This is a genomic window from Paraburkholderia elongata, assembly GCF_013177735.1.
Taxonomy (GTDB): domain Bacteria; phylum Pseudomonadota; class Gammaproteobacteria; order Burkholderiales; family Burkholderiaceae; genus Paraburkholderia; species Paraburkholderia elongata.
Map to the genome: position 1 here is coordinate 1 of NZ_WOEZ01000032.1, position 57,671 is coordinate 57,671.

Consider the following 57,671-nt stretch of genomic DNA (forward strand, 5'->3'; position numbering starts at 1 on the left):
CCAGCAGATCACGGTCAAGGTGGAATACCGTCACGACTGGGCGAACAAGCAGGTGTTCCTGAAGAACGACGGTTCGTACGGCAAGTCCAACGACCTGCTCGCGACGCAGTTCATCTACTCGTTCTAAAACGACCCGCCTCATCGCGTGGCCCGGCTTCACCGCGGGCTACGCGCCAAGGCCTCTTCTGCATGCTCTGCCTATGCTCCGATTCTCAAACCAGCCTCACGTCACCTCGTATTACGCAGCAACCGCTAACGACACCACGCGCCACCCTCCGCTCGAAGAAACGCTCAACGTCGACGTCTGTGTGATCGGCGCGGGCCTCACCGGCGTCTCGACTGCGTTGAATCTCGCCGAACGCGGTCATTCGGTCGCGGTGCTCGAAGCATCGAAAGTCGGCTGGGCCGCGAGCGGCCGCAACGGTGGCCAGTTGATCGGCGGCTTTGCCTGCGATATCGACACATTCGCGAAGTTCATGCCCGCGGATGACGTGAAGCGTGTTTGGGACATGGGGCTCGAAACCCTGGATATCGTCAAGGAACGCGTCGCGAAGCATCAGATCGACTGCGACCTGACCATCGGTTATCTGACTGCGGCGAACAAGCCGCGCGATACGGATGCGCTGCAGAAATGGCGCGACGAAGCGCAACGGCGCTTCGGCTATGACCGCTACAGCTATGTCGACGCCGATGGTGTCGGCGACTATGTTCAATCGCAGCGCTACCTCGGCGGATTGTTCGATGCCGACAGCGGCCATCTGCACCCTCTGAATTACACGCTCGGTCTGGCGCGCGCTGCACGCGCTGCCGGCGTACAGATTTTCGAAGACAGTTGCGTCACTGCGCTGCGTCAGGAAAACGGCCGGCATGTGGCCGAAACCGCGCGCGGCAAGGTGAATGCGCAATTCGTCGTGCTCGCCTGCAATACCTACCTCGGTGAACTCGCGCCGGATGTCGCCAGCAAGATCATGCCGGTCGGCACCTACGTGATTGCCACCGAACCGCTCGACCCCGATCGCGCGGAAGCGCTCATGCCAGCAAAAGCGGCCGTGTGCGACAGCCGCTTCGTGCTGGACTATTTCCGGCCTGCCCCCGACAACCGCCTGCTGTGGGGCGGTAAAGTCAGCTATTCGAAGCTCGCGCCGCGCAACCTCGGTGAGGCGATGCGCCGCGATATGCTGAAGACCTTCCCGCAACTCGACGATGTCAAAATCGACTATGCGTGGGGCGGTTTCGTCGACATTACGATGAATCGTGCGCCGCATTTCGGCCGGCTGTCGCCTACGGTGTATTTCGCGCAGGGCTTCTCCGGCCACGGCGTGAACACCACCGGGCTCGCGGGTAAGCTGATCGCCGAAGCGATCGACGGCCAGGCTTCGCGCTTCGATCTGTTCGGCAAGATTCGTCACCGCGACTTCCCCGGCGGCGCTACACTGCGCACCCCTGCTCTCGTGCTCGCGATGGCCTGGTATCGAATGAAGGACCTGCTTTGATGAATGCTCCGACTCCCGGCTTTAACACCCTCGACCGCCGCGCCGATGCGCTGATCGCCAACTCCTACTACGAAGCGAGCGCCGCGCGTCCGCTTGCCGACGATCCGATGCTCGACGGCATCGTGGAAGCCGATGTCTGCGTGATCGGCGCGGGCTTCTCCGGTTTGTCGGTGGCGTTGGAATGCCGGGCGCGCGGGTTGTCGGTGGTGGTGCTCGATGCGCACCGTCCGGGTTGGGGGGCGTCGGGCCGCAACGGCGGGCAGACGCTGGTCGGTTTCGCGAAAGACGAAATCATCGAACGACAACTCGGACTCGACGGCGCCCGCGCTGCGTGGGCGATGTCCGTGGAAGGTGTCGCTTTGGTGCGCGAGCGCATCGAGCGTTACGGCATCGATTGCGATTTCACCTCCGGCTATCTGACGGTGGCCATCAAACCGAAGCGCGTACCGGATTTGCGTTCGTGGATGGAGTCAGCCTCACAACGCTGGGGTTATACGAAACTCTCGTGGCTCGATACCGACGAAGTGCGTTCACGGGTCGCTTCGCAACGCTATCTGGCCGGCGTCTACGATCCGTTTTCCGGCCATCTGCACCCGCTCAAATACTGCCTCGGTCTCGCCGACGCAGCGCGTCGTGAAGGCGCCCAATTGTTCGCGCATTCGCCGGTGATCGAAGTCGTGCGTGGTGCACGGCCTATCGTGCGCACCGCTCACGGCGAGGTGCGCTGCCGCTTCGTCGCGGCATGCGGCAATGCGACGATCGGCGACGTGTTGCCCGCGCCGGTAGCCGCACGCATCGCGCCGATTGCGTCGTATATCGTCGCCACGGAGCCGCTCGGCAAAGCACGCGCCGGCGCCCTGATCGAAGGGCGCGAGGCGATTTGCGATAACAACTTCTTCCTCGATTACTTCCGTCTGTCGGCTGATCATCGCGTGCTGTTCGGCGGGCGCGCGAGTTCGACCGGCGCGTCGCCCGTGCAACTCGGTGAAGAGATTCGCAAGCGCATGATCGGCGTGTTCCCGCAGCTCGACGATGTACGAATCGACTATGCGTGGGGCGGTTTTGTCGACGTGACGCGCAATCGCGCGCCCGATTTCGGCTCGATTGATCCAAACTACTTCTATGTGCAGGGCTTTTCCGGGCATGGCGTGGCGTTGACCGGGATTGCCGGACGCGTCATTGCAAAGGCGATGGCCGGTGAGACAGCGGCCTTCGATCTGTTCGCCCAGTTGCGGCATGCGCGCTTTCCTGGTGGGCCAGCGTTGCGTGGGCCGGCGCTTGAACTCGGGATGATGTATCACCGGATTCTTGAGTTGTTTTAGGAGGCTTTCCAGTCATGCGTGGCACGGTTCCAGTCATTCCCGCGTCCAACCCCGTAGCTTGCCTCCGACAGTGTGCCGAAAATGTCGGTCTCGATACCTGCGGCCAACAACGCCTGCCGGATCATGTTGGCCAGGCGTGGGGGATCTTCGACGAGTGCGACTCTCGACATGGACCTATGCTCAATTGAATTGATAGAGATAACCAGTCTTGCCCTGCGGAATGTAGCGCTTGCCGACCAGCGGGCTGTTGGTAATACCGCTGCCGAGATGCGCCACGCCAATGTCGAAGCTGACCATCTGGTGACGTGTAAAGTGATAGTCGAACCGCGCCCCAACTGAGGTGTCGAACGTCGACGTTCCGTTATACGCCGCACGGCCAGGTCGAGCCTCCGACGCCCGGACACCGTAATAATAGTCAACGTATTTCCGGCTGAGCCATTCGGCGCCCACGTGCGGTTCGATCGATAATCTACCGAAGCTGAACGCCTTGCCAAAGTCGAGACTGGCCATCTGCCCTTTGTTTCCGCCGGTCATGAAATCACCGGTCAGGTTCCCGTATCCGGTGCGCCAGGCCAGCGCGGGACCGAACCAGAACGCGCCGTTGCGATCCTGCATACCGTTGAGGATTGGTGCATCGGAACTTTTGTAGCCGTCGCCGAGTGCGTACTTGCCGCGCAGCGCCACCGACACATGATCCCAGGTGCCGATCTTCAGGTCGATAGTCGTGCCAACCGCGTGAACCCATTTATCGTCGAAAAACAGCAATGGGATAGGCGAGAATTTGGTTCCGTAACCTTTATATGGCGCCTGCTCGAACCCGGCGCCGACGCCAAGCCCCCAGTGCGTGACATTGGTTGCATTACTCAGTATAGCGAATCCTGTATCGTCGACGTCCGGCGGCTCCGCGCTTACTCCATCGGCCCAGGCAACGCCCGAATGCAACAGGACTGAAGCGACGGCCAGCAACAGCTGGCGTTCCCGGCGATAAACTATTTTCACAGTCGTTCCTTGTGGTGGGGTCAGCGTCGGGCAAACTTTAGTGCGCGTCGACTTACTGCCCACTTACCGAAACAGGCGTTTCAAGAATTCGCTACCGGGAGCCGCGTCGCATCTGTCACAGTGCGGTCCGCGAGTCGGTCTGACTGGGTTTGGACGGTTCGAAACGGCGCTTCAAGGCGTTGCGCGGGCGTTCGAAATACATGAACACTACCGGCACGACGAGCAGGCTGAGCGCCGTGGACGTCAACAGACCACCTATCACCGCAAATGCCATGGGCTGGCGAAAACTGGCGTCCGCGCCGAAGCCGAGCGCGATCGGCAACAGGCCCGCGGTCATCGCGACCGTGGTCATCACAATGGCTCGCGCACGCTTCATGCAGGCGTCCACGATCGCACTCGCGAGCGGAAGACCCGCGTCGAGGTTGCGGATCGCGTAGTCGACCAGCAGGATCGAGTTCTTCGTGACGATACCCATCAGCATGATCAGACCGACCATCGAAGGCACGTCCAGCTCGCTGCGCGTGAGTAGCAGAAGCAGGAACGATCCACCGAGACATAGCGGCAGTGCGCACAAAATTGTCACCGGCTGCAGGAAGTCCCTGAACAGCAGAACGAGCAGCAGGTAGACGCAGAACACGCCGGTCACCATCGCCATCAGGAAACTGGACGACAACTCGGCCATCGTGTCCGCATCGCCGTCTTCGAGCAACTGGACGCCGGCAGGCAAAGTCTGGACCGCCGGCAGCGCCTTGACTGCCAGCAATGAGTCGCCGAGAGACGCGCCGCCCAGATCGGCGGATATCGTGACGTATCGCTTGCGGTCGAAGCGGTTGATCTGTGCAAGCCCGCTACCGAGCGACACATTGGCAATCGAGCCGAGCGGCACGAGGCCGTCGCGTCCCTTCAGCCGCAGATCGGACACTGCGCCGATATCCTCCAGCGAGTGATTGCCGAGCCGCACACGCAGATAGATCTGCCGGTCGTCGAGATTGAGCCGCGCCAGTTGAGTGTCGAAGTCGCCGGCGGTGGCAATGCGCACGGCCTCGCCGATGGTCGCCGTGCTGATGCCCCGATTCGCCGCAGCCGCCATGTCGGGACGAATCACGATCTCCGGACGCTCGATGCTCGCCGTCGAAGCGACATTGAAGAGGCCCGGCACGCCGCGCATCTCGTTGGCGACGCGGCGTGCGCTTTCGGTCAGTACCGATGTATTGTTACCGCTCAGGATGATCTGGAATTTCTGGCCGAGGCCGCCACCGCTCACCGAAAAGCGCGCACCGGGCACGCTCGACAGACGCTCGCGCACCTCCGCTTCGATGCTTGCCTGATCCGCTCGGCCACCTCGCGCCGCGAGCTCGAGCGTCATGGTGCCGAAGCGCACACCGGTGGTCTGCACCGCCTCGAAGCTGGTGCTCGCATTGTTGCCGGCGACGCTGAAGATGGTCTCGATGCCCGGCAATCCCGCCAGACGCTGCTGCGCGCTGCGCTCCACGGCGAGCGTATCGCCGAGCGAACTGCCCGGCGCGAGCTCGACGTTGACGGTGATATAGCCGCGATCCGATGCCGGCACGAAACCTCTGGAAATAAACGGCACGAGCACAACCGAACCGATCATGAATGCCAGCGTCAGCAGTAGCGTCGTCTTGCGGTGCGCGAGACACCAGCCGACCATCCGCCGGTATCGCCGCATAACTCGCGACGGCGCGTCATCGTGCGACGGTATCGGTTTGAGAAAGGCCACCGCCATCATCGGCGTGAGCAGGCGCGCCACCAGCAGGGACATCAGAACGGCGACCACCGCGGTCCAGCCAAACTGCTTGAAGAACAATCCCGGCACGCCGCCCATCAGCGCGGTCGGCAGAAAGATGGCGACCAGCGTCAGCGTGGTCGCCGTCACCGGCAGTGCGATTTCGGTGACGGCATCCGTCGCTGCCCGCAATAGCGGCTTGCCCATCCGCACGTGCCGCTCGATGTTCTCGATCTCGACAATCGCGTCGTCGACCAGCACGCCGACCACAACTGCCAGCGCAAGCAAGGTCAGCGTGTTCAGCGAGTAGCCGAGCCATTGCATCGTCGCGAAGGTCGGCAGGATCGACAAGGGCAACGCGGTTGCGGCCACCAGCGTCGCGCGGCGATCGCGCAGAAACCACCACACCACCAGCACGGCAAGCAGCGCGCCTTCGTAGAGCATGTCCATCGAGCCGCGGTACTGCTCGCGCGTATAGTCGACCGTGCTCGAGATCAGTTGCGCGCTGAAGGTCGCATCCGCCGCGTGCAGATTGCGCAGCGCCTCGTCGACGCCGGCTGCGATGCGGGTCTCGTCGGCCCCTTTCGAGCGGTAGATGCGAAAGCCGACCACCCGGCGTTCGCCAAGCGTGGCGGCTTCGAGCGGTTCGGCGACGCTGTCGCGCACGCTCGCCACACGGTCCAGTGTGAGCCAGCGGCCATCGGCCAGTGAGATCGGAAAACGCGCGAGGCTGGACGCTTGCGGCACGGTGCCAACCACGCGCATCGACTGCTCCCCCTCGCCCAGCCGCCCGCGGCCGCCCGACGCGTCCATCTGCATGAGACGCAGCGCATGCGACAGATCGACTGCCGTCAGCCCCGCCGACGTGAGCTTCGCCGGGTCCACCACGACCTCCACTTCGCGCGACACGCCGCCCACCCGCTCAATCCGTGCGACACCGGGCACTGCCAGCACCGCCTTGCTCACCGTATCGTCCACGTACCACGACAGATCGACTTCGCTGAGCCGGGAAGAGCTCGCCGCAAACGTCATGATCGGCTGCGAATCGCTGCGCACCGCGGTCACGACCGGCGGGTCCATGTCGGCCGGGAAGTCCGTGCGGATGCGATCGAGCGCGTCCTTCGCCTCGTTGAGCGCATCCGACAGGTTGCGGCCGATGAACAGCTTCACTTCGATATGCACCTGCCCGTCGACGATCGCCGTGGTCTGGTGCTTGATGCCTTGCAAGGTGGCGAGTGCGTCCTCGGCTTTGCGCGCGACGTCCGTCTCAAGTTGCGCGGGCGCGGCGCCCGGCAACGACAACACCACGTTCAGCGTCGGCAGGTCGAGGTCCGGCATGTCCTGTACCGGCAGACTCTTGAAACCCCACAACCCCGCGAGCGACAGGAAGATAAACAGCACGATCACCGGAATCCGGTGATGAATCGGCCAGGAGGCGAAGTTCATTGGGCAGCTCCGATGAGCGTAGCAGGCAGCGTGGCGTTGCCTGGGATGACCGTGACGACGTCGCCCTCGTTGAGCAGGGACGCGCCGTCGGCGACGAGCCGTTCGCTACCCGATAGCCCGCTCACGATTTCGACCGCGCGGCCATCGCGCCGGCCGGTTTGCACCTCGCGCAGCGTGACGCGTTGCACGCCGCCGCGCCCGACCACCTCTGCGACGTGGCTGCGGCCGTCATGCATCGCCAGTGCGGAGTCCGGCACCAGCAGCGCGTCGCTATCACCACGCACGATCTGGCCCGACACATACATGCCCGCGCGAGCGTGCGAACCCGCTTCGAGGTCCGCGTACACGATCGCCACATGCGATTGCGTATCCAACGCCGGCGCGATGTGCACGACCGTGCCGCCCGCCTTGCTGCCGTCCGGCAGGCGCACCACGACCCGCTGACCGGCCGCGATCGACGCCACCTCGGCGGGCGCCACCTCGGCCTGCCATTGCAGCCGGTCCTGACGGATCAGCCGGAACAATTCCTGGCCCACCGGCGCGACCGATCCGAGTGTCGCGCTACGGGCGCTGATCGTGCCGTCGTCCGGCGCGATCACGTCGGCGTTATGCAGGTCGATCTGACGCGCCTGCAGCTGCGCACGCGCGGCTTGCTCCTGCGCGCGAGTCACGGCGGCCGTGGTCCGATATTGCAGCAGGTCCTGTTTGCTGATGCCGCCGCTGTCCTTCATCTCGAGCGCGCGCGCCTCGTTCGCACGCCCCTGCTCGGCCGCCGCTTTGGCTTGAGCCAGCGCCGCGGCCGCCTGAGCGACATCCGCCTGCAGCATCGTCGTGTCGTAGCGGGCCAGCAATTGACCGCGCCTAACCGAGCTGCCTGTATCGACGCGAATCTCGGCGAGACGCGCACCGGCCAGCAGCGAGCGGATCGACGCTTCCTGCCACGGCGCGATCGAGCCGGACACCGCCACACTGTCCGGTAGGCGCACACGATAAGGGGCGGTAAGCGAGACCGTAAGCGCGCTCGCAGCTGGCGGTTGCGCTTGCGTGGCTGGACGGCCATGTAGTGCGACACCCGCCAGACCGGCAGCCAGCAACCCACTCAGGAGCGCGCCAAGAATCACGTTGCGCCGGGTCGCCCACATGCCGCGCCAACGTACGACGCGGCGATTGAACGGCTGTGACATATCCTCTTACTCCTGGTACATGGGTGTGGTGACGAACGCGGCCGCGTTGCCCGACGCGCGCACGATATCGATCCATGCCTGGATGCTGGCGCGCGCGGCATCGATGGCGGTCTGGTCGGCGGCCTCGCGTTGACGGCGCGTGTCTTCCAGCTGGAAGAGGTTGACCGCACCCGCCCGCCACTGCGACTCGGTTGCATCGAGCGTGGCCCGCGCGGCATCGCGGGCGCGGATCGCCGCCGCGAGTCGCTCGCTTGCATGGGACTGCTCGGCGAGCGCGTCTTCGATGTCCTGGGCGGTGTTACGCAAGGTCGAATGCAAGGACGCGAGCGCGGCGAGATAGCGCGCGGTGGCCGCGTCGACCGAAGCCGCGCCACCGCCCGCATCGAAAAGGGGCGCGCCGATACCTGAGATTAGCGACCAGCCCAGAAACGACAGTGTGCTGCCCGACGCCGAGATCCAGTTGCCCGTCAGTGCCGATGTGAGATTGATGACCGGCAGACGGTTGGCGCGTGCAACGCCGATCTCCGCATACGTCGCCGCGGCTTCACGCTCCGCCGCGATCACGGCCGGATGACGCGATAGCACTGTCGCTGGCAAAGCCAGCGCGACTTGCGGAACGCGTGGGTAACCCGGCTCCTTTTGCTGATCTGTGGCAAAGCCCGTCAACGTGATGCGCGCGTCGATCTCCGTCGCTGTCAAACCGCTCAACGCGACCAGCGCGTCACGGTCCTTCACGCAACTCTCGTCCTGCGAGATCAGGCTCGCGCGGGCATCCTCGAGGCCGCTGATTGCGCGGCTCTCGTCGACCGGAGGCGCGAAGCCGAGCGCAACGCGGCGACGCGTCAATGCGAGATCGCGTTCGCGCGACGCAATGTCGTCGCGCTTCACACCGAGGCCGAAGCGGCACGCCCGCAACGACACCAGCGCGCCCGCAACCTGGCTCGACACTAAGAGCCGCGCGGACTGCGCATCGGCGTTGCGCGCATCGAGCCGGCTCGCCGCCGCATCCTGCGCGTCGCGCAACCGTCCGAACAGATCGATTTCCCATGCGAAGGTGGGACCGCCCGTAATCGAATTGCCGACCTGGGTGGTGCTCGCTCCGCTGGCCGACTGGACGCGGGCGCGTCCACCGCTGCCATTCACACTAATCTGAGGATGACTGAGCGAGGTCTTTAAACCCAGCGTGGCGCGCGCCTCGGCAAGATGAGCATCAGCCAGCGCCAGCGACGGGCTGCTGGCCAACGCGGACTCGATCAGGCCGCTGAGGACGGGATCGTCGAGCGCGGACCACCAATCTTCGTTCGGTGGCAGCAGAAACGCCGGATTGCCCGACTGATTCGCCCATACCAGGTGATCGTTGAAATGTGCAGGCGCGTAGGGCGACTGGGTCGAACACGCAGTGGTAGCGGCAAGCACGCAGTACGTAACAGCACACGCTGCCTCACGAACAAAACGCTCAGCGAGCACGCGTTCGCCCCCGCCGATGAGCGCAACCCGACGGGGATATTACGGGCAACGCGAGGAAAATAATCGTCAGTTGGGTGTCATGCTCATCGGTCATCGCCATAGCACTCGTCGGTCGTGTAGAGCCCGCACCCAGGATCGTGCCGGCCGCATGGCTGGACAATTCCCGCACGGGAGATGCTGCATCATGGCGGCTACCGACTTACCCGCCACTTACTGGCGCAGACATCGCTCCGCGAGTTGCGCGTTACATCGATGCAAGCGCACCAACGCACGTGCGCCCGTGTGCCAAACCTCCAGCGCGGGTGGCACATAAGGGGGTTGCACAGTGCTAGCGGTAAGGGACCGCAAGGTGATCGGTAAGTGGCCGGTAAGTCTTCCGGTCGCACCATCGAATCGACTGTCCTTCGCCACGGCCACTGCGCCGCATGGTTAGTACCCCTTTTGTCATTCTTGTACCTGGAGTCCCGCGATGAAACGGTGCGATCTGAATACGTTGGCGCTCGCCGCCACGGTGCTTCTTTCATCGGGATGCGCGACGGGGCCCGGGCGTACCGCCGGCGACCCGCTTGAACCGATGAACCGGACCATTTACTCGTTCAACGACAAGGTCGACACCTATGTTGCCAAACCGACCGCGAAGGCCTATCAGAAGGTGATGCCGACACCGGTGCAAACCGCAGTGCGCAATTTTTTCTCCAACCTTGGCGATATCGGCAACTTTGCCAATGACCTGCTGCAACTGAAAGCGACGGACGCGAGCGAGGATGTGGTGCGCTTTGCGTTCAACTCCACCTTGGGGATTGGCGGCCTGATCGACTGGGCGACGCCCGCGGGCCTGCCCAAGCACCATCAGGATTTTGGGTTGACGCTTGCTCACTATGGCGTACCGATCGGGCCATATCTGGTGATGCCGTTGTTCGGCCCGAGCAGCGTGCGGGATGTGAGTAACGTCGTCGTCGACAGCTTCCTCAACCCGTTCGCGGCAGCGCCGGTTGCTGTCCGGGCATCGGTGGCCGGCACCCGCTTTGTCAGCGCCCGCGCCGATCTGCTGAGCGCGTCGAATCTGCTTTCGCAGGCCGCGATCGATCCCTATTCATTCACTCGCGACCTCTACCTGCAGAGGCGCCGCATGCTCTCGACGAAATCCGGCGACGCCGACAAGTTGCCGGACTACCCAGATCCCTCGCCTCAATAGCTGCATGGCCGACGCATGACGGTCTGCGCAGCTCACCGTTAAGTGTCAGTTAAGCCATGCGCATCCAGCATGAAGACCGAGTTCATCTGACTGTGGGGAGCGTGTCCATGAAAGCCAGTACTGCGACCGCACTGCGCGCCAACCTTGTGCTCTTTTCGGTTTCGACAGCTATCGCGATCGTCCCGTGCGTCAGTCTCGCGTCACTGCTCGGCCTGCTCGACGACGGCACGCCTACATTGCCTTACCTGGGCAGCATTTTTCTGCTCGCCGCCCTGATTATGCTGGTGCTGCGCTGGAGCGCACGGCGAGCGTTCGATGCTGCGAGGCAAGCGCATAAGGTTCAACTAATTGAAAAGCACGATCTCGAAGCATCGATTGACGATGACTGCCCCTTTGCGTGGCTGGTCCAGATGCATCTTGAACTGCGTGGCCATCAATGTATCAATTGACAATGGACTTAGGCATGAAAATTCTCGGTTATTGGCTGCTGCTCGGTTTGCTGCGGCTACTGTCGGTTCTGCCGTACGCGCTGGTCGCGAGAGCCGGCAATACGCTTGGCGCCGCGCTGTACAAGCTGCCGAGCCACCGCAGGCACGTGGTGCTCGTCAATCTACGCCTGTGCTTCCCGCTGAAAACCGAGCGCGAGCGCGAAGACCTTGCGCTCGCCCATTTCCAGCACGTTGTGCGCAGCTATCTGGAGCGGGGCTTTCAGTGGTTCGGCAGTTTGCGCACGATCGAGCGGCTGGTCGAAATGGACAGTCGCATCGATCTGCACGATCCGCACGCACCGCCTACAATATTCATGGGCTTTCACTTCGTCGGAATCGAGGTAGGTTGCATGCTGTATTCCTCGCGCCTGCCGGTCGCCGCGCTTTACACGCGCATGTCGAACACGCGTGTCTGTGAGCTTGCGCGGCGTCAGCGGGGACGGTTTGGTGCAGATATGATCGAACGCAGCGCGAGTGCGAAACATGTTGTCAGGCTGCTGCGCTCAGGCATTCCCGTGATGCTGGCGGCGGACATGGACCACGGAACAACGGGTTCGGTGTTCGCGCCGTTCTTCGGTGTGCCGGCCTGCACGCTCACTTCCGTATCACGTCTCGCGAAGTTGGGCGGTGCGCGCGTCGTGCCCTTTGTGACCGAGGTATTACCCGCATTTCGCGGCTATAAGCTGACGATCTTCGATCCGCTCGAAAACTTTCCCACAGACAGCGAAACGCTTGACGCACGCACGATGAACACGTTTCTTGAAAGGCAAATCCTGCGCCTTCCCGACCAGTACTACTGGGTCCACAGGCGCTTCAAACACCGCCCGGCAGGCATGCCCGCGGTCTACTGAAATTTTGCTTGCGACAGCTGCCGGGTCGGTACTGTCGTGCAGATCCACCCACAGAGCGCTACATGGCCGCACTTTTCCCCGATGCCACCCCGCCCCGCTCGATCCTCGTGATCTGTACCGGCCGTATCGGCGACGTGTTGCTCAGCACCCCTGTGGTGCGCTCGCTGAAAGCGCGTTGGCCCGATGCGCAGATCGATATGCTGGTGTTCGAAGGCGCCGGCGAGGTGCTGGAAAACAATCCCGACATCAGATGTGTCATCTGTATTACACCTCATGCGAAGCTAACTGAGCGTGTTGCGGATGTCCGCAAAATCTGGGGCAAATACGATCTTGGATGCTCACTGCGAACGTCCAGTCTCGCCAGTTTTCTTTGCTGGATGGCAGGACGCAAGCGCATCGGCATCGTCGCGCCTGCTCGCAGAAGCTGGCTCAAGAAGTTGATGCTGAACCGCTTTGTGATCGAACATGGCCACAGCGTGCATACCGTCCAAAGCGGTGTGTCGCTCATGGCTTTGCTTGGCATCACGCCCCGTTTCGAAGTCGTCCCGCCCGCGGTGCTGAATCAGCCTGCGCAGCTCGAACAACTGGATCCGCTGCTCGCGTCCACAAACGGCAAGCCCTACGCGGTGGTGCACATGTATCCGCGGTATACCTACAAAATGTGGCACGCCGAAGGTTGGATCGCCGTGCTGGCGTTCCTGCACGCACGCGGCTATGCCGTCGTACTGACAGGCGGCCCGGCGGCAGCTGAAGTGACGTATGCGCGCGATATTTGCGAGCGGACCGGAATCAAAGCCATCAATCTGGTCGGAAAGCTGAGCCTCGCGGCAACCGCCGAAGTGATTCGCCGTGCGCGGCTCTTCGTCGGCCCCGACACCTCGGCCTCGCATATCGCGGCTGCCACCGGCACCCCGACAATCGCGCTGTTCGGCCCATCGAATCCGGTTCGCTGGGGACCGTGGCCAAAGGGCTGGACCGGCAGCAGCCCCTGGCTCACCTCCGGCTCCGGGCAGCGCGGCAACGTCTATCTGCTTCAGGGCACAGGCGCGTGTGTGCCCTGCAAGCTGGAGGGCTGCGAAGCCCACGTCGACAGCTGGAGCGATTGCCTGTTGACGCTTGACGCAAACCGGGTAATAGACGTTGCGACAGAACTGCTGGGTATTGCGCCCGATATTGCACCCAATATTGCGCCCGACCGGCGGCGCCGCATTCCAATCGTCGCGCAGCCCTTTGCCGGCGCGCGCCTTGAAATGGCCGATGTCGGTAATCGCCCGGTGCAAGCAAATCCCGACCCTTCTCTGGAGATCACGCTATGACCGCCTTTCGTTTTACCGTGCCCCTTATCCTGTTCACTGCCGCGTGTTCGCCAGCGTATATCTGTCCCCGCGCAAAAGGAGACAAGGGCGGCCGTTTTTAAAATGAACTGACGACGTGAGAACTCCATTGCGGAACTCCTTAAACCCAATACTCAGGAGGCAATCAGTTAGGTTTACCGACAGAGTTGTGCAGTTTGACTCCAACTCAACCGATCGGACCGCACGGAAGGTGAACCCATCGCTGCGCCAGGCGCAGCCATTGTGTGGCCTTGCAACTTACCAGACACTTACCATGGCCGCGGCGTCAGCGAGCGACTGTCCGACTGAGCGCTGACCCCGCAGTGGTGTATGCAGATCACCGCCGAAGAGCGCCGCTTAGGGCACTATCTGCTGGTGCGGCACAGCTGCCTTATCGGCGCTGCGGCCCGAGCATACGCGCCAACGCACGCGCGAGTTCCTTGACAGCGGCATCGGCCGTCGGGCGGTGAAGCAGCGCGATATCCATAGTTTCGATTGAAGGCAGCCCGCTTTTGGGTGTCAGCACGGCGTGATCCGCCGTCACCGCGCGCGCAGGCAGGAGGCTGATGCCGAGACCATCGGCAACGGCCGCCTGGATTCCGCTCAAACTCGAACTGATGAAGCTCATCCGCCAGCGGCGTCCGAGTCCCTCGATCGCGTTGGTCATGTCGTCACGGTACAGCCCGCGCGGCGGAAACGCGACGATGGGAATCGGATCAAGCTGGATCGAAGGATTCTTCGCACTGTCGATCCACCTCAATTGCTCCGGCCAGCACGCGACTGCCTCGCGGCTGTTGCGCCGCTGCTTCACGAGGATCAGATCGAGTTCGCCACGATCGTAGCTATTGCTCAGGTCGCGGCTCAATCCGCTCGTCACTTCCAGCTTGACCTGCGGATGCTTGCGGTTGAACGCGGCGAGCATATGGGTTGTCGGCCCGCCGACGAAATCTTCCGGTACACCCAGCCGGACAGTCAGCCCCACCGTCGCGCCCGACAGCGCCTCAAACATTTCATCGTTGAGGGCAAGCATCCGGCGTGCATAGGCGAGCAGGGTTTCTCCGGCATCGGTCGGAGTCACGTCACGACTGCCTCGCTCGAGAAGCTTGTGTCCCGCCATGTCCTCCAGACGCCGCACTTTCTGGCTCACCGTGGACTGCGTGGAATGAAGCCGTGCGGAAGCCGCAGTAAAAGTGCCGCAATCGGCCACCATGACGATGGCCTTCAGCAGATCCAGATCGAACAACGGTGTACGTGCTTTGGCGTTGTGTTTCATCGAACCATTTGATCTTTGAATGCGGACGCCGATTTCTATCACGCATCAGGCAGGCTGGCAATCGCGCGCGGACCTCATGAACGGCACATCGCTGCTCCGCTGCAGTCAGGCAACGCTGCGCCTGACAACGGCATACATCTGACTAATAGTATTTGATTTTCAACTGATTGGCATTTGAACATTTAATTTTTGAATGCCGGACGAGATGGATAACATCAAGCGATGTCGACAAAAGAAAAACCCCATGACGAGACACGCAAGACACCCCAGGAGGGACCCTATGAAACTTCGCTTTCTGCTGGCCGCGTTGCCGTTCATCGGCATCTATTCGGGCGGCACGCTCGCCGCCGGCAGACCCCTCCTGTTCGGCCTGCCGTTTCTGCTCGTGTGGAATCTGTTCTGGATGGCTGCAACGGCCGCCATCCTCGCAATCATCTATTGCCTTGACAGCCGTGACGAAGCAGCGCGCGGGAGCGAGCGCACGGGAGACGGACAATGAACGCCGCACTCGTCATCATCATCCTGTTTGCCCTCTTCGCGCTGGCGGTCGGCCTGTACGCGCGTCGCGGCAAGACGCTCAGCCTGGAACAATGGGCCGTCGGCGGGCGCGGCTTCGGGTCGCTGCTTACCTTCCTGCTGATGGCCGGTGAGGCTTTCTCGACCTTCTCGTTTCTCGGCGCGAGTGGCTGGACCTATAGCAAGGGGGTACCGGCGTTCTACATCCTGTCGTACGGCTGTCTCGCGTACGTGTTCGGTTACTGGATGCTGCCCGCCATCTGGCGCTACGCGAAGGAACACGGCCTCGTGTCGTTCGCCGATTATTTCGCTTCGAAGTACGACAGCCGCGCCATCGGCGTGCTGGTGTCGGTGGTGGCCGTCTTCGCGATGGTGTCGTTGCTGATCATCCAGTTACGCGGTCTCGGCATTATCGTCTCCGAGATGTCATATGGCCTGATCTCGCAGGAAACGGCCATCTGGATCAGCGCGACGCTGATGGTCCTGTACATGAGCGTCTCCGGCATCCACGGTTCGGCAAGCATTGCGATCTTCAAGGATGTGCTGATCCTCGGTCTCGCGATTTTCCTCGGCACGTATTTGCCACTCCACTACTTCGGCGGCTTTGGCGAGATGTTCGCGCGCATCGACGCCGTGCATCCGGAACTGCTGCGCATGCCGGAGCGCGGCTTCAATCTGAGCTGGTACAACTCGACACTCCTGCTGACATCGCTTGGCTACTACCTGTACCCACACGGCTTCACTGCCGTCTACGTGGCACGCGACGCGTCGGCGCTGCGCAAGAACACCATGCTGATGGCGATCTACCAGGTGTTGATCGCGTTCCTGTTCCTCGTCGGTTTCGCCGCCGTGTTGACCGTGCACGGGCTCGAAGGCGCGCAAACCGATCTCGCGCTGCTGCGGCTCGTCAAACAGACTTTCCCGTCGTGGTTCGTCGGGATCGTCGGCGGCGCCGGTCTGCTTACAGCATTGGTGCCAGGCTCGCTGATCATGCTCAACGCGTCGACGATGATCGCCCGCAACATCTACCGCGAAGGCTTCGCACCACAGGCGAGCGACAGGCAAGTCGGCCGCGTCGCACGAATCGCGCTGCCCCTGTTCACGCTGGTTGTCGTCTACTTCGTGCTGCGTGGCGGTTCGAACTTCGTCGCCCTTGCGATCTTCTCGTCGAGCCTGCTGACGCAACTCGTACCCATGCTCGCCTCGAGTTTCCTGAAGCGCCCGTTCGGCACCCGGGAAGCGGCATTCGGCGGCATCTTCGCGGGCGCGATCGTGCTGGCGCTGGTGAACTGGCGCGGTATGACGCTGGCCTCTGTTTTCCCGGGCGCGCCCATCGCTTTTACCTCCATCAACACGGGCCTCGTCGCGCTGTTCGCCAATGCAGTGGTGTTCATCGCGATCAGCGCCGCGCAGCGCGCGCTGCGAGCCCGTATCGCCACTTCCGTCGAATCGGCTTGACCAATATGACTCGCTCTCTTCTTCTCTCCAACGTCCGGCTGGCTGACGGCCAACCGGTTTCCGTTTCAATTGTCGACGATCGCGTCGCGGCGCTCGGGCCGCATGTCGAAGCGCAACCTGATGCTCTGGCCGAAGACGGCGGCGGCGCGTTGCTGCTGCCGGGTTTCGTCGAAGGGCACACGCACCTCGACAAAAGCCACTGGGGCCGGTCGTGGTATCGCAACGAGGTCGGACCTGCACTCGTCGACCGGATCAACAACGAGCGCGAATGGCGCAAGACGTCGGGACACGATGCGGCCATCCAGTCGCTCGCGCTGGCGCGGGCATTCGTGCAGGCAGGCACGACACGCCTGCGCACCCATGTCGACGTCGATACCGACGCGGGGATCCGTTACGTCGAAGGCGTGCTCAGCACACGGCAGACGATGCGCGATGTGCTCGACATGCAGATCGTCGCGTTTCCCCAGTCGGGGATGTTGATCCGTCCAGGCACGGTCGAACTGCTCGGCAGCGCGCTCGCCGCAGGCGCCGACGTACTCGGCGCGCTCGATCCTGCGTTGATCGACGGCGATCCCGTCGCGTCGCTGAACGCGACCTTCGGGCTGGCGGAACGCTACCGCAAGCCGATCGATATCCATCTGCACGAACCCGGTGAAGTCGGCGCATTCACGCTGAAACTGCTGCTCGATCGCGTCGAGGCGATGGGCATGCAGGGTCAGGTGGTCGTCAGCCACGCGTTCTGCCTCGGCGCATTACCGGAACGTGAGCGCGACGTGCTGCTCGAACGGATCGCGCATCTGCGCGTGGCGCTTCTGACCAGCGCGCCGCCGTCTCGCCCCGTTCCGCCGCTCAAGATTTGCAGGGACAAAGGCGTCACGATCTTCGGCGGCAACGATGGCATTCGCGACACCTGGTCGCCGTATGGCGTACCGGACATGCTCGAGCGCGCGATGCTGATCGGCATGCGCTACGACTTGCGGCGCGACGACGACCTCGCGATTGCATTCGACTGCGTGAGCGACGCTGCGGCTCGAGGTTGCGGTTTCGCCGACTACGGCCTGCGCGTCGGCGCACGCGCGGACCTCGTGCTGGTCGATGCGAAATGCGTCGCGCATGCCGTGGTTGCCCGGCCGAGGCGCAAGCTGGTCATCGCGAACGGACGCATCGTCGTGCGCGACGGCGAACTGGTCAACGCTGTGTAACCGTGCACGAGCACCTCACAATAAGAGTCCGTATATGAACCATAAGCAACAGGTCGACATCCTGATCGAGCACGGCTGCGTGATCACACTCGATCCCTCTCGTCGCGTCATCGAGGATGGTGCAGTGGCCATCAAGGGCGAACGCATCGTCGCCGTCGGCGAGACCCGCGCGCTCGCGCAACAATACCAGGCAGACCGCGTGATCGACGCACGCCGCAAGGCAGTGCTGCCAGGCCTGATCGACGCGCATGCCCACGCCGGGCACGCGATGCTCAGGACGATTGGCGGCGCGAACGGCGATGCGTGGTCGGCGGCGTGCGAGGCGATCTATACGCGCGCATCGGACGAAACGTTCTGGGAAATGGAATCGCATCTTGCGGCACTGGAACGCCTCAAGGCGGGTGTGACGACGGGCGTATCGCTGCTCGGCGGCGGCGATTCGATCATGCGCGTCGACGACCCCGTGTATGCGCGGCGGCACTGTGACGCGGTGGTCAGAACGGGCACCCGCTCGATCGTCGCGATCGGACCTTCGCGACCACCGGAACCGCGCGCCTACACCCGGCACGGCGCGAACGGCAGCGTGACGCGCGATATCGATTTCGCGCAGATGTACGACGTGTGCAAGGACATCATCGACGCATGCCACGGTGACGCGAACGGCCGCATCCAGATTGCGTTGACGCTGCCCGTCTATGCACCGCAGCACTATCCCGAGCACGCGGCGTACGAACACGTCTTCCGGCTTCAGGCCGAACGCTACACGGCGTTGGCCCGCGCACGCGGTCTAAGCCTGACGCAGGATGGCCATCGCGCCGGCTCGCTGGATTTCGCGCATCGCGAGCTGGGACTGCTGAACGCGAAGTCGTTCATGTCGCACGCCATCGATCTCACCGCCGCGGACATCGCGGCGTGCGTCGAGACAGGCGCCTCGATCGTGCACAACCCAAGCGCGATCATGTCGATTATCGGACGTTGCCCGGTGCCGGAACTCATCGATGCCGGCGTGACGGTGGCGATCGGGTCGGATGGCGCGGCGCCCGACCGGGGCTACGACATGTTCCGCCATATGTGGCAATGCATGCACTACCACCGCCGTCATTTTCGTGACCCGGACGTCCTGCCGCACGGCAAGGTGCTCGAAATGGTCACGATCGACGCTGCCAAGGCGCTGTCACTCGACGACGAGCTCGGTTCGCTCGAAGTGGGCAAGCAAGCCGACATCATTCTGGTCGACCTGTACAAGCCGCACCTCATGCCGATGAATATGCCCGTCCATCGCTTCACCTGCTTCGCGAATGCCGGCGACGTGTGCATGACGATGGTCGGCGGCAAAATCCTGATGGAGGACTACCGGGTGCTATCGGTCGACGAAGGAGACATACTCGAGCGCGTGTCGGCGGCCGCGGATCGCGCGTTCGACCGCACAGGTCTGCGTCATCTGCTGGAAACGCCGCCAACGCTGTGGAAGCGTAGTCATTATTGAGGCCGGAGCGGGCTTGCGGCACGTCACACACCGGCTTTTTGCCGGATGGCGGTTTCAGTCGGCGATGCCTTGTCCGGGCGTCGTGACCTTGAAATGCAAACGGGACGAATCGCCCCAGAATCGCCCGCTTCGAACGATGGCCCGATCAGCAGGTGCGGCAGCAACGGCGGCAGCGGCGTTCGGCGCTTTCACCACGACGAACGTCGCCTCATTGCCGACCTTTAGTCCGTAGCCGCTTTTCCCCAGCACGGCGGCTCCTGCTTCCGTCGCCATGTCCAACGCGACGCGCAACGCTTCATCCGTATAGAAACCGGAGCGGTAACCAACCAGCATGGCTCGTTGCAACATGTCGCCGTTGCCATACGGCCACCACGCGTCCTGAATGTTGTCGTTACCGGTGAACACACGCACACCTGCCGCGCGTAGTTGCAGGATCGGCGGGAACGCGCGGTCGCCCGGCGCATTCGTCATGATCGATACGCCGGCTTCCGCCAGCGCGACGGCGACACGATCGACCACCTCGGGCACGACGTCGCCGAGCCCGTAGGCGTGGCTCACCGATACCCGGCCGTTCAACCCCGTCGCCCTGGTGCGCGCAGCAATGCGGTGCAGTTGATCAATACCTTGCTGCCCCGGCTCATGAAGGTGAATATCGATTTTCACACCGCGCTTTTCAGCAATGTCAAAGACAATGTCGAGCTGGCCTTCAGCGTCGCCATCCAACGTTGTCGGATCGATACCGCCCACGACCTGCGCGCCTTCACGGGCTGCTGCATCAAGAATCTCCGCCGTGCCGGGGCACGACACGACACCCGCCTGCGGGAACGCGACGAGTTCGATATCCACGACGCCGCGCCATGTCTCGCGCGCTTCCATGACGGCATGCAGATTGGCCAGACCCGTCGTCGCGTCGACGTCGACATGACTGCGCATCGCAATGGTGCCGAACGACGCAGCCTGGCGGATCAGCGCATCGGCGCGACCACCCGTCATCCTTAGCGTTTACCCCAAAAAAACGCATTTTGCCGACTATTTATCGATAAATTCCCGTGTTAGATTTCGTCGCCTGCGATCCCCGCAATCCATTCACGTCGTGCGCCTGACGCCGCTCGAGCGCGATCTGTCGCGCAAGATGAACATGCAGGCAATGGAACGGGGACAGGGATGAGGTATCGCACGATGATGATCAAGCTCGAATCCCTCTACGTTTCTGCGGCACTTTGATGACCCCAATGGCTGCCAACTTCAATATCGTGCCGGCTGCGCTGCTGGAACTGAAAGACCAGAATGGCGTGATCAAGGCGCAGTGGCCGACCGCTTTACTATTGTTGATCGTCGATACCATACTGTTGTACCTGTTCGTATTCCGCTTTTGAGGAGGCGCCGATGACCATTCAACTCACGCCCGAATTCGCGTCCAAATTCGCCAATCTGGCACTCGCCCACCTCACGCGCGAGTATCCGAACAAGCTGACCCACTCGCTTGCCGGCCCGCAAGACGTGCAAGGCCCGCGCGCATTGCATCCGATTTTTTACGGCAGCTACGACTGGCATTCGTGCGTGCATGGCTACTGGCTAATCCTGCATCTGCTCGACCGCTTTCCCGATCTGCCTGATGCAGCGCGCATCATCGCGGTGGTCGACGAGCATTTCACCGAAGCGAATGTGGCCGGCGAGCTCGCGTATCTCGATCTGCCGCTCAACCGCGGTTTCGAGCGCCCGTATGGGTGGGCGTGGCTGCTCGCGCTGAGCGCGCAACTCCAGTCGCTGAAGCTATCGGAAGCCGCACGCTGGTCCAAAACTTTTGCGCCGCTTACCGAGGCCTTTGTCGAGCGCTTCGAGGAATTTTTGCCGAAGGCGACCTACCCGTTGCGCGTCGGTACGCACTTCAACATGGCATTCGCGCTCGCGCTCACGCTCGATTTCGCGCGGCAAACTTCACGTGAATCGCTTGAAGCGCTGCTGGTGAATACGGCAGAGCGCTGGTTTCTGAACGACGTCGCGTGCCAGGCATGGGAGCCCGCCGGCGACGAGTTCTTGTCGCCTTCGCTGATGGAAGCGGAATTGATGCGGCGCATCTTGCCGCCCGCGCAATTCGTCGAATGGTTCGGGCGTTTTCTGCCGGATCTCGGCGCGAAGAAGCCCGCCACACTGTTCGAACCCGTCACCGTGACCGACCGCACCGATGGCAAGATCGCCCACCTGGATGGCCTGAATCTGAGCCGCGCATGGTGCCAGCGGTCGTTGGCGCGCGCGCTGCCCACCGGCGACGTGCGCCGCACAGTATTGTTCGATTCGGCCGAGTGTCATCTTCAGACCGCCCTGCCGCACGTTGCCGGCGACTATATGGGCGAACACTGGCTGGGGACGTTCGCCACGCTCGCTTTGGAAGCGTGATTCAGCCCCCGAATCCGCCGGCTCCGTGCATTACTGGCCGGTCAGCTTTTTAGGCTTCGGCGGCGTCTGGACTTTGTTGTACTGAAACTCGGGCGTCGCCTTCAAGGCGTCCTTGGTCGCGCCGGCCAGATAGAAATTCCCTGAACGAATATCGAGCGCCGCGACGGGCACCGCTACGTCATGCGACGCCACGCCCAGAAATCCACCGGCGGCGACGATTGCAGCGGACAGCGAGCCATCGGGAGCGATCACCAGATCGCGGATCGAACCGATCTTTTCGTTCTGGTCGTTATATACGGCCTTGCCGAGAATGCTCTTCTTCACACTCCAGCCGCTCAGCAGCGCATTCGATTGCTCGACCGTGACGCTCAAGGGTTGCGTACCGGCGACTTGCGCCTGCGCGCCAAAGCTGGTTGCAGCTACCGCGACCACAACAACAAGTTTGCTCAAATTCATATCGTTCACTCCGTTCTTGGTGGACTTGATCGGCGCATGGCCTGCGCCGAAGGAATCGCTGCAAAACGATCATACAGACTGCGCGGCGCGTCTGCATCCAGCCGAGCAACGGCCACAACCGCATAACGGTAAAATCGAGCCAGGCGATGACGCCCGTTTAGAGGTGGAAGTTTGACTGAGCTTGAACAGGGTTTCATTCTGACCCGACACTGGCGGGACACGCCCGCCGGCACGGAAGTGGATTTCTGGCTGGCAACAGACGGCGGGGCGCGTCACGTCCGCCTGCGCCCTCAGCCTTCGGTGGCCTTCATTCCGGCGGAGCACCGGGAGCGTGCAGAAACGATCCTGCGCCGTGAAGCACCGCTCGATCTGCGCCCGCTCGAACTGTGCGATTTCCAGCATCGGGCGGTGATGGGGCTTTACTGCCCGCAGTACCGGCAATTGACAGGCTTCGAGAAGCGTCTGAAACAAGGCGGCGTCGATGTCTACGAGGCCGACATTTTCCCACCCGAGCGCTACATGATGGAGCGGTTCATCACTGCGCCGGTGTGGTTCGGTGGCGATGCGCAGCATGGCGGCCCGCTTCTGAACAGCGAATTGAAGCCGGCCACGAACTACCGGCCGCGATTGAAGCTGGTGTCGCTCGATATCGAAACCAGCGCGCACGCCGAGCTCTATTCCATCGCGCTCGAAGGTTGCGGACAGCGTCAGGTTTATATGCTGGGACCGCCGAACGGCGACGCCGGCGGTGTCGACTTCGACCTCGAATACTGCGAGACCCGCGCGCAGCTGCTCGAAAAACTGAACACGTGGCTGGAACGGCACGATCCTGACGCGATCATCGGCTGGAACCTTGTGCAGTTCGATTTGCGTGTGCTGCAGCAGCACGCCGAACAATATCGCGTGCCGCTGCGACTCGGCCGCGGCGGCGCAGTGATGGAATGGCGTGAGCACGGTCACAAACAGAACCACTTCTTCGCGGGTGCCGCAGGAAGATTGATCATCGACGGTATCGAAGCGTTGCGGTCCGCAACGTGGAGTTTCCCTTCGTTCAGCCTCGAATTTGTAGCGCGGTCCGTGTTGGGGGAAGGCAAGTCGATCGACAATCCCTATCAGCGCATGGATGAAATCCAGCGCCGCTTCGACGAAGACAAGCCCGCGCTCGCGCAGTACAACCTGAAAGATTGCGAGCTGGTCACACGCATCTTTGCGAAGACCGAGTTGCTGCCGTTTCTATTGGAGCGCGCAACGGTCACCGGCCTGCCGGCGGACCGAAGCGGTGGATCGGTCGCGGCATTCACGCATCTGTATATGCCGCGAATGCATCGGCAAGGCTATGTCGCGCCGAACCTCGGCGACGTAGCCGGTGCCGCGAGCCCCGGTGGCTTCGTGATGGATTCACGGCCCGGCCTCTACGATTCCGTTCTGGTGCTCGACTACAAGAGCCTGTACCCGTCGATCATCCGTACGTTTCTGATCGACCCGGTGGGTCTCGTGAAAGGCATGCTGAATCCCGGTGACGATCAATCGGTGCCGGGCTTTCTCGGCGCACGCTTCTCGCGCACACGCCATTGTTTGCCGTCGATCGTCGGCCAGGTGTGGCAGGGGCGCGAAGCCGCCAAACGCGAGCACAACAAGCCGCTTTCGCAGGCGTTGAAGATCATCATGAACGCCTTCTACGGCGTGCTCGGATCCACGGGTTGCCGATTCTTCGACCCGCGTCTCGCGTCGTCGATCACCATGCGCGGCCATGAAATCATGCACGCCACGCGCAAGCTGATAGAGGCGCAAGGCTACGAGGTCATTTATGGCGACACGGATTCGACTTTCGTGTGGCTGAGGCGCGCGCACAGCGAAGAAGAAGCGAGCCGCATTGGCCGCGCGCTCGTCGAACATATCAACGTGTGGTGGCGGCAGAATCTGCAAGAGCGTTTCGGCCTCGAGAGCGCACTCGAGTTGCAATTCGAGCGGCACTACAAGCGCTTCTTCATGCCGACGATTCGCGGCGCCGAGGAAGGCAGCAAGAAACGCTATGCCGGGCTGACTGTTTTGCCGGACGGCAGCGAGGACATCGTCTACAAAGGGCTCGAAACGGTGCGGACCGATTGGACGCCACTCGCCCAGCAATTCCAGCAGGAACTCTATCGGCGAATCTTCAAGCAACAGCCGTATCAGGACTATGTGCGCGACTACGTTCGCGATACGTTGGCAGGAAAACTGGACGAACAGCTCGTGTACCGCAAGCGGCTGCGCCGCTCGCTCGGCGACTACGAGCGCAACGTGCCGCCGCATGTGCGCGCGGCACGTGTGGCCGACGAGTTCAACGGGCAACAGGGGCGTCCGTTGCAATACCAGAACGGCGGCTGGATCAGCTATGTGATGACGACCGCCGGACCGGAGCCACTCGAAACGTTGCGCTCGGCGATCGACTACGAACACTATCTGACACGGCAGTTGCAACCGGTCGCCGACGCGATCCTCCCGCTCTTGCGCGACGACTTTACGACCTTGATGTCGGGGCAGAAGCAGTTGTTCTGACTCGGTGCCCCTATATAGCGCGCCCGCCCGAAGCCTGCTCCTTGTGAAACATCTGGAAGCTCCCTCAGACCAATACCTAATATCGGGCAGACGGACATTCACAATGGTTTGATCCGCCAATAGAATCAAGTTGCCATAGTGCCCCTTCTCGCTCCTGGTATTGACACTTTGCAGCAAGGGAAAGACTTCGGAACGATCTCGAACATTTCAGGCACTTCAGCGCCATGACCTTGCGACTGTATGCGTGCGTGAACTAGCCTTAGAGAAGCTTCTCGCAGTCAGGAGGAAACCTGACGTAAGTCCGACAAAAAAGCTGAAATCGTTTACGGCAAAGGCTGGGCTTCGCAAGCCCTCGGGCGCGGCCAAAGGGCGTAAGAAGCGCGGCACATCGGAGTCTGGCGCGAGCGAAGAATAATTTTTATGGATTCGTATATTTATCGGAATCCTTAGCATTATTTAATTTTTAACAAGCACCGCGAACCGCCACGCAGACACACAATTCGCTGTATACGAGCGAAACCATCGACACTCAAATCGCACCAAGTTCGGGTCTATTTTTGCCTTGCGGATACATTTAGATTAACTAAACTAAATCGAAGAAGAATACAAAACGTAAGCCGCCATGCGGTGCAATCCTGAAGCAACACAGTCTCGACGGCCCCTGTACATCTGGGGGCGCTCATGGAGGTTCATATGACCACGCGACGCGAAGTGCCAGGCATCCGGCCGTACGAAGGACCTGCTGGCGGTTGGGGGGCACTCCGGGCAACAGCTCAAGCCATCCGGACGCAAATGGAAAGCATCGAGGCGCCGATTACGTTGATGCGAACCAATCAGCCTGATGGCTTCGATTGTCCGGGTTGCGCCTGGCCGGACAAGGAGCACAAGTCTACATTCCAGTTCTGCGAAAACGGCGCCAAAGCCGTCACGTGGGAAGCGACCACCAAGCGCGTTCCGCCGGAGTTTTTCGCTAGCAACACCGTAACGTCGCTTCTGCAAAAGACCGACTATCAGCTGGAGGATATGGGCCGGCTCACGCACCCACTCGTCTACGACCGTGCGACCGATACGTATCGCGCCGTCGAATGGGAGGATGCGTTTGCGCGCATCGGCGAAATTCTGCGTACGCTATCGCCGAACCAGGTCGAGTTTTATACGTCGGGCCGCGCTTCGAATGAAGCCGCGTACCTGTACCAGCTGTTCGCCCGCGAATATGGCACGAACAATTTCCCCGATTGCTCGAACATGTGCCACGAGCCCACCAGCGTGGGCCTGCCGCAATCGATCGGCATCGGCAAAGGCACGGTTTCGTTAGACGATTTCGACCTGGCGGAACTCATCATTGCGATCGGCCACAATCCCGGCACGAATCACCCGCGCATGATGGGTACGCTCCATGAAGCAGCACGGCGCGACGTCCCGATCATCGTGTTCAACCCGCTGCGCGAGCGCGCGCTGGAGCGCTTCGCCGATCCGCAGAGCATGATGGAGATGGCGACCTTTGGGTCGACCCGGATTGCGTCGACCTATTTCCAGGTCGACGCGGGCGGCGACGCGGCCGCACTCAAGGGGGTCATGAAGGCCTTGCTCCAGATGGAGGCCGAACAGGGAAACGTTCTTGACCGGGAATTCATTGCTGCGCATACCGAGGGATTCGATGCCTTCGCCGCAGACCTCGAAGCGACCTCATGGGACGATATCGAAAAGGCCAGCGGTCTCACGCGCGAGGACCTCGATCACGTCGCCGTCGCCTACGCAAAGTCGAACGCGACGATCGTCACCTACGGCATGGGCGTGACGCAGCACAACAAAGGCACAGCCAACGTCCGCCTGATTGCCGACCTGTTACTGCTGCGCGGCAACTTCGGCAAGCCCGGGGCCGGCATCTGCCCGCTGCGCGGGCACTCCAACGTTCAGGGCAACCGCACTGTCGGCATTACGGAGAAGCCGTCCAAGGAGTTCCTCAAGCTGATTGAGACTGCATGTGGCTTCACGCCGCCGTCCGATCATGGGCACGATGCGGTCCAGGCCATGCAGGCGATGATCGACGGCAAGGCGAAGGCGCTCCTTTGCCTGGGCGGAAACTTTGCCGTTGCATTGCCCGACTCTGAACAGTCCTTCCCCGCGATGGCCAAACTCGATCTGGGCGTGCATATCGGCACCAAGCTCAATCGTACGCACCTGCTCGTCTCGAAGGAAACGTACCTGTTCCCTTGCCTCGGCCGAACCGAACTCGATATGCAGGCTGGAGGGCGGCAATCGATCACGGTGGAAGACTCGATGTCAATGGTCCATGCATCGGGCGGGAAGCTCATGCCGGCGTCCGAGCACTTGCGTTCGGAACCTGCAATCGTCGCGGGTATGGCGCGTGCCACGTTGCCGAACAGCAAGCTGCCGTGGATGGAACTCATCGCCGACTACGACAAGATCCGGGATCTGATCGAGCAGACCGTTCCAGGATTCGAAGACTTCAACGCGCGCATCAGAACGCCTGGCGGATTCCGATTACCGCTTCCGCCAACTGAGCGCATATGGCCTACCCCATCGGGCAAGGCCATCTTCTCGGTGTACGGCGGCGTGAAGGAGGACGCCGACGTCTTCGGTGCTGAAAACGTGCTGCGTCTCATCACGCTCCGTAGCCACGATCAATACAACACCACCATTTACGCCATGGATGATCGTTATCGAGGCGTATTCGGACGGCGTGACGTCCTGTTCATGAACGAAGCGGACATGGCCGCGTACGGAATCGAACACGGCGATCTGGTGGACATCGAAACGGTGACCTCCGGCCGGCAGCTTACGCTTAAGAACCTCACCGCGATCATCTACAACATCGCGAAGGGTTCAGTGGGGGCGTATTACCCGGAAGCAAACGTTCTGGTTCCGCTCGACTACATCGACAAGGAGAGCGGTACGCCCTCTTACAAGTCTGTTCCAGTTCATGTCGTTCGTGCGGCAACGAACTGACTTTGCAAGAGCCTGGCCGCCCGATAGACCGGTGAGTTGGCGTCCGGTCTATCGGCAGGCATGCGTCATCACCTGGAGCTATTGACCGATCATGGAAATCTTCGACGCATTTCATCTCGCCAGGTTGCAGTTTGCGTTCACGGTTTCGTTTCATATCGTCTTCCCGGCGATCAGCATCGGCATGGCCAGCTTCCTCGCCGTGCTGGAATGGCGCTTTCTGCTGACCGGTGACAAGGCCTACAAGGACATGTACCTGTTCTGGTCGAAGATCTTCGCGGTCGGCTTCGGAATGGGTGTCGTCTCCGGCGTCGTGATGGCCTATGAGATCGGCACCAACTGGAGTGGATTCTCCCTGATTGCCGGCAACATCACCGGGCCACTCCTGACCTATGAGGTGCTGACTGCGTTCTTTCTCGAAGCCGGATTTCTCGGCGTCATGCTGTTCGGCTGGCATCGCGTGAGTCCCCGCGCGCATTTCTTCGCGACGCTAATGGTCGCGGTCGGTACGCTGATTTCGACGTTCTGGATTCTCGCGTCGAATAGCTTCATGCAAACGCCGCAGGGGTTCGCGATCGAAAATGGCCGCATCGTACCGGTCGACTGGTTCAAGGTGATTTTCAACCCCTCGTTTCCCTATCGGCTCGCGCACATGACGATTGCCGCGTTCATCGTGGCGGCCTTCATCGTCGCCGCATGCGGTGCCTGGCACCTGCTCCACGAACGGCGCGACGTGCCGGTCAAGCGTAGTTTTTCGATGGCGCTGTGGATTCTGCTATTGCTGACGCCGATTCAGATTCTGATCGGCGACGCGCATGGACTAAACACGCGTAAATATCAGCCTGTGAAGATCGCGGCCATCGAAGGGCTGTGGGAAACCGAGCACGGCGGCACCGCACTCAACCTGGTCGGTCTGCCCGACATGAACGCAGAGGTCACGCGATACGCAATCCAGATACCGCATCTCGGCAGCGTGATCCTGACGCACAGTTGGGATGGCGAGATTCGCGGCATGAAGGAGTTTCCGCCCGAGGATCGCCCGTATTCTCCGATCGTGTTCTGGACTTTCCGGATCATGGCCGGTCTCGGCATGCTGATGCTATTGACCGCGCTCGTTGGCCTGCTGCTCAGATTGCGCGGCCGGCTCTACGAGACCCGATGGTATCAATGGTTCGTGTTGTGCATGGGTCCGTCCGGCATCCTGGCGCTGCTGGCCGGGTGGATCACGACGGAGGTGGGCCGCCAGCCCTGGACCGTCTACGGCGTCGTGCGCACGATAGACTCCGTCTCGCCGATCGGCTCCCAGCAAGCGGGCGTTTCTTTGTTGATCTTGGTTCTTGTGTATTTCCTCGTGTTCGGCACGGGCGTCTACTACATGCTGAAGATGATGAAGCAGGGCCCGGGGGCAGGCCTCGAAACCCGCGAATCGCTGAAGTACCCGGAATTGCACAACCGTGCGCTGGACGCTTTGGAAGGAGAATAAGGCCATGCAAATCGATCTTCCAGTCGTCTGGGCATTCATTATCGGACTCGGTGTTTTTATCTACGTGATGCTCGACGGTTTCGATCTCGGCATCGGCCTTCTGTTTCCGTTTTTTGAAGCCAAAGGCGATCGCGAAGTGATGCTCAATACCATCGCCCCGGTATGGGACGGCAATGAGACGTTTCTCGTCCTTGGGGGCGCCGGGCTTTATGGTGCGTTTCCGGTCGTCTACTCGACGCTCCTGCCGGCGAACTATATGCCGCTGATCCTGATGGTCGTGGGCCTGATCTTTCGCGGTGCGGCGTTCGAGCTGCGCGCGAAGGCCAATCGCACACAACACGCATGGGATCTCGCCTTTATTGGCGGCTCAGCGCTCGCGGCCTTCTGCCAGGGCATTGTGCTGGGGTCCCTACTGCAAGGCATCAAGATTGTCAACGCGCGCTTCGTCGGCGATCCGTTCGATTGGCTCTCACCGTTCAGCGTGTTCTGCGGCATCGGCGTACTTATGACCTATGCGACGCTCGGCTGCGGCTGGCTCATCCTGAAGACGGACGGGGAATTGCAGCGCAAGATGCGCGAGCTCATGCGGCCGCTCGTGAGCGTCCTTCTGGCAACGATTGTTATCGTCAGCCTGTGGACAGTTGTTGGGTTGCCTGCCGTAGCGCAGCGCTGGTTTGGAAGCGGCAATCTCGGATGGTTTCTGCCCGTGCCGATCCTTGTGGTCCTCTGCGTCTGGGGCATTTTCCGCTCTGTTCGGCTGCAACACGAAGCCATGCCGTTCCTCTTGACGCTCGCGATCTGTTTCCTCGGCTATACCGGTCTCGTCATCAGCATCTGGCCATACATCGTGCCGCCGTCCCTGACGATCTGGGACGCCTCGTCGAGCCACTCAAGCCAGCTCTTTGCGCTTGTCGGCACCGTCATCGTATTGCCGATCATCCTCGTCTACAACGCCATGCAATACCGCGTGTTCCGAGGCAAGGTGCGCGAAGGAGACGCGGGCTATCACTGAACCGTAGGGCGCCATCGCGGCGGTAGGCGATACACGAGGACAGCCAGGCGACAAGCTCCATGTCGCCCAGACGCTGATTGCGTTCGTCGAAACTCACTTCTCCCATACGTCGCCCGCGCATTGCGCCATCACGCCGAAGAGCGCAGATTTCACCGCACTATCGAGCCGCGTGTAAGCGAGGCCGATACCGGTGCGATGGCCAGGCAAATCGAGCGGACGCGCCACGACCTTGGGCGGCAAAGCAAGCGCCGCCGCGGCTGGAATGACGCCGATGCCGAGTCCCGCCGCCACCAGCGCCAGCATGGTCGGGAATTCGCCCAGTTCCTGAGCGATGTCGAGCACCGCACCCTGCTGTGTCAGCGCGACGAGCATCTCGTCGTAAAAGCCGGGCGCATATCGACGCGAGAGCACGAAAGCGGGCGAGCCGTTCAGATCGGCCGGATAAATCAAAGGCTTTGTGGCTAGCGCGTGATCGTCCGGCACCGCCACCACGAACGATTCTTCGAGCACCACGCGCGTTTCGAGTCCGGCACCGCTCACGGGCAGGCGTAACAGGCCGAAGTCGAGCTTGTTGTCATGCAGCGCGGCGATCTGCTCCGGCGTCGTCATGTCCTTCAGTTCCAGCGTGATGAGCGGATAACGCGCGTGCATGGCGCGGATCAGATCGGGCAGCAGCTTCGGCAGGACCGACGACACGAACGCGACCCGCAGCACACCGATCTCCCCGCGCGCGGACAGCCTCGCGGTCTGCTCGGCGCGCATCGCCTGGTGAAGCGTGGCGCGCGCTTCGGGCAGAAAGAGCCGCCCGGTGTCGCTCAACGCGACTTTGTGGCGGTCGCGCTCGAAGAGCCGCACCTCCAGTTCCTCTTCCAGCGCCTTGATCTGCATGCTCAGCGCAGGCTGCACGATGCACAGGCGCTGCGCCGCGCGGCCGAAATGCAGCTCTTCGGCAAGTGCCACGAATGCGCGCAGGTGCTTCAATTCCATGGTGTTTCTCCGCAAGCGGTCGTCGGTAATCACGAATGATGATAACAACGTCACGAAAGACTATTGGCACGTTTGCTGCACTTGCGTTGAACTTGTGGGCATTCGAGGCAACCGGGGCGCATCGCTGGAAGCGCGGCGCAGTCCGGGAGAGGCCGTTCATCACGGCAATACATCGCAAAACACAAGATCGGAGACATTCACATGGGCATCGCCTTTACCGCCGACAGCAAGCATCTGATCGGCCCTTCTTCGCTTCGCACGACCCCGCGCTGACCACCGTCAACTGAAGAGAACAGGAACACAGCACATGCGCTTCATGCCTCACTCGATTCCGACGCTATGCGGCTCGCTCGCCGGCCAGCCGTTCACGTTCAACGTCAAGGTGCACAACGCGGCTTATCGGGCGCTCGGCGTCGACTACACATTCGTGAGCTTCGGCGTGGAGGATGCCGCCGGCGCGATCAGCGCGATGCGCACGCTCGGCATTCGCGGATTGAATGTGACGATGCCGCACAAACAGGCCGTCATTCCCCACCTCGACGCGCTCGACGAAACGGCACGCGAAATCGGCGCGGTGAACACGATCGACAACCGCGACGGCCACCTGACCGGCTACAACACCGACTGCATGGGCGCGGTGCGCGCGCTCGAAGAAGTGACGCCGCTACCGGGTCGCCGCATCGCGCTGCTCGGCGCGGGCGGCGCGGCACGCGCGATCGCCTGGGGCGTGCAGCGCGCCGGCGCAGAGCTCACCGTGTTCAACCGCACCACGGCGCGTGGAGAAGAACTGGCGCGCAACTTCGGCCTTGCTTTCTGCGGCGATCTGAATGATTTCGACGCGGCGGGGTTCGACGGCGTGGTCAATGCGACGGCCGCCGGCTTCCGCACGCCCGACGTCAATCCGCTGAAACCCACGCAACTTGCGCCGCATCTGTTCGTGATGGACGCGGCGTTTATCCCTGTGCGCACCAAGCTGATTCGCGACGCCGCTGAGCTTGGATGCCGCGTCGTCGATGGAACCCGGATGCTGCTGCATCAATTCTGCGGCCAGATCGAACTGTACACAGGCAAGCCTGCGCCGCTAGAGACGATGAGTGCAGCCTTGCTCGACGAGATTGCACGCGTGGGCTAGCACACTAGCAGGCTCCGTTTTGGATGAAAGCGCGTATTGCTCCCGCGATCCGGCACCCCGCGCAAGACGGGAGCGGAATCGCCGATGCGAAGCCGACGACGGATGGCGACGAGTGGCACTCGCCTTCCGCAAACAGGAGTGGGCCGTTCGGGTCATGTGTGACCCGAACGGCATCCCCATTGGAGGAGACATGATGAAACACCAACAAACCGTTGCAACGGACTCGCGCGGCCCGGATCATGCCGCCGGCGCGTGCGCCGATGCCGGCGCCGGTAGGCACGAAGTCACGAACGCCGATCTGTATCGCGCCGCGTGGGCGGCGTCGCTTGGCAGCGCGCTCGAATATTATGACTTCGCGCTGTACAACCTCGCGTCGGCACTGATCTTCGGCCCGCTCTTCTTTCCGTCCAGCACGCCGGCCATGGGACTGATCGCGAGCTTTGGCGCGTACTTCCTTGGCTTCGCCATCCGGCCGGTGGGCGGCATCATCTTCGGCGCGCTCGGCGATCGTTATGGACGCAAGTTCGTCCTGATGGCGACGATTCTGCTGATGGGCGTCGCAAGCACGCTCATCGGCCTTTTACCCACCTATGCGTCCGCAGGCATCTGGGCTCCGGTACTGCTCGTAGGATGCCGCTTGCTGCAGGGATTGGGCGCCGGCGCGGAACAGGCAGGCGCCGCCGTGTTGATGGCCGAGTATGCGCCGGCCAAACGTCGCGGTTATTTCGCCGCCTTGCCGTTCATGGGCGTGTTGCTCGGCACCGTGATGGCGGCTGCGATCTACTTCGCGCTGGTCCGCGTCGAGGATCTTTCGCAAAGCTGGCTGTGGCGTGTGCCGTTCCTGTTGAGCGTCGTCATCATTGCGGTGGCGATCTGGATCCGGCTGAAGCTCAAGGAGTCGCCATCGTTTGCCAAACTCGAAGCACGAAGCGAGCTCAACGACAATCCGTTGAAGCACCTCATCAATCATTCGAAGCCGACACTTCTCAAGGTCATCGGCATGCGCATGGCCGAGAACGGAGGCTCGTCGATCTATCAGTCGCTCGCTATCAGTTATATGGCGACGGCGACCGGCCTCAAAGGCCAGATCGGCCCGGTCGCCCTGCTGCTCGCCGGCGCCTCGGGGGCGCTCATCATTCCGCTGGCCGGCATGCTGAGTGACAGATTCGGGCGCATCCCCGTCTATCGCGCCTTCGCGTTCTATCAACTGCTGCTGGCCTATCCGACCTGGTGGGTGTTGAGCCTCGGCAACGCCACCGCAAGCATTGCGATGTTGTGCGTCGCGTTGGCCGGCGTCTGGGGTATGTTCGCGACGCAGGGCGCGCTGCTGCCGGAGCTCTTCGGCGCGCAGCATCGCTATGCCGGTGTGGCGGTGGGACGCGAAGTATCGGCTGTGATCGCAGGCGGGGTGGCGCCGCTCATCGGCGCGTCCATCATCGCCTGGGCGACGGCGCACTGGGGTGGACACGAGGGGACGATTCTGGCGTGGCTTCCGCTTGCCACTTACGTCGCGATTCTCAGCTTGATCGGCGTGGTGACGACCTACTTCACACCGGAAACACGGGGGCGTGATCTCGATGATTTGCGTGACGCTGCTGACGCGCCAACGATGTCGGTCAAACGGCCCATGACTCGACATTCTTCATAGCGGCAATCAGATAAGCCCGACAGGGCTTATCGCGACTATTCTGGCTTGGCGTGCACCGCAGCGATGCCTCAACGCGGCCACGCATCGTCGATGCGGCCGCTGTAGCCAGCCGCGGGTCGGCCCTGGTTCCGCAGCTACCGAGATATTTTCTCCAGCTCCAGCCCCTTCGTTCGCGGCCCCATCAACCCGATTGTCAGCATCACGATCAGCATTGCACCGGCGATGAATACAAACACGCCGGTCGTGCCGAAGTGCTTCAACACCGCCGCGATCAGAAAGGCCGTGAAAATCGCGGAAAACCGACTCCACGAATAGACGAAGCCCACCGCCCGCGCGCGGATGCTGGTCGGAAAGAGCTCGGTCTGATACGCATGGTAGCTGTACGAAATGATGTTGCCCGCGAGCGTCAGACACACGCCAAGGCTCACCAGCAACACCGCGCCGGACGCCTGGCTGAACCACAGGCCGCACACGATATTCACGGCCGCCATCACCACGATCACCGTCTTGCGCTCGAAGCGATCGCCGATAAAGAGGCCAATCACCGGACCGATTGGCGCGGCCAGCGCAATCACGCTCGAGTACATCAGGCTCGTGGTGATCGTAATACCCTGCTTGATCAGCAGCGTCGGCACCCAGTTCGCAAAGCCGTAGAAGCCGACCGTCTGGAAGATATTGAAGATCGCCATCATCAGCGTGCGGCTGCGGTACGGCGGCACCCACATATCGCGGAAGACGCCGCGCCGCCGGCGCTGCGCGCGACGGACCCGGCGTGATCGGGGGATGCCATATTGTTTGTCTCCTGGTGATGCGGGTCATGCAGGCGTTGCACGATGATGCTCGCCGGGGCCGGTCTTGTGCCGGCCTTCGTACTTTCGCGTGTCACGCGCACCACGATGCCGGGCCGCAAGTTCCGGCCAGCATTCTAGCCGCGTGTGCGCTTCAATTGTTCGAAGGTGGTGATTTTTCCGGCCAGCGCGCTCGCTGCAACGGTGTACGGGCTCGCGAGCCATACATTGCCCGGGCCTGAACGGCCGGGGAAATTACGGTTGATCGCGCTGATCGTCACCTCGTTCGCATTGGCCGACTGACCCGGTCCGCAATTCGCGCAGGAACCGCAACCGGGCATCACCAGCGTCACACCCGCGCGCTCGAAGACAGGTAAATAACCTTGCTCCTCGCAGTACGCGCGCACCGCCATCGTGCCGAATTGCAGAAAGAGACGCGTGCCCTCGGGCACACGCATGCCCTGCTCCACGCCCCAGCGCAATACCTCGTGATAGAAGTCGAAGTCTTCGCGCTTGCCCGCCGTACACGAGCCGCCATACGCGATATCGATCGTGACGTCCTGCTCCAGTTGCGGCGCCGGTACGCCGTTGCCCGGATCGCCTGGACGCGCGAGCATCGGTTCGATGGCGGTAGCATCGATGCGGATCGTGTCGCGATACGTGGCGCCGGAATCGCTTTTCATCCAGTTTTCAAGGGTGAAATCGACGCCGCGCCGCTCCTTCAGAAACGCCACCGTGCGTTCGTCCGGTTCCACAATGCCCGTGAAGCCGCCCAGTTCCGCGACCATGTTGGTCAGCGTCGCGCGTTCGTCGATCGACATCGCGCGCACCGCTGCGCCGCCGTATTCGAACACGAGGCCGATCGCGCCGCCCGAGCGGACCGCGTCCATCTGCAACAGATGCAGCATGACGTCCTTCGCGGTGACGCCGTCGCGCAACGCGCCGTCGATTTCGATGCACAAGGTCTCCGGCACTTTGCAGCGCACGTAACCCGTCACCCAGCTATTGGCGATTTCCGTTGCGCCCGCACCGAATGCGAGGCAGCCGAGCGCGCCCGAATGCGGCGTGTGCGAATCGGTGCCGCACGCAACCTGCCCCGGCAACGCATACTGCTCGGCCATCAGCGCATGACAGATGCCTTCGGAAGCCGGCGAGTTATCGAGCGCGCCGTGCGAGCGCACCGGATAGTCGCGCGAGAACGACGTGTGCCCTTCCATCAGATTGGCCACGCCCGGCAGCAATCCGTCGCGTACGTGCGGAATGCTTTGCGACGCGAGCACCAGATGATCCTGGAACGCGATGATGTGATCCGGCGCATGCAGCGGCGCGGGCCTGCCGAACGCGCGATGCATCAGATGCGCGCACATGCCGGTGAAGTAATCGTGGCTGAAGCGCCAGTCGGCGGCGATGAACACGCCGTCTCCGCGCTGCGCGCTTTCAATGCCGGGATGAAGATGGCGCTCGATGATCTTCTCGACCAGCGTCTTCGGTTCGGCGGCGCTTGCCGCATTTGCCGCAATTGCGGCGTTCGCCATCTCCCGCACACGCGGCGCGGGCCAGTCCGCGAACTTGCTGTACGCGAGCAATCCGCCGCTGCGAATGATCTGCTGCGTGAGCGCATCGCGGCCTTTGAGAAACTCGTCGATCGGCACGGCCTCTCCCGCGATCAGACGATCGAGCACGGAGAAATCGGTGGTAGTGAGAATACCGATGTTGTCGCAATTCTGCTGATAGATACGCTCGAAACTCCCCGCAACGATCAGGCGAATGCCCGCCGACAACTCCGCCAACGGACTCGATTCGCGCGACGAACCCTTGCCGTAGCGCTTGCCCGCAACCGTCACCTGAAAGCCGCCGTCCTTGACCGCATTGCGGCCGATCGGCAGGCGCTCGCCCGCCTTGAAGCCGACGTACGGATACTGGCCGAGGCGTTCGTCATAGGTGAGCATGACGGTGACCGGCGTGATTTCGTCGGTGGACACGTTATCGCGCAGCGGGCCGGCGCTCGCGCGCGTGAAATTTTCACCGGCGAGTTGTGCCTCGATCACCGCGGGGTCCTGGGACAAGTACAGCACGCGGCCGTCCAAACGAATCGTATCGCTCATATGCATTCTCCTTGCGCTCACTATACGGCGCGCGGTGGCGATGCCGAAGTGCCAGTCCAGCAACGCAGACGTCTTGTTTGGAGAGTGATGCGAGGCGTCCCGCAAGCTAGGGCTTGCTGCCGAGGAACCCCACCAGCGCCGCCGCGCTAGCGCTTAATTGATCGCGCGATTTGAAGATCATGATGAGATGCCGCACTGCCCAGGCGTTGCTCAAGGACAGCAAACGCACGTCGAGCGCATTCACATAGAGCAGCCCCACCTGCTCGGGCACAATCGCGATGCCGAGGCCCGCGTGGACCATCCGGCACAGCGCGTCGAGGCTGCTGACGCGGATCTTTACGTCGAGCTGTCGTCCCGCGCTGGCCGCCGCCTGCTGCGCGAGAAGCCTCGTGAGCGCGCTCTCGCTGCGCAGGCCGACGAAGCTGTCGTCGAGCAGATCGTCGAACGCCACGCGCGGCACGTTGGCGAGACGATGACCGCCCGGCACCAGTACCGCCAACCGATCTTCCCGATACGGCGCCTGCTCGAAGGCTTCACTGCCCGCAACCGGATTGCAGATGCCGAAATCCGCGCCGTGTTCGTCGACGATACGCAGCACGTCCGCACTGTTCTCCTCTTCCAGTTCGATCGACACCTCCGGAAACACGCGCCCGAACGCCGCCACGTCTTCCGGCAAAAACTGCACGATCGACGAAAGATTCGCCACCACCCGCACCCGCCCCTTCGCCCCCGACGAAAAGCGCGACAACTCTGCGCTCATCTGTTCGATGTTGCCGATGATCGCCAGCGCATAGCGCAGCACGGTCTCGCCGACCGGCGTCACCGTAATGCCGCGCGACTGGCGCTGAATCACCGGTAAGCCGATCAACGCCTCGATCTCGGCAATGCGCCGGCTCACGGCGGACGACGCGATGAATTCGCGCTCAGCCGCGCGCGCGATGTTCTGCTCCTGGCAAACGGCGACGAACAGGCGCAACGAGGTGAGGTCGAGTTTCTTGAGGAGGTTTTCCATGGATGTTGCGCTTCACATTGGGCCCAGACCCAACGCTAGCATAGAGGCGACCACGGGCTTCACCCCCTCTTCCGGATTGATTCGGTTGATGGCGCGTGTCGCTTTCCAATAGGGACGAAAAAAAAAGCGGGACGCAAGCGTCCCGCTCTCTTCTCACCTTGTGCTGTGCTTACGCGTCCAGATAAGCCACTTCGCCATGCAACTCGGTATCGAGCCCGTGCTGCGCGGCGGCTGCATCGACCTTAACGGGTGTCACGCGGTTGATCAGCCATAACATGCCCCACGTGAACACGAACGCCCAGACGCCGGACACGAGTACCGCCACGCATTGCTTGACGAAGAAAGCGCCGCCACCCAACAGCAGGCCATCCGCGCCACTCGGATTCCACGCCTTCGACGCGAACACGCCGAGCAGAACGGTACCGACCAGGCCACCCACGCCATGCACGCCCCACACGTCGAGCGCGTCGTCGAGGCCGAGCCGGTTTTTCAGCGCAACAGCGTAATAACAGATCACACCAGCAGAAATCCCGATTATCGCGGCCGTGCTCAACGACACATAGCCGGCCGCGGGCGTGATGGTCGCGAGGCCGGCGACCGAACCGGTCAGCAAGCCGATGAATTTCGGCTGCCGTGCGTTGGCCCATTCGATCAGCAGCCACGTAATGGCAGCGAACGAAGCGGCGACATCGGTGTTAAGGAAAGACGAAGCCGTGATGGCGTCGACGCGCAACTCGGAGCCGGCGTTAAAGCCGTACCAGCCGAACCACAGCAGGCCCGTGCCGAGCGCGATCAACGGCACGTTGTGCGGCTTGTGCGTGACGGTCTGACGGCGCCCCACATACAACACCGACGCTAGCGCGGCGAATCCGGCGGTATTGTGGACCACAATGCCGCCTGCATAATCGAGCACGCCCCACTTCGCGAACAGTCCATCTGGACTCCATACCATGTGCACGAACGGGAAATACACCAGTACTAGCCAGCCAGTCAGAAACAGGAAGTACGCTTTGAACGTCACGCGGTTGGTGAACGCACCTGTAATCAGCGCCGGCGTGATGATCGCAAACATCATCTGATAGGCGACGTGGACCACCAGCGGAATGCCCGCGTCGTTGCCCGTGTACATGGTTTGCAGCGTAATGCCGCGCAGGAACGCATAGTAGGTCGGGTCGCCGATGATGCCGTGCCAGCTTGGGCCGAAGCACATCGAGTAGCCGAACGCGAACCACAGCACGGTTGTCCATGCGAGCGAGATGAAGCTCTGCATCATGATCGCCAGCACGTTCTTGCGTTCGACGAGGCCGCCGTAGAAAAACGCGAGACCCGGCGTCATCAGCATGACGAGGCTCGCGCAGAGCAGCATGAAGGCGGTATTACCAACGTTAATCGGCACGGTTGCGGGAACCACAGCTTGTCTCCTTGATGGTCGTCGTGATGTGTGCCCCCGGCGGCGCGTGGCACTGGCGTCGAAAAGAGCCCTTCAGCGCGGAATTTGCTTTCAATTTGTAGGGTTCATCTGTTTTCGCGCGTTTGCAGCAGGCGAAAAGTATTCCCGCGCCGGGGCCGGCGCAATACGGCTGGAAGATATAGTGGGATTCACGTGACCCGTATGGCCATCTCAGGCCCCTGCCGGCGACCGCTCGCCATCGTCAGCGTGCCGTAAGCGCGGGTAAACCACGTCCGTTCGACCGGCCGCTAATAGCCATGCCTGCGCAAAAACGTCGCTTTTTCGCGTCAGCTTCACGTCGGTCCCGTCGGCCCGTCCGCAGGCCATTCAGCCTGAAAAACACCTATGATAACGAGCGCGAACTACTCGGGCTTTACGTTCGGTGCGTTGTATGGGTTCGGCGGTCAACCGGGCAGCCTGAAGCAGCAGAACACGTGGAGCGTGGGCGCGGGATACGGCAACGGCCCGCTGCATGTGGGCGTCGGTTATGAGCGTTCGGACAACAGCAAGAGCGGGACGAAAGACTCGACGTACGGCAAGTGGAGCGGCACGGACGACGGCCTGTTCAATTCGTCGATCAATGAAGGTTACGCGAGTGCGCAATCGCAACAGATCATCGCTGCGGGCGCTACGTACAATCTTGGCCCGGCTATCGTCGGGGTGAACTACAACAACGTGCAATATCGCTCGGGCGCCGACTCGTTGTTCAACGGGCATGCGACGTTCAACATCGCGGGCGTATTCGGCCAGTGGACGATCCGCCCGGCCGTGCAACTGTTCGCGGGTTATAGCTACACACGTGGCGGCGAAGTGGAGGGTGTGGATGAGCGTGCGCAATATCACAACGTGACACTCGGTGCGCAGTACAACCTGTCCAAACGTTCCACGGTCTATTTGATGGGCGGCTATCAGCACGCATCCGGTGTCACGCTGGATGCGCTCGGTAATCCGGTCGCGGCGACCGCGTCGGTCAGCGACAAGGGCAACAGCCACTCGTCGGACACGCAGTCGCAGGCGATCGTCAGTATTGGTTTGCGGCACCGGTTCTGATGACCCTCAGTGTTGTTGCGGGACCGCGTTGATCAGTTCAAGATGACGCGCTTCCGTCACGTCGTCCGCGGGGAACATGCATTCGATACGCAGTTCCTGCGCCGCGACGGTTTGCGGCGTGCCCACGGTTGCGACCATTGAAAAGTAGTTCAGGACCTTGCCGTCCTTGACGAAACCGATGGGGATCAACGGCATGCCTGCTGCAGCGGACCCGCCCCCCAAAGGGCTCTGAGAAGACTTCAAGTCCGTTTGCACGTCCGGATAAGCACGCAGCGCGGCAAGCAACTCATGCGTCTGATCGTCGACCACACGACCGACCGATTCCCGATAGACACGCTGAATCAGGCTATTCGCCACCGCTTGCCAATCGGCAATGAACGGACGCATTCCATCCGGATCGAAAATCAGATGCAGCATGTTGCGCGGCCCCTTGCGCGCAGCCATATCGATGAAGCAATTGAAAAAAAGCGGCGCGGATTCGTTGGTCATCAGCACGTTCCAGTAGCGGTCCATGACGAGAGCGGGAAACGGCTCGTGTTGACGCAGCATTCGCCCGAGTGCGTTGGTGACGCTCTGCATTTCCTGTGCGTTCCAGGCGCTGTCGGCATACATCGGCGCATAGCCTGCTGCCAGTAGCAGCGCGTTGCGTTCGCGCAGAGGAATGTCGAGCGCTTGAGCGATGTCCATCAGCATCTGACGGCTCGGCACGCTGCGTCCGCTTTCGATAAAACTGATGTGCCGCTGCGAGACACCCGCGTTGAACGACAAGTCCAACTGACTGATGCCGCGCAGGTCTCTCCAGTAACGCAACAGCGCGCCGAGTTCATTCGGCGGCGTCTTCCTTTCGGGATTCGCAGGATTCATCGGTCTCTTTTCCGCAAGTCGATACAGATCAGGTTGAGTGACCGGTGGCGCCGAAGCATCCGTGGATGTCTGGCGCCAACCGGTCGTTCGAACCACGCCGGTCAGCATACTCCCTCGTGCTAAGCGGCCCTTCAGGACGAGGCCTGGGCGGCCCAGGCATACTCCTGGAAAGGTGCCTCGAGCGGGGGCTTCGTGATATTGCCGGCGTAGTTTGTGATAGTGGAAGCAGCCAGCACAGTGAGAACCTCGAGCACCTGGTCCTTGCGGAAACCAGCCTCGATAAACCGGTTCACGTCATGGTCGTTCAGGTGTCCGCGCTTCCCGATCGCTGTTTTTGTCAATGTCGAGAGGGCCGCATGTTTGCTATCAGCAGGCGCGCGGCCGTCGCGAATGGCTTCGACGTCGGCGGGGGAAAGCCCTTCTTTCAGCGCGAGGGCCGTGTGAAATGCAACTGCCCAGGCGCATGCGTTCGTCACTGCGTTAGTCAGCAACAGGGTCTGTATCTGCGCTTCCGTAAAAGTACCCGAATGAACTTTCTGGAAGATACCAATGAAGCCCCCGATCAACACCGGCGATTCGGCCATGGCTCCCGCGATGTTGGGGATAAGGCCGAAGTTTTGTTGAAGCTGCCGCAATACCGGCCTGGATTGCTCGGGTGCGGATTCAATCGTATGAATGTGAAACGTCGACATGATGTGACCTCGGTCGTAAGCACCACTCGGGATGAGTTGCGCAATGACCGAAGATTAGGCGTGAGGGAGCGGCTCGCCAATTACCTCGGATGTAATAAGCCTGGTTACTTATTGCCTACACCGTCACCATGCGGTTTTCTGCGAGCGCCCTTTAACGCGTGACCGTTCACGGAAGAACAAAAGGCCGGGCTCAACGCAACCCGGCCTCCCTCACCGCAAAAGCTACCAATCAGAACCGGTGAACAATGCCCACACCCAGCGCAAACTGACTGCCGGAAGAAGACGGCGTGCTGTTATACCCATCGCCGAGCGTCGCCGTGGCATCGATGATTTGCCCGGCACCGTTGGTTCCCAGCGTCTTGCCCTTCGCCTTCTGATAGGCCTCCAGCGCATACAACCCCGTGCGCTTCGACAGCGCGTAATACTCGGAGAGATTGAACTGGTGGTATTGGGCATTGTCCTGAATGGCGTTCGCACGTGTGGCACGGGTATAGCTGTACCCCGCGCCGAAATCCCACGCAACGGCCGGCTTCCAGTGCAGGACGAGACCACCGGTATTGAAGATCGCCGTGTCGTGGAACTTCGAGCCGCTGCCCGGAATGTACTGGACGTTCGAATAGGTAGCTGTGACATCCCACGCGCTATTGAACGTGTAACCGCCTCCCACCGCGAAACGCTGTTGAGCCTGCGCAGTCTGGTAGCCGTTTGTCAGTGCAGATACGCCGATCTGCGAGCCGCCGTTCGTGGTGGTCGAATCCGCGCCCCACGCGCCGCCGCCCGCGGTCGAGTTGTTGATTCGCGAGAAGCCGACCGCGAGGCCCACCGGACCCATCGCATACTGAACCGCGGTCGACCAGGTCGAGCCCTGGTTCGTGCCGCCCGCCACGCCGCCCAGCGAATACGAGCCGCTCACCGTCAGGCCATAGAGCTTCGGCGACGTGTACTCCAGCGTGTTGTTCGCGCGGTAGATCGTGTCGAGACCGTCGATATCGCCAGGATGGGCGCCGTAGTAGCCGGTGATCCACGTGGTCGGGCTATACGGTGAGAGCAGTTGGTAATACGAAGCGTATTGCCGGCCCGCCGTGAACGTACCGTACACCGGGTTGGTCAAGCCGACCCACGCCTGGCGGCCGAACATCGCATTAGTGTATTGCTGAGCACCGTTTGCCGAGTTGAAGCCGGACTCGAGTTGGAAGATCGCTTTCGTATTGCCGCCCAGATCCTCCCCGCCTTTCAGGCCGAAGCGGCTGCCCGCCCACACGCCAGGCGCCATCTTGACGTCCGATTTCCCTCCGTGTGTAGAGCCGAGGGATGTCTGATTGTTGGTATAGGAAACGCCGTTGTCCACGATACCGTACAACGTGACGCTGCTCTGCGCGAAAGCCGGTACGGAAGCCACGATCGCGGCTCCGAACAGCACAACGTCTACTCGCCTGATACTTTTATTCATTCGACAGATCTCCAATTCATACGTGTTGTTGAAATTCTTTTTCTTCGGCACCGTTGCTAAAGCTTCATCAAACCCCTGGGGTTATTGCTCGCGTGCTTGCAGCAGCCGCTTTACCGTTAAGGCCAAAGGGACGGTGAAGAAGATATGGGACATGAAGCCGCCAATGATCACGGCCGGGTCGTAATAGTTCGGGTGGTTATCGGAGGCGATCATGATCGCCACATGCATCGCGATCCACGCGAAAACCGCGTAGAACAGCGCCACAAAAGTGGCTTCGTATCCGCGTCGGCGAAAGTACGGCCAGATCGCCGCGAACAGAACGCCCCACGCCGACGCGAACACGAAGTGAATGCCGGTGCCGACGATATAAGCCCACACGCCGAGCGATTCCTGCACCTGCTTGCCGAACACCAGTCCCGTCGCGTTGCGTGGAATGCCCGCCAACGGCATCAAGTGCTGCGCCCCTACCCAGATGAGCGCTTCGTAAATCCAGATGATCACGGCGCCGACCAATCCGCCAATCACGCCCGCGCGAATAATCGCCATGCGGTTTGGCCACTCCGTCACACTCGCGGTCACACCCTTGTTAAGCCCACTTCCACTCACGCTGAAATCGCCACTCATAGCTCTCTCTCCGTCAACTACTTCAAGTTAGGGATGCCGTGCGCACAGCAGCCAACACGCCGTTGCATGAGACCGCTGCAAGCGCATTCAGGCGTCGGCCACCGGACTGGTGATAAAGCGCAGCGCGAGACGGTTCATGACGATCGCCGCAGCAGCGATCAGTGCAGGCACCGCGAGCACCGCGAATACGGTTTCGAAGCTGAATCCCAGCGACAGCAACGCGCCACCCACGAGCGAGCCCAGAATGCCGCCGAGCCGGCCAAACCCAAGCATCCAGCTCACACCGGTTGCACGGGCACGTGTTGGATAACAGGTCGGCGCGAGTGCATTGAGGCCGGTCTGCGCGCCGCTCATGAAGAAGCCGGCACAGGTGACGAGAACCGGCAGCAGGTTCGACTTGAGCGTGCCCATGCCCAGCGCGAAGATGAACACGCCCCCGAGCAGATACGCCGTGCCGATCACTACATTGCGATCCATGCGGTCCATCGCGAAGCCGACCGCAACGGCGCCCACGGTGCCGCCCAACTGGAACATTCCGGTGATCGCGGCAGCGCGCTCGACGGGCAAGCCAGCGTCCTTGATCAACGTGGGCAGCCAGCCGGTCAGCAGATAGATGATCAGCAGGCCCATGAAGTACGTGAGCCACAGCATCAGCGTGCTGAACGCGTAGCCGTCCGCGAACAGCATCCGCACCGGCGCCTTCGCAGCGATCACCGGTTCGGGGGCGGTGAAGCGCACGTCTTTATCGAAGACATGTCCGCACACGCGGCCGAGCGTTGCCGCGATGCGCTCCGTCGACATTTTGCGCACCAGCATCAAACGCGCGGACTCGGGCAGCAGCCACAGCAGCAAGGGAACACTGAGAATCGGCAAGACGCCGCCGAACATGAACACCGCACGCCAGCCGAAGTGCGGAATCAGCGAAGCCGCTACGAAACCGCCGGCGCCCGAACCGAAGTTGAAGCCGGTGAACATGATCGTGAGCAGCAGCGAGCGGCTGCGCGACGGTACGTATTCGGACAGAAGCGTGGTCGAGTTCGGCATCGCGGCGCCGAGGCCCAGCCCGGTCAGAAAGCGCAGCGTGACGAGTTGCACAGGTGAGTCGGCGAAGGCGCAAATCAGGCTGAAGAAGCCGAAGCACAACACGGATGTAATCAGCACTTTCTTTCGCCCGATGCGATCGGCAATCGGCCCCGCGGCCAGCGCGCCGATCGCGAGGCCGACCATCGCGGCGCTCATTACCGGACCGAAGGCGGCCCGGCTGACATTCCAGTCGTGCATGATGGCGGGTGCGACAAAGCCCATCACGGCCGTGTCCAGACCGTCCATCATGACGATCAGAAAACATAGAACGAGGACCAGCCACTGGTACGCCGACACCTTGCGCGCGTCGATAAACGCCTTGATGTCGACTGAGTCTGCAGATTTCATGCGTGTCTCCGGAGAAAATAGTTTCCCGCCCCGGCGTTCTGTCGAACCCGGGGTCTTCTTGGTATCGAAATGAAAAAACGAAATGAAAAACCGCTAAAAAGATGCGGCGCAGCGCCGAGCCGTCCTAGACGGCTTCCGGTACCCTGCGCGTTTTCAGAAACGCTTCGAGTGTTTCGCCTCGCATGCTGGCGTACATGCCCAGGTTCGTGATCTTCACCACACGCGCAAATTTTTCGAGGACGAAGAAACACACGCCATACCGGATCAGACCAATCCAGTCGGTGTTGTCGACGAGCGCGCGTTCTTCCGCCGTCAGGCCTGCCGCGTCGTATGCTGCGGCCCGGTTCTCCAGCCAGAGCGTGCGAGCCGGCGCTTCGCGCATCTGCCAAAAGAAGCGGTTCAGGCGCATCGCTTTCATACTCTGGCGGATATCGAACGGATACGTGCCCGTCAATTCCTCGATGCCGATCAGCTGCGGGTTCATTGCGTCACCTCGTCTTCATAGAGGGTCACGGCCATCGCGGTGCTCGTCGCAAGGTAATAGCTGCGATGCAGTTCACGAACCTTCGGCCCCAGCGCACCGCGCATCGCGAGCCACATGATCGTCTCCACACTCTCCGCGCCGCCGAGGCGCACATAGTCGACATGCTTCATCGCGGCAAGACGCTGCGGATCACGGACGATCAGATCGAGGAACTCCATGTCCCAATCGGTATTGTTGAAACCGCTTCGCTCGCCGTGGACCTGGTGAGACAGGCCGCCGGTGCCGACCACCACCACATCCAGATCCTGCTCGAACGATTCGATCGCGCGGCGCAGCGCCTGACCGAGGCGATAGCAGCGGTTCGCGGTGGGCAGCGGATATTGCAGCACGTTGACTTCCATCGGCACGAGCGACATCGGCCAGCCGCCGTCATGCGGCAACATCAGCGAGAGCGGTGAATTGCATCCGTGATCGAGTGCACGGTCCTGGAAAATCGTCAGATCGAACTCGTCGTTGACGAGCTGCTCCGCAATGTGGATAGCCAGGTCGGGATGGCCGGCGATGTCCGGCAACGGGCGCTTGCCTGCGCCCTCGTCCGCGAACGTATGATCAGCCGACACCCCTAACGCGAAGGTCGGATAGCAATCGAAGAAGAAGCTGTTGGCGTGGTCGTTGTAGAACATCACCATCACGTCCGGCTTACGCTCCGCAAGCCAGTTGGCCACCGGTTCGTAGCCTTTGAAGAGCGGCGCCCATGCAGGGTCGTTCTGCTTGCCCTTGTCGTATGCCATGCCGATAGTGGGCACGTGCGACGTGCCGATTCCACCAATGATCCTTGCCATATCCCGTTGTCTTCCGTTGCAACCATCGTGAAATGCAACAATATGGATCGCGCAGGTTTGCCGAAAGTACGGGTAAACCACATCCACGTCGATTAATTTGCTCGCAAGTATCCCGGTTGCCGATCGCCGGTGCTTGGATAAACGCGGAAAGCCGCACCGGATATAGGGTTTCGGATATACACGGCGAGCATGTCGCATCGCAGTTCACCGACCCAGCTGTCCGCATGCGATAAACAAAACAGATGCCCAGAAAACGAAGTCGCAAGCCGCCTGTCAAGCGTGGTACGAGACTTGATGCGTCGCTATACTTGATGGCCTCGAATGAGTAGAGACCCATGAACGAGATCACCCAGCACACGATCGCGGACGCGTTAAACACCCGCCAGCCAGAGCGTCGCCATCCGTGAGCAGCAAAGAACTTCTCAACCTGGCGCAACTGCGCGCATTTCGACTCGTTGCCGACATGGGCAGCGCAACGCGTGCGGCAGCGGCGCTGTTTCGGGCCCAGTCGGCTGTGACCCGTTCGGTGCAGGAACTGGAGTCGGCACTGGGCGAGCCCCTCTTCGATCGCGGCCCCTCAGGCATGCTCCCGACGCCCGTTGGCCGCGCCGTGCTGCAGCGCTGCGAGCGCATCTTTGCCGAACTGGAAGAACTCGCGCAGTGGTGCTCCGCGAGGCAGGCGCGCCGGCGGCCACCAGCAGAAGGTGCGCTGCCGGCCTATCTGCTCAACACCCGGCGGCTTCAGTTGTTCACCGCATTGGCGCGTCATCGGCATATGCCGAGTGCGGCTAAGACCCTCGGCATCAGTCAGCCGGCCGTGAGCACCGCGATTCGGGTGCTGGAAAGCGGCTCCGGTTTGAATCTGTTCCACCGCAGCCCGCGCGGGATCCTGCTCACTACGGAGGGCGAAACGTTTCTGCTTCACGTGCGCCGCGCGTTGAACGAATTGCGGCACGTGCCCGACGATATCGCCGCATTGCACGGCAAGATTCAGGGTGCGGTGACGGTGGGCGCGTTGCCGCTCGGGCGCACGTTGCTCCTGCCGAGAGCGATCGCGCGAATGACCGCGGCGCATCCGGGCGTGCGGGTCGTAACTGACGAAAGCGCCTACGAGGCGCTGGTTGCGGGTCTGAGAGCGGGCGATATCGACTTCATTCTCGGTGCGCTGCGCGATAACGATGCGAGTAGCGGCCTGAAGAACGAGCGCCTGATGTCGGAAGATATGATGCTTCTGGTGCGTCGCGATCATCCGCTCACTCACGCGCGCGACCTCACCATCATGGACTTACGCGACGCGCAGTGGATCGTGCCGCGCAGCAATGCGCCGGCTCGCGCACTGTTCGAAGCGCAATTCAAGCGCGTGAAAGTGAAGTCGCCGATGCCCACGGTCGAGACAGCCGACCTCGCGGTGATTCGTGGGCTGCTGCTCGGCACGGACATGGTCGCGGCGCTATCAGGCCAGCAACTGCACTATGAAGTTCAATCCGGTCAGCTGGCGGTGCTCGAAGTGCAACTGCACAACACCCGGCGCGACATAGGATTGACCATGCGTGCGGCCGGCACGCCCTCACCTGCCGCGCGTGCGTTGATCGACGCGATCCGGCTGTCGGTTGTCGATGTCACGCGGACGATCAGTATCGCCGCTAATTAGTCTTTAACTCTGCAAATCGCTGGAATTCAGAATTGCAAAAATAGCCAGAATGCGCTGCCGCTGCCTTGGTCGAACAGTGACGATCAAGACAACGGAAGCGATATGAAGACCCAACCTCTTTTGTTAGCACTATTCGCGGTCGCCGCGTTCTGGACTGCCGATTGCCAGGCCGCGCAGCCGGATTATGCCTATTCGACGACGGTGCGTCTTTCCGACGGAAAAACGCTGGACTGCGCCGTGAACGAGTCCCTGACCGCCGAGCGCAACGCCAGTACCCCGCTCACCCGACGCGAGAAAACGGAAGCCGACGTATTGGCGACTTACCGACTGCGCCTGCTCAGCGGTCCAACGTCTGAGTATCCGTCACCGTACACTGCGCCCAACGTCACATGCGGGGCAACTGGTTGACGTCGAGTGGCATGACGGAGTTCGTGCGGCTCATTCGGTACTCATTCGGTACGATGCGGAACATCGTTCGGGAAAGGATACGGGGCGTGAGGTCCTGGCCATTCCGCCGCCGGTGGACCGCTTAGCGCATCGCATCCGGCGAGACCTGCCGAAAGGCTGCATGTGAGTAACGTGAGTAAAGCGGCGCAAATGCACCGGACTGCTGCTCGACCGTTCATCGCACACCTCCTCGCATCTGACGCATCCGCTACTTCTTGGACCTCCAATCGGCGTGGCAGGTTGCACTGGATGTCGTCATGCGCTCGCCGTGAGCAGCTCGGGCGCGCTCCAGTTCTGTTCGCTGGGTTCCTCGGCGGACAGCTTGCCGGTTTCACGCAGCCTGAACACTGCCACCGCATCGACGAGCGCGCGCGCCTGATCTTCCAGCGACGCTGCAGCAGCGGCGGCTTGCTCGACTAGCGCGGCGTTCTGTTGCGTCGCGTGGTCCATCTGCGTCATCGCGGTATTGATCTGATCAATGCCGCGCGACTGCCCTTCTGAGGCTGCGCTGATCTCGCTGACGATGCCGGTCACGTTGCGGGCCGCCGTGACGATTTCGGCCATTGTCTCGCCGGCGCGAGTCGCCAGTTCGGCGCCGTTCCTCACCTTCGCAACCGAATCGCCGATCAGCTCCCTGATCTCCTTCGCCGCGGCGGCCGAACGTTGCGCGAGCGCGCGCACTTCGCCCGCGACCACCGCGAATCCGCGTCCCTCCTCGCCGGCACGTGCAGCTTCGACGGCCGCATTCAAAGCGAGTATGTTGGTCTGGAACGCGATGCCCTCGATCGCGCCTATGATATCGACGATCCTCTTTGAACTCGACGACATGTCCGCGATCAGGTCGACAACCTGGCCGACAACGTCGCCGCCGCGTGCCGCGATCTCCGACGCGTTTTCCGCGAGCGCACTGGCCCGCCGCGCGCTATCGGCATTCTGCCGGACCGTCGCAGTCAACTCTTCCATGCTCGATGCGGTCTGTTCCAGGGTCGCCGCCTGCAGCTCTGTACGCGTCGACAGGTCTGCATTGCCGCTCGCAATCTCGCCTACGCCGTGCGTGATCGCCGCCGTTCCCTGACGCACCTGACTTACGGCAGCAACGAGCCCCGCCTGCATCCGGACCAGCGCAGTCATCAACCGTCCCATTTCATTGACGCCCAGCGTTGCGATCTCACTTGCCAGATCACCAGCAGCAATGCGCTCGAAATGACGAATAGCGGCATCGATAGGCCGCACGATCGAATTCGTCAACGCGGATCGCGCGAAGAAGCCGAGGATCATGGCGGCGGACCCAATCGTGCCGAAGAGCCAGAGCAGCCTATGAAAATGCTGTTGCGCCGAGGCAAAGCGCGCTTTTTGCTGCTCTGCCTGATAATCCTCGAGCGCGAGCGCGGCGTTCCGGTAGTCACTGAATAATGTGTCAGGCGCCTCCCGCTGCGTCGTCCGGAACGACATGAAATCGTTCTGGTCGAGCGCCGCGATTTCGGGGCTAAGCGCCCGTTTCATCAATAGCTCGCGCTTCGCGCGCAGCGCATCGGCCAGCTTCCTTTCAACCTCATTCGACGGTGCTTGCGCGGCATAGGCCGCCAGCTCGCGATTGCTAGCCGTCTGCTCGGCATGCACTCGCGCGAGCACCGCATCAGTTGGCTTTCCCTGCGCGACGAGCGTTTCGTACGCACCGAGATCGACCCGCACCTGCAGAAGCGCTTCGCTGCTGGCGGTAAGGTGTCGCAGCGCAGCCGTCTCCTCGCTGTACATCCTGTCGAGGGCCGTGTTGGCCGTTTCCAGGCCCGCAATCGACGTTGCGATCACCAGCGTCAACGCGGCCGTGTAGCCGGCGATCGTGATGGTCAGAGCGGTCCGGATAGTGGTATTTCTGAACATGGCTGTCTTCCTCGACCCTGTGAGCCCAAAAAAAAAGCGGCGAGCGGACAAGTCCGCCGCCGCCAATAGGAGCATTTCGATGAAGGGATCAGCGCGAAGCTGATTCCCGGATCAGAAGCGAGTGCGCACGCCCGTGGTCAGTTCAAGCTGGTTGGTTGCGCCGAAAGTGGTTCCGACGGTGTAGCCGCCATGCAACTTCATGTAGTCGCCGGCGAGATACACTTCGGTGCGCTTGGACAGGTGATAGAAGACCGACCCGTACAAGGTTTCCTTGAAGCCGTTGTGCAGGCCCGAGGTCGGATCGAACGCGCCGATGTTCGCGTTCGGAATATCGCCGTCGCTGTTGTACGCGGCGTTGTGCACACGCATCTGCTGATAGCCGAGTTCGTAGTCGAGCGCGCCCTTCGGCGACAGTTTGAGCGATACCGTCCACGCGTTGTCCTGACGCTGGCCGAGCGCGCCCTGATTGCCCAGGTAGCGGAAGTAACCCGCGTTGGCACGCAGGATACCGAACGTATAGTTGCCGCCCACTGAGAACGACTGGTTTGTAAAGCCAACGCGGTTCACGTGACTATAGAAGCCCGACACGTTGAACGGTCCGCCGTTGTATCCGAGCGCTGCCTGGTAGTTGGAGTTGGAGCCGAAACTCGTCGAGTTGCCGAATGCGTAGCCTGCGCTGGCGAAAATGCCATTGCTGAACAGCTTCTTCCATGCCACGCCGTTGTTATAACGTGTGCCGGTCGCGCTGGCCGCGTAGAAAATCATCTGCTTGAAGTTATTCGAATTGGTCCAGCCGCCTTCTTCCGTCGTCAAGCGCGCGGAGCCGTACGGGTCGCCATAGATCGTCGATGCGTCGCGCGCGATCGTGTTCTGGAAACCTGCCGTGATCTTGCCGAACGTGTCGTTCTCGACGCCCACCCACGCGTCACGGTCGAAGATCTGGCCCGGATCTTCCATCTGGCCGTTGGCTACAACAAATTCGCTCTCAAGGCGGAAAATGATCTTCGTTCCACCACCGATGTCTTCCGCGCCCTTCAGGCCCCAGCGGCTGCCGCTGAACCACGGTTCGCCGTCGTTCCCCATACCAATGACATGATTGCCGTTCGCATCCGCGTGCGTCCGATAGGTGGGAAAGCTCAGGTCCATCAGGCCGTAAAGCTGGACGCTCGACTGTGCGTGCGCACCGGTTGCGGCGAAAGCGCCTGCCGTAACGGCCAAAGCCAGATACTTTTTCTTCAAGATCGTCTCCTCAGATTACTACCTAAAAATTTTCGTTTTCGCCGTCTGCTGTGACTGCCGCCTTAAGATCCGGACAACCGCCCCATCAAGCGATGACCGCAATCCTAGTTACCTCAATCCTTCACGCACCTTTCCCGTATTATTTGTACAACTAAGTGCATGTACTGATATACATCACGAAAATGCATCACGAAACCGGCGTTAGCTACGCGTTGTCTTCCACGAGCAGTAGCTTCATCCCTTTTCTTCAATCGCGAGACGCTAATGGCCGGCACCGCGAAGGTGGCACCGGCAGCGCAACGAAATCACGCTTCAACAAACAGGCGGCAGCTACGGCCAGGCGCCGGCTTATTTCGAACCGGTGAACTCGTTGGTGTAGGTTTTAGCCAGCTCGATATGCTTGCCTTTGACCGACGGGTTGAACGCCGACAGCACCTTCAGCACGGTCTCCGGACCGTCAGCAGGCATCTTGCCGTCCTTCGTAAACATCGGCAGCGACGCTTTCAGCGCGCTCACGTAAAGCGGCTTGTCTTTCTGATAGTCGTCAGGCATCTTGGCTGCAATTTCTTCGGCGCTATGCGTGTTGATGAATTGCATCGTGCGAACGAACGCGTGCGCAAGCTTGGCTGCTTCAGCCTTGTGAGAATCGACCCATGCCGCCTGGACGTAGAGGCTCGACGCCGGATAGGTGCCGCCCAACGCCGCCTTCGTGCCTTCGACCGAGCGCATGTCGACGAGCACCTTCGCGTCGCCGGACTTCTGCAGTGCCGAGACGGTCGGTTCGGTCGTCATGCCGGCGTCGATGCGGCCTTGTTTGATCGCCGCGATAAAGCTGGCGTCAGCGCCCACCGGCAGCATCGTGTATTCCGTGGACTGGATGCCGTGCTGTCCGGCAAGGTATTGCGTAAGGAAGCTTGTTGACGAACCGAGGCCAGTCACACCAAGCGTCTTGCCCTTCACGTCCGCCATCGATTTGAGCGTTTCGGCCGCTTTGGTCGATACCATTTCGACCTCGCCCGGCACTTGCCCGAACACGACGATCGCCTTGACGTCCTTGCCCTTGGTCTGCAGATCTATCGTATGGTCGTAGAAACCGACCACAGCCTGAACGGCGCCGGCCAGCAGTTCGTTTTCAGCGTCAACGCCGGCCGGCTGCGACAGAAGTTCGACATCGAGCCCTTCATCTTTGAAATAGCCGAGCTGTTCGGTCAGGCGCGCCGGCAAATAGATCAGCTTCGTGATACCGCCGACCATGATCGTGATCTTTCCGCCGTCGGCGGCGCTGGCGTGCTGCGACGCAAGGCTGAACAGCAGGCCGGAAGCAACGGCGATATGGCGCAGCGTGCGAAAGCTAGGGGTCATCGATAGTCTCCGTTTTTGTCTGGCGCGGCGGAATGCCGGCCGTCTGCATCGATGGGGCGATTCTAGGGGACCGAATCCTTCCCTCGGCTTACACGGAGACTCAGGTTCCATACGGGATTTCCATGAGAGGCGAGCACGCCGTCATGCAAGATCTGAGTATGAATTATTACACTTTCATTACAATAGTGGGCCCATGTCGGGCGCACATAAAAAAAGCCAAGGCGGTGAAGCCTTGGCTTGGAGAATTCTGCTGGTTGAGAGATCCAGCAGAATCCGAGGGCGGCTACTGCGCCTTGGAACGCAGCAGCCCCCAGGTACCGTAACAACAGCCTGGCGAGCGCCGAAGCTCAATGCCGGGCGTTGTTCCAGTGCGGCCAGTAGTGACGGTGATCCAACTGCCTAAGCCGCTTTCGACGCATCTGCTCCCGGTAATAATGAGCGGCGACTAACACGGGCGCCATCGCCAGCACGAACGAACCCACCACGATTCCCACTGTTTCACTCATCGTACCCTCCATTGCAGAACGACCGGCTTCACTGCAGGTGTTGCCCCCCGTTGATGGCAATGTTGGCTCCGGTCACGAAACCCGCCTCGTGCGAGCACAGGTACAGCACGAGTGCGGCGATTTCATCGGGTTGTCCGAGCCGGCCAACCGGAATCTGCGGAATGATCTTCGTCTCGCGGATGTCCTCGGGCACCGCCATCACCATCTTCGTCGCGATAAAGCCGGGCGAGATCGTGTTGACGGTGACACCTTTCTTCGCCACCTCAAGCGCCAGCGATTTCGTGAAGCCATGCATGCCGGCCTTGGCCGCCGCATAGTTGGTCTGGCCGAACCCGCCCTTGGAGCCGATGATCGACGAGACATTGATGATGCGACCCCAGCCACGTTCGACCATGCTGTCGCACACCGGCTTCGTCATGTTGAACACCGAATCGAGGTTGGTCCGGATTGCCGCGTCCCAATTGACCTTGTCGAGCTTTTTGAAGCTGGCGTCGCGCGTGATGCCGGCGTTGTTGATCAGAATGTCGACCGGTCCGACCTCAGTTCTGATTTGCGCCGCGCATCTTTCACACGAGTCGTAGTCGGCGACGTCGACCGTGTAGGCGAGGAATTGCCGTCCCTGCGCTTCCATCCGGGCGTGCCACTCGTTCGCACCGGTGTTGCCCGGAGAACAGGTGACCACGACCGCATACCCGGCGTCATGCAGCTTGATGCTGATCGCTTCGCCAAGTCCGCCCGTTCCACCCGTCACCACCGCGATCTGCTTTGCCATCGAATCGTCCTCATAAAAGCCGGCGTTATGCTCATCTGGAGCAACACTGCCTTCAGTCCATGAATTGAATACTGGAAGCTTTGATTCCTTATCCATAAGGAATCCTTTATATATTACAAGAACCTCACCGCGGGCATTGCTGCCCGCGTCAGTTCTATCGCTTCGCGCCCGCGGCTACGGGTGCCTGCCCGGAGTTGCTTTGCAGAGCCTTTGACGCTGTGGCTGTGACTGCATCAAAATTACTCCCGGCAACCTGCACCGCCTGTTGCCCCGTTTTCTGCAACGTTTCGTACAGGGTCGTGGTGGCGGCAATCGCGGATTTCCACGCAGCGATCGCGGCTTCAGAACCTGCGGGACCATGCTTCGCCGCTTCCTCGACGAGTGTCTGCACGCGATCGTTATACCGATCGTAGTGCGTCTGTGCGAGTTGCGCGACTTCAGCTTGAGTGGTCGATGCGATATCGAACACTTGCCGGCTGTATGACAGCGATTTTTCCGCGAAGGGTCCGGTGAACCCTGCTTGCTGCGCGAACCATTGCGGCGGCTCCGTCGTGCCGGACACCTTGGTCATGTTCTCCTGCACCTCGGCCAGCGTGGCCCTGACGGCCTGCAGGTTCAGAGCGACCAGTTTTTCGACGCCTTCAAAGACCTTTCCGGCCACCCCAAAGAACGCGTCGACGTTGGCCTGCGCGGCAGCAACCTGCTCGGGACTCAATAGAGTCATGGTTGAATTCCTCATAATTCGGTCCGGCGCGCGAAACCCCGATCGGACGGGTGTGTTGCGGCGGATCGCGATGATAGATAAATCGAACTGGATGCCGCAGATGCCTAGCGCATCCGGGCAACCGCCTTGAGAATGGAATCGCCTTCGCTTGTGACCTGAGGACGTGAGCGTCCGGACGCGAGGTTTTCCAGTGATATGAGTTGCCGCTCGAGCAGGGCGTCGAGCTCCGCGCGGCCCAGTTCAATCTGATCCGGCGCGTTTTTGATGAGCATTAAGGTAGCGAATTCATGGGGACTCAGCATAGCGTCTCCTCGATTTAGTCTATCTGCACGGGAAGCATTAATTACCCCTCCAGCATGAATGCCCGGCAAATATTTCTGCCGTCTCCGCAACGCAATCGTTCGAGAAATCACGTCACGGAGACGCCATCATAACTGTTAAATATTCAATTGCAATATGCGGGATGCGTTTTATTAAAGCAGCCGTTTCGTCTGTTGAATTTCGTTTTGTCTGATGAATATTTTTGCATCGCATGGCCGCGCGCCGCCCCCCCACTGCGCCCTCGCCGACCCCGTGGATGCCATGCCTGGCATGGCTGACGCGTTGATCCGGCGACGCACCCATGTTTGAATAGACCGCTTAATTAACGATATCCATTCACTTTGATTTCATTGGCTTGTTTGTATTTGAATATTATATTTATAGCCCGGCGTTTTATCCCAGCAACCGCCATACCCCAACATTGCGAACTATTTATTACAGCGCGTATAAGTTTGCACAATAGCCGGCATTTCGAACAGCGCAAAGGCTTCAGGCCAATTTATCGGATCGAACTCCGCAACCAGCAATCCCGCCAGCCACGCTGAAGCCAACGAAGGCGATTCGCGCAAGGTCCGCTTATATGCGTGCGTGCCACACTGCCGAAGGAATGCCAACCGCGCCGTCAAATAACCACCGCGCAGTGCGCAACAGCGCGGCGCTCAGCACTTCGCGCTGGTCGGGGTTGCCGCCGAGAGCGAGTTCGACCGTGAACTCGCCTGTCGGGTGTTCGACCGACACACGTTTTCGCGTGCCTTCGGCGTCCACATCGGCCAGGCCGTCGCAGACCGTGCCAGGCAGTACCGCGGCTGTGGCCACGCTCACCGCACCGAGTACGCCGATCGACGCATGGCAGCGATGCGGAATGAAGCTGCGCGTACTGATCGTGCCGCCATGGCGAGGCTCCGCCACCAGACACATCTTCGGGACCGTGCGCGCGCTCACGTCGCCGAGATTCATCATCGGCCCCACTGCGAGCCGGACCTTTTCGATGCGCGCTTTCAACTCCTCATCCGCGTCGAGTTGCTCGCGCGTTTCGTAGCCGGTGCGCCCGAGATCGCGCGCTCGCATCAGCACGAGCGGCATGCCGTTGTCGATGCACGTCACCTCGATATCGTCGACCGCATCCTTGAGATGCCCCGTTGGCAGCAGCGCGCCGCAGGTGGAACCGGCGGTGTCCCTGAATTCCAGCGGAATCGGCGCGGCCAGGCCCGGCACGCCGTCGATGCGGGCATCGCCTTCGTAAGTGACCTGGCGTCCCGGCGTGCTCACCGTCGCCACCGCGATCTGCCCGGTGTTGACCATGTGAATCGCGACCCGGGTGCTGCCTTCCTGCGCGTCCACGAGACCGCGTTCGATCGCAAACGGCCCGACGCCCGCGAGAATGTTGCCGCAATTCTGCCCAAAATCGACGCGGGCTTCGTTCACAACGACTTGCGCAAACAGATAGTCGACGTCGGCATCGTCGCGCATGGAGCGCGAGATGATCGCCACCTTGCTCGTCAACGGATCCGCGCCGCCGATACCGTCGATCTGACGCGGATCGGGCGAGCCCATCACGGCAAGCAGAACGCGGTCCCGCGCAGCAGGATCGGCAGGCAAATCCGACGCCATAAAATACGCGCCTTTCGACGTGCCGCCGCGCATCATCATGCACGGTATACGCGTTTGTGCGCGACTGGACATGGCTCGCCTCTCCGTCAAAGGTCCTCGGCCGAGGCGACATAGCGCAGGCCCTTTTGCGCGAGCTTCTCGCGCATCGCGTAGTAGTCGAGGCCCAGTGTGCCGCCGGCCAGCACCGAACGCGTCTTCTCTTCTTTCGCCATGCGCGCTTGCGACGCCTGCGCAACGCTCGCCACGGTATCGAGCGGAACGATGACCACGCCGTCGTCATCCGC

The 57,671-nt window shown here is 61.5% G+C and carries 48 protein-coding genes and 3 pseudogenes (1 of these 51 running past the window's edge); 22 read left to right on the forward strand and 29 right to left on the reverse strand.

Features of this window, described 5'->3' with window-relative positions; genetic code table 11:
* The 3 genes from GNZ13_RS05375 to GNZ13_RS05385 form a co-directional block, all read left to right on the forward strand.
* Positions 1–127, forward strand: a 127-nt coding sequence (locus GNZ13_RS05375) for a DUF3138 family protein (RefSeq protein WP_172161193.1), incomplete at its 5' end; no start/stop codon positions are given.
* A gap of 73 nt (positions 128–200) precedes the next feature.
* Entirely contained in the window at positions 201–1,493 is a 1,293-nt protein-coding gene (locus GNZ13_RS05380) for an NAD(P)/FAD-dependent oxidoreductase (RefSeq protein WP_172161195.1), read from the forward strand.
* Positions 1,493–2,815 carry an NAD(P)/FAD-dependent oxidoreductase gene (locus tag GNZ13_RS05385; RefSeq protein ID WP_172161197.1) on the forward strand — a complete coding sequence of 441 codons (1,323 nt, stop codon included), beginning with the start codon at positions 1,493–1,495 and terminating at the stop codon, positions 2,813–2,815. Before GNZ13_RS05380 ends, GNZ13_RS05385 begins: the two co-directional genes overlap by 1 nt.
* Here the strand turns inward: GNZ13_RS05385 and GNZ13_RS05390 are convergent.
* The 5 genes from GNZ13_RS05390 to GNZ13_RS05410 form a co-directional block, all read right to left on the reverse strand.
* Positions 2,812–2,985: a hypothetical protein gene (locus GNZ13_RS05390; protein WP_216674722.1), complete on the reverse strand. Its 174-nt coding sequence runs from the start codon at positions 2,983–2,985 to the stop codon at positions 2,812–2,814. The two genes, GNZ13_RS05385 and GNZ13_RS05390, sit on opposite strands and share 4 nt — an antisense overlap.
* A 10-nt stretch (positions 2,986–2,995) precedes the next feature.
* A complete protein-coding gene (locus tag GNZ13_RS05395; RefSeq protein ID WP_172161199.1) occupies positions 2,996–3,814 on the reverse strand; it encodes a MipA/OmpV family protein in 819 nt (272 codons plus the stop codon).
* A gap of 115 nt (positions 3,815–3,929) precedes the next feature.
* Complete coding sequence (locus GNZ13_RS05400) at positions 3,930–7,007, reverse strand: efflux RND transporter permease subunit (RefSeq protein ID WP_172161201.1); 3,078 nt, start codon at positions 7,005–7,007, stop codon at positions 3,930–3,932.
* A complete protein-coding gene (locus GNZ13_RS05405; protein WP_172161203.1) occupies positions 7,004–8,191 on the reverse strand; it encodes an efflux RND transporter periplasmic adaptor subunit in 1,188 nt (395 codons plus the stop codon). Before GNZ13_RS05405 ends, GNZ13_RS05400 begins: the two co-directional genes overlap by 4 nt.
* A gap of 6 nt (positions 8,192–8,197) precedes the next feature.
* Positions 8,198–9,658: an efflux transporter outer membrane subunit gene (locus tag GNZ13_RS05410; RefSeq protein ID WP_172161205.1), complete on the reverse strand. Its 1,461-nt coding sequence runs from the start codon at positions 9,656–9,658 to the stop codon at positions 8,198–8,200.
* A 493-nt stretch (positions 9,659–10,151) separates the two neighbouring features.
* Between GNZ13_RS05410 and GNZ13_RS05415 the strand changes: the two genes are divergently transcribed.
* From GNZ13_RS05415 to GNZ13_RS05430, 4 genes are all read left to right on the forward strand, one after another.
* Positions 10,152–10,853 carry an MlaA family lipoprotein gene (locus GNZ13_RS05415; RefSeq protein ID WP_407945606.1) on the forward strand — a complete coding sequence of 234 codons (702 nt, stop codon included), beginning with the start codon at positions 10,152–10,154 and terminating at the stop codon, positions 10,851–10,853.
* Between the two features lie 107 nt (positions 10,854–10,960).
* The gene (locus GNZ13_RS05420) at positions 10,961–11,302 is read left to right on the forward strand and encodes a hypothetical protein (RefSeq protein ID WP_172161209.1); all 342 of its coding nucleotides are present in this window, start codon (positions 10,961–10,963) and stop codon (positions 11,300–11,302) included.
* 14 nt (positions 11,303–11,316) lie between these two features.
* The gene (locus tag GNZ13_RS05425; RefSeq protein ID WP_172161211.1) at positions 11,317–12,192 is read left to right on the forward strand and encodes a lipid A biosynthesis lauroyl acyltransferase; all 876 of its coding nucleotides are present in this window, start codon (positions 11,317–11,319) and stop codon (positions 12,190–12,192) included.
* 62 nt (positions 12,193–12,254) lie between these two features.
* The gene (locus GNZ13_RS05430) at positions 12,255–13,508 is read left to right on the forward strand and encodes a glycosyltransferase family 9 protein (protein ID WP_172161213.1); all 1,254 of its coding nucleotides are present in this window, start codon (positions 12,255–12,257) and stop codon (positions 13,506–13,508) included.
* A 409-nt stretch (positions 13,509–13,917) separates the two neighbouring features.
* Here GNZ13_RS05430 and GNZ13_RS05435 read toward each other — a convergent pair whose 3' ends face one another.
* A complete protein-coding gene (locus GNZ13_RS05435) occupies positions 13,918–14,799 on the reverse strand; it encodes a LysR family transcriptional regulator (RefSeq protein ID WP_172161215.1) in 882 nt (293 codons plus the stop codon).
* A gap of 280 nt (positions 14,800–15,079) precedes the next feature.
* Here GNZ13_RS05435 and GNZ13_RS05440 point away from each other — a divergent pair, with 280 nt between their 5' ends.
* Genes GNZ13_RS05440 through GNZ13_RS05455 form a run of 4 tightly spaced genes read left to right on the forward strand, consistent with a single transcriptional unit; the run spans position 15,080 to position 19,461 of the window.
* On the forward strand, positions 15,080–15,298 hold the full coding sequence (locus tag GNZ13_RS05440) for a DUF3311 domain-containing protein (protein ID WP_172161217.1): 219 nt from the start codon (positions 15,080–15,082) through the stop codon (positions 15,296–15,298).
* A complete protein-coding gene (locus GNZ13_RS05445) occupies positions 15,295–16,773 on the forward strand; it encodes a sodium:solute symporter family protein (protein WP_172161219.1) in 1,479 nt (492 codons plus the stop codon). Before GNZ13_RS05440 ends, GNZ13_RS05445 begins: the two co-directional genes overlap by 4 nt.
* Before the next feature lie 5 nt (positions 16,774–16,778).
* On the forward strand, positions 16,779–17,975 hold the full coding sequence (locus GNZ13_RS05450) for an amidohydrolase family protein (RefSeq protein WP_172161221.1): 1,197 nt from the start codon (positions 16,779–16,781) through the stop codon (positions 17,973–17,975).
* 34 nt (positions 17,976–18,009) lie between these two features.
* On the forward strand, positions 18,010–19,461 hold the full coding sequence (locus GNZ13_RS05455; RefSeq protein ID WP_172161223.1) for an amidohydrolase family protein: 1,452 nt from the start codon (positions 18,010–18,012) through the stop codon (positions 19,459–19,461).
* Positions 19,462–19,515: 54 nt separating this feature from the next.
* Here GNZ13_RS05455 and GNZ13_RS05460 read toward each other — a convergent pair whose 3' ends face one another.
* Complete coding sequence (locus GNZ13_RS05460) at positions 19,516–20,454, reverse strand: amidohydrolase (protein ID WP_236001820.1); 939 nt, start codon at positions 20,452–20,454, stop codon at positions 19,516–19,518.
* Between the two features lie 215 nt (positions 20,455–20,669).
* Here GNZ13_RS05460 and GNZ13_RS05465 point away from each other — a divergent pair.
* Positions 20,670–20,837, forward strand: a pseudogene (locus GNZ13_RS05465) (5-oxoproline transporter, DUF979 family subunit); the annotation flags it as partial.
* Between the two features lie 10 nt (positions 20,838–20,847).
* A complete protein-coding gene (locus GNZ13_RS05470; protein ID WP_172161225.1) occupies positions 20,848–21,858 on the forward strand; it encodes a DUF2891 domain-containing protein in 1,011 nt (336 codons plus the stop codon).
* Between the two features lie 30 nt (positions 21,859–21,888).
* On the opposite strand, the gene GNZ13_RS05475 is transcribed toward GNZ13_RS05470, so the two are convergent.
* A complete protein-coding gene (locus tag GNZ13_RS05475) occupies positions 21,889–22,314 on the reverse strand; it encodes a PRC-barrel domain-containing protein (protein ID WP_172161227.1) in 426 nt (141 codons plus the stop codon).
* A 171-nt stretch (positions 22,315–22,485) separates the two neighbouring features.
* Here GNZ13_RS05475 and GNZ13_RS05480 point away from each other — a divergent pair, with 171 nt between their 5' ends.
* The 4 genes from GNZ13_RS05480 (at position 22,486) to cydB (ending at position 30,314) form a co-directional block, all read left to right on the forward strand.
* Positions 22,486–24,852: a DNA polymerase II gene (locus tag GNZ13_RS05480; protein ID WP_172161229.1), complete on the forward strand. Its 2,367-nt coding sequence runs from the start codon at positions 22,486–22,488 to the stop codon at positions 24,850–24,852.
* Between the two features lie 693 nt (positions 24,853–25,545).
* Positions 25,546–27,822, forward strand: a complete 2,277-nt coding sequence (locus GNZ13_RS05485) for an FdhF/YdeP family oxidoreductase (RefSeq protein WP_172161231.1) — start codon at positions 25,546–25,548, stop codon at positions 27,820–27,822.
* Positions 27,823–27,913: 91 nt separating this feature from the next.
* A complete protein-coding gene (locus GNZ13_RS05490; RefSeq protein ID WP_172161233.1) occupies positions 27,914–29,302 on the forward strand; it encodes a cytochrome ubiquinol oxidase subunit I in 1,389 nt (462 codons plus the stop codon).
* Between the two features lie 4 nt (positions 29,303–29,306).
* On the forward strand, positions 29,307–30,314 hold the full coding sequence (cydB, locus tag GNZ13_RS05495) for a cytochrome d ubiquinol oxidase subunit II (RefSeq protein ID WP_172161235.1): 1,008 nt from the start codon (positions 29,307–29,309) through the stop codon (positions 30,312–30,314).
* Positions 30,315–30,407: 93 nt separating this feature from the next.
* On the opposite strand, the gene GNZ13_RS05500 is transcribed toward cydB, so the two are convergent.
* Positions 30,408–31,301 carry a LysR family transcriptional regulator gene (locus tag GNZ13_RS05500; RefSeq protein WP_172161237.1) on the reverse strand — a complete coding sequence of 298 codons (894 nt, stop codon included), beginning with the start codon at positions 31,299–31,301 and terminating at the stop codon, positions 30,408–30,410.
* A gap of 307 nt (positions 31,302–31,608) precedes the next feature.
* Here GNZ13_RS05500 and aroE point away from each other — a divergent pair, with 307 nt between their 5' ends.
* Together aroE and GNZ13_RS05510 are read left to right on the forward strand one after the other, a co-directional pair.
* Positions 31,609–32,433: a shikimate dehydrogenase gene (gene aroE, locus GNZ13_RS05505; protein ID WP_236001821.1), complete on the forward strand. Its 825-nt coding sequence runs from the start codon at positions 31,609–31,611 to the stop codon at positions 32,431–32,433.
* A gap of 193 nt (positions 32,434–32,626) precedes the next feature.
* Positions 32,627–34,081 carry an MFS transporter gene (locus GNZ13_RS05510; protein WP_216674723.1) on the forward strand — a complete coding sequence of 485 codons (1,455 nt, stop codon included), beginning with the start codon at positions 32,627–32,629 and terminating at the stop codon, positions 34,079–34,081.
* 134 nt (positions 34,082–34,215) lie between these two features.
* On the opposite strand, the pseudogene GNZ13_RS05515 reads toward GNZ13_RS05510, so the two are convergent.
* From GNZ13_RS05515 to GNZ13_RS05530, 4 genes and pseudogenes are all read right to left on the reverse strand, one after another.
* Positions 34,216–34,881: pseudogene (locus GNZ13_RS05515) on the reverse strand (MFS transporter); the annotation flags it as partial.
* A gap of 125 nt (positions 34,882–35,006) precedes the next feature.
* Positions 35,007–36,974, reverse strand: coding sequence for an aconitase family protein (locus GNZ13_RS05520; RefSeq protein WP_172161239.1), 1,968 nt, complete (start codon positions 36,972–36,974; stop codon positions 35,007–35,009).
* A 106-nt stretch (positions 36,975–37,080) separates the two neighbouring features.
* On the reverse strand, positions 37,081–37,986 hold the full coding sequence (locus GNZ13_RS05525) for a LysR family transcriptional regulator (RefSeq protein ID WP_172161241.1): 906 nt from the start codon (positions 37,984–37,986) through the stop codon (positions 37,081–37,083).
* A 169-nt stretch (positions 37,987–38,155) separates the two neighbouring features.
* A complete protein-coding gene (locus tag GNZ13_RS05530) occupies positions 38,156–39,397 on the reverse strand; it encodes an ammonium transporter (protein ID WP_216674724.1) in 1,242 nt (413 codons plus the stop codon).
* A 390-nt stretch (positions 39,398–39,787) separates the two neighbouring features.
* Between GNZ13_RS05530 and GNZ13_RS05535 the strand changes: the two are divergent.
* Positions 39,788–40,486, forward strand: a pseudogene (locus GNZ13_RS05535) (porin); the annotation flags it as partial.
* Positions 40,487–40,492: 6 nt separating this feature from the next.
* On the opposite strand, the gene GNZ13_RS05540 reads toward GNZ13_RS05535, so the two are convergent.
* The 7 genes from GNZ13_RS05540 to GNZ13_RS05570 all read right to left on the reverse strand — a co-directional run bounded on the left by GNZ13_RS05540 (position 40,493) and on the right by GNZ13_RS05570 (position 46,873).
* A complete protein-coding gene (locus tag GNZ13_RS05540; RefSeq protein ID WP_172161243.1) occupies positions 40,493–41,350 on the reverse strand; it encodes a helix-turn-helix domain-containing protein in 858 nt (285 codons plus the stop codon).
* Between the two features lie 131 nt (positions 41,351–41,481).
* Positions 41,482–42,042 carry a carboxymuconolactone decarboxylase family protein gene (locus GNZ13_RS05545; RefSeq protein ID WP_172161245.1) on the reverse strand — a complete coding sequence of 187 codons (561 nt, stop codon included), beginning with the start codon at positions 42,040–42,042 and terminating at the stop codon, positions 41,482–41,484.
* A 229-nt stretch (positions 42,043–42,271) separates the two neighbouring features.
* Complete coding sequence (locus tag GNZ13_RS05550; RefSeq protein WP_172161247.1) at positions 42,272–43,492, reverse strand: porin; 1,221 nt, start codon at positions 43,490–43,492, stop codon at positions 42,272–42,274.
* Between the two features lie 81 nt (positions 43,493–43,573).
* The gene (locus GNZ13_RS05555) at positions 43,574–44,116 is read right to left on the reverse strand and encodes a hypothetical protein (protein WP_172161249.1); all 543 of its coding nucleotides are present in this window, start codon (positions 44,114–44,116) and stop codon (positions 43,574–43,576) included.
* 87 nt (positions 44,117–44,203) lie between these two features.
* Entirely contained in the window at positions 44,204–45,547 is a 1,344-nt protein-coding gene (locus tag GNZ13_RS05560) for an MFS transporter (protein WP_172161251.1), read from the reverse strand.
* A gap of 124 nt (positions 45,548–45,671) precedes the next feature.
* Complete coding sequence (locus tag GNZ13_RS05565; protein WP_172161253.1) at positions 45,672–46,031, reverse strand: protocatechuate 3,4-dioxygenase; 360 nt, start codon at positions 46,029–46,031, stop codon at positions 45,672–45,674.
* Positions 46,028–46,873: a gallate dioxygenase gene (locus tag GNZ13_RS05570; RefSeq protein ID WP_172161255.1), complete on the reverse strand. Its 846-nt coding sequence runs from the start codon at positions 46,871–46,873 to the stop codon at positions 46,028–46,030. The genes GNZ13_RS05565 and GNZ13_RS05570 overlap by 4 nt, the downstream gene beginning before the upstream one ends.
* Before the next feature lie 403 nt (positions 46,874–47,276).
* On the opposite strand from GNZ13_RS05570, the gene GNZ13_RS05575 reads away from it, so the two are divergent.
* Positions 47,277–48,524 carry a LysR family transcriptional regulator gene (locus GNZ13_RS05575; RefSeq protein WP_172161257.1) on the forward strand — a complete coding sequence of 416 codons (1,248 nt, stop codon included), beginning with the start codon at positions 47,277–47,279 and terminating at the stop codon, positions 48,522–48,524.
* Between the two features lie 102 nt (positions 48,525–48,626).
* Positions 48,627–48,932, forward strand: coding sequence for a hypothetical protein (locus tag GNZ13_RS05580; protein ID WP_172161191.1), 306 nt, complete (start codon positions 48,627–48,629; stop codon positions 48,930–48,932).
* Positions 48,933–49,226: 294 nt separating this feature from the next.
* On the opposite strand, the gene GNZ13_RS05585 is transcribed toward GNZ13_RS05580, so the two are convergent.
* The 9 genes from GNZ13_RS05585 to GNZ13_RS05625 all read right to left on the reverse strand — a co-directional run.
* Positions 49,227–50,852 (reverse strand): methyl-accepting chemotaxis protein, encoded by a 1,626-nt coding sequence (locus tag GNZ13_RS05585; RefSeq protein ID WP_172161259.1) that lies wholly within the window; start codon positions 50,850–50,852, stop codon positions 49,227–49,229.
* 111 nt (positions 50,853–50,963) lie between these two features.
* Entirely contained in the window at positions 50,964–52,091 is a 1,128-nt protein-coding gene (locus tag GNZ13_RS05590; RefSeq protein ID WP_172161260.1) for a porin, read from the reverse strand.
* Between the two features lie 348 nt (positions 52,092–52,439).
* Positions 52,440–53,453 carry an ABC transporter substrate-binding protein gene (locus GNZ13_RS05595; protein ID WP_172161262.1) on the reverse strand — a complete coding sequence of 338 codons (1,014 nt, stop codon included), beginning with the start codon at positions 53,451–53,453 and terminating at the stop codon, positions 52,440–52,442.
* Between the two features lie 347 nt (positions 53,454–53,800).
* Complete coding sequence (locus tag GNZ13_RS05600; protein ID WP_172161264.1) at positions 53,801–53,959, reverse strand: hypothetical protein; 159 nt, start codon at positions 53,957–53,959, stop codon at positions 53,801–53,803.
* 28 nt (positions 53,960–53,987) lie between these two features.
* Positions 53,988–54,731: an acetoacetyl-CoA reductase gene (gene phbB / locus GNZ13_RS05605; protein ID WP_172161423.1), complete on the reverse strand. Its 744-nt coding sequence runs from the start codon at positions 54,729–54,731 to the stop codon at positions 53,988–53,990.
* Between the two features lie 154 nt (positions 54,732–54,885).
* Positions 54,886–55,455 (reverse strand): phasin family protein, encoded by a 570-nt coding sequence (locus tag GNZ13_RS05610; RefSeq protein WP_172161266.1) that lies wholly within the window; start codon positions 55,453–55,455, stop codon positions 54,886–54,888.
* Positions 55,456–55,559: 104 nt separating this feature from the next.
* The gene (locus GNZ13_RS05615; protein ID WP_172161268.1) at positions 55,560–55,757 is read right to left on the reverse strand and encodes a hypothetical protein; all 198 of its coding nucleotides are present in this window, start codon (positions 55,755–55,757) and stop codon (positions 55,560–55,562) included.
* Positions 55,758–56,352: 595 nt separating this feature from the next.
* On the reverse strand, positions 56,353–57,459 hold the full coding sequence (locus GNZ13_RS05620; protein WP_172161270.1) for a 4-oxalomesaconate tautomerase: 1,107 nt from the start codon (positions 57,457–57,459) through the stop codon (positions 56,353–56,355).
* A 14-nt stretch (positions 57,460–57,473) separates the two neighbouring features.
* A protein-coding gene (locus GNZ13_RS05625) for a 4-carboxy-4-hydroxy-2-oxoadipate aldolase/oxaloacetate decarboxylase (protein ID WP_172161271.1) crosses the window boundary here: on the reverse strand, positions 57,474–57,671 show its final stretch. 498 nt of this gene lie beyond the right edge of the window; 198 of the gene's 696 nt are visible here — the last part of the coding sequence; the start codon falls outside the window, past its right edge; it ends in the stop codon at positions 57,474–57,476.

Bases quoted from the DNA above. Each gene is read 5' to 3' on its own strand.
- GNZ13_RS05485 (WP_172161231.1), top strand. From the start codon at position 25,546: ATGACCACGCGACGCGAAGTGCCAGGCATCCGGCCGTACGAAGGACCT.
- GNZ13_RS05405 (WP_172161203.1), bottom strand. From the start codon at position 8,191: ATGTCACAGCCGTTCAATCGCCGCGTCGTACGTTGGCGCGGCATGTGG.
- GNZ13_RS05445 (WP_172161219.1), top strand. From the start codon at position 15,295: ATGAACGCCGCACTCGTCATCATCATCCTGTTTGCCCTCTTCGCGCTG.
- GNZ13_RS05520 (WP_172161239.1), bottom strand. From the start codon at position 36,974: ATGAGCGATACGATTCGTTTGGACGGCCGCGTGCTGTACTTGTCCCAG.
- GNZ13_RS05420 (WP_172161209.1), top strand. From the start codon at position 10,961: ATGAAAGCCAGTACTGCGACCGCACTGCGCGCCAACCTTGTGCTCTTT.
- GNZ13_RS05500 (WP_172161237.1), bottom strand. From the start codon at position 31,301: ATGGAATTGAAGCACCTGCGCGCATTCGTGGCACTTGCCGAAGAGCTG.
- GNZ13_RS05570 (WP_172161255.1), bottom strand. From the start codon at position 46,873: ATGGCAAGGATCATTGGTGGAATCGGCACGTCGCACGTGCCCACTATC.
- GNZ13_RS05540 (WP_172161243.1), bottom strand. From the start codon at position 41,350: ATGAATCCTGCGAATCCCGAAAGGAAGACGCCGCCGAATGAACTCGGC.
- GNZ13_RS05595 (WP_172161262.1), bottom strand. From the start codon at position 53,453: ATGACCCCTAGCTTTCGCACGCTGCGCCATATCGCCGTTGCTTCCGGC.
- GNZ13_RS05610 (WP_172161266.1), bottom strand. From the start codon at position 55,455: ATGACTCTATTGAGTCCCGAGCAGGTTGCTGCCGCGCAGGCCAACGTC.
- GNZ13_RS05455 (WP_172161223.1), top strand. From the start codon at position 18,010: ATGAACCATAAGCAACAGGTCGACATCCTGATCGAGCACGGCTGCGTG.
- GNZ13_RS05430 (WP_172161213.1), top strand. From the start codon at position 12,255: ATGGCCGCACTTTTCCCCGATGCCACCCCGCCCCGCTCGATCCTCGTG.
- GNZ13_RS05475 (WP_172161227.1), bottom strand. From the start codon at position 22,314: ATGAATTTGAGCAAACTTGTTGTTGTGGTCGCGGTAGCTGCAACCAGC.
- GNZ13_RS05550 (WP_172161247.1), bottom strand. From the start codon at position 43,492: ATGAATAAAAGTATCAGGCGAGTAGACGTTGTGCTGTTCGGAGCCGCG.
- GNZ13_RS05580 (WP_172161191.1), top strand. From the start codon at position 48,627: ATGAAGACCCAACCTCTTTTGTTAGCACTATTCGCGGTCGCCGCGTTC.
- GNZ13_RS05380 (WP_172161195.1), top strand. From the start codon at position 201: ATGCTCCGATTCTCAAACCAGCCTCACGTCACCTCGTATTACGCAGCA.
- GNZ13_RS05450 (WP_172161221.1), top strand. From the start codon at position 16,779: ATGACTCGCTCTCTTCTTCTCTCCAACGTCCGGCTGGCTGACGGCCAA.
- phbB (WP_172161423.1), bottom strand. From the start codon at position 54,731: ATGGCAAAGCAGATCGCGGTGGTGACGGGTGGAACGGGCGGACTTGGC.
- GNZ13_RS05385 (WP_172161197.1), top strand. From the start codon at position 1,493: ATGAATGCTCCGACTCCCGGCTTTAACACCCTCGACCGCCGCGCCGAT.
- GNZ13_RS05560 (WP_172161251.1), bottom strand. From the start codon at position 45,547: ATGAAATCTGCAGACTCAGTCGACATCAAGGCGTTTATCGACGCGCGC.
- GNZ13_RS05600 (WP_172161264.1), bottom strand. From the start codon at position 53,959: ATGAGTGAAACAGTGGGAATCGTGGTGGGTTCGTTCGTGCTGGCGATG.
- GNZ13_RS05490 (WP_172161233.1), top strand. From the start codon at position 27,914: ATGGAAATCTTCGACGCATTTCATCTCGCCAGGTTGCAGTTTGCGTTC.
- GNZ13_RS05425 (WP_172161211.1), top strand. From the start codon at position 11,317: ATGAAAATTCTCGGTTATTGGCTGCTGCTCGGTTTGCTGCGGCTACTG.
- GNZ13_RS05460 (WP_236001820.1), bottom strand. From the start codon at position 20,454: ATGACGGGTGGTCGCGCCGATGCGCTGATCCGCCAGGCTGCGTCGTTC.
- GNZ13_RS05620 (WP_172161270.1), bottom strand. From the start codon at position 57,459: ATGTCCAGTCGCGCACAAACGCGTATACCGTGCATGATGATGCGCGGC.
- GNZ13_RS05435 (WP_172161215.1), bottom strand. From the start codon at position 14,799: ATGAAACACAACGCCAAAGCACGTACACCGTTGTTCGATCTGGATCTG.
- GNZ13_RS05615 (WP_172161268.1), bottom strand. From the start codon at position 55,757: ATGCTGAGTCCCCATGAATTCGCTACCTTAATGCTCATCAAAAACGCG.
- GNZ13_RS05585 (WP_172161259.1), bottom strand. From the start codon at position 50,852: ATGTTCAGAAATACCACTATCCGGACCGCTCTGACCATCACGATCGCC.
- GNZ13_RS05565 (WP_172161253.1), bottom strand. From the start codon at position 46,031: ATGAACCCGCAGCTGATCGGCATCGAGGAATTGACGGGCACGTATCCG.
- GNZ13_RS05510 (WP_216674723.1), top strand. From the start codon at position 32,627: ATGAAACACCAACAAACCGTTGCAACGGACTCGCGCGGCCCGGATCAT.
- GNZ13_RS05470 (WP_172161225.1), top strand. From the start codon at position 20,848: ATGACCATTCAACTCACGCCCGAATTCGCGTCCAAATTCGCCAATCTG.
- GNZ13_RS05390 (WP_216674722.1), bottom strand. From the start codon at position 2,985: ATGTCGAGAGTCGCACTCGTCGAAGATCCCCCACGCCTGGCCAACATG.
- GNZ13_RS05440 (WP_172161217.1), top strand. From the start codon at position 15,080: ATGAAACTTCGCTTTCTGCTGGCCGCGTTGCCGTTCATCGGCATCTAT.
- GNZ13_RS05525 (WP_172161241.1), bottom strand. From the start codon at position 37,986: ATGGAAAACCTCCTCAAGAAACTCGACCTCACCTCGTTGCGCCTGTTC.
- aroE (WP_236001821.1), top strand. From the start codon at position 31,609: ATGCGCTTCATGCCTCACTCGATTCCGACGCTATGCGGCTCGCTCGCC.
- GNZ13_RS05545 (WP_172161245.1), bottom strand. From the start codon at position 42,042: ATGTCGACGTTTCACATTCATACGATTGAATCCGCACCCGAGCAATCC.
- GNZ13_RS05400 (WP_172161201.1), bottom strand. From the start codon at position 7,007: ATGAACTTCGCCTCCTGGCCGATTCATCACCGGATTCCGGTGATCGTG.
- GNZ13_RS05555 (WP_172161249.1), bottom strand. From the start codon at position 44,116: ATGAGTGGCGATTTCAGCGTGAGTGGAAGTGGGCTTAACAAGGGTGTG.
- cydB (WP_172161235.1), top strand. From the start codon at position 29,307: ATGCAAATCGATCTTCCAGTCGTCTGGGCATTCATTATCGGACTCGGT.